The organism is Boseongicola sp. (assembly GCA_014075275.1).
Lineage (GTDB): Bacteria > Pseudomonadota > Alphaproteobacteria > Rhodobacterales > Rhodobacteraceae.
Genome location: CP046179.1, coordinates 242,501 through 300,171, shown reverse-complemented (window position 1 = coordinate 300,171; position 57,671 = coordinate 242,501). Strand labels below are relative to the sequence as shown.

Annotated in this window: 46 protein-coding genes, 1 tRNA gene, 2 rRNA genes and 3 pseudogenes (2 of these 52 running past the window's edge); 23 read left to right on the top strand and 29 right to left on the bottom strand. The window is 53.6% G+C overall.

What is annotated here, in order from left to right; all coding sequences use genetic code 11:
- From GKR98_01605 to GKR98_01590, 4 genes are all read right to left on the bottom strand, one after another.
- A protein-coding gene (locus GKR98_01605) for an enoyl-CoA hydratase (GenBank protein QMU57008.1) crosses the window boundary here: on the bottom strand, positions 1-452 show its 5' portion. Its footprint begins 361 nt before the window's first position; 452 of the gene's 813 nt are visible here — the first part of the coding sequence; its start codon is at positions 450-452; its stop codon lies off the left edge, out of view.
- 150 nt (positions 453-602) lie between these two features.
- Positions 603-1,067, bottom strand: coding sequence for a CoA-binding protein (locus tag GKR98_01600; protein QMU57007.1), 465 nt, complete (start codon positions 1,065-1,067; stop codon positions 603-605).
- Positions 1,068-1,427 (bottom strand): 2Fe-2S iron-sulfur cluster binding domain-containing protein, encoded by a 360-nt coding sequence (locus GKR98_01595; GenBank protein QMU59933.1) that lies wholly within the window; start codon positions 1,425-1,427, stop codon positions 1,068-1,070. It abuts the gene before it with no gap.
- Between the two features lie 5 nt (positions 1,428-1,432).
- A complete protein-coding gene (locus GKR98_01590; GenBank protein ID QMU57006.1) occupies positions 1,433-2,788 on the bottom strand; it encodes a selenium-binding protein in 1,356 nt (451 codons plus the stop codon).
- A 73-nt stretch (positions 2,789-2,861) separates the two neighbouring features.
- On the opposite strand from GKR98_01590, the gene GKR98_01585 reads away from it, so the two are divergent.
- Both GKR98_01585 and GKR98_01580 read left to right on the top strand, forming a co-directional pair.
- Positions 2,862-3,635 carry a helix-turn-helix domain-containing protein gene (locus tag GKR98_01585; GenBank protein ID QMU57005.1) on the top strand — a complete coding sequence of 258 codons (774 nt, stop codon included), beginning with the start codon at positions 2,862-2,864 and terminating at the stop codon, positions 3,633-3,635.
- A 350-nt stretch (positions 3,636-3,985) separates the two neighbouring features.
- Complete coding sequence (locus GKR98_01580; protein ID QMU57004.1) at positions 3,986-4,879, top strand: helix-turn-helix domain-containing protein; 894 nt, start codon at positions 3,986-3,988, stop codon at positions 4,877-4,879.
- Positions 4,880-4,951: 72 nt separating this feature from the next.
- On the opposite strand, the gene GKR98_01575 is transcribed toward GKR98_01580, so the two are convergent.
- From GKR98_01575 to GKR98_01540, 8 genes are all read right to left on the bottom strand, one after another.
- Positions 4,952-5,893 (bottom strand): SMP-30/gluconolactonase/LRE family protein, encoded by a 942-nt coding sequence (locus GKR98_01575; protein QMU57003.1) that lies wholly within the window; start codon positions 5,891-5,893, stop codon positions 4,952-4,954.
- A complete protein-coding gene (locus GKR98_01570; GenBank protein ID QMU57002.1) occupies positions 5,877-6,611 on the bottom strand; it encodes a cytochrome B in 735 nt (244 codons plus the stop codon). The genes GKR98_01575 and GKR98_01570 overlap by 17 nt, the downstream gene beginning before the upstream one ends.
- 312 nt (positions 6,612-6,923) lie before the next feature.
- Entirely contained in the window at positions 6,924-7,865 is a 942-nt protein-coding gene (locus tag GKR98_01565; GenBank protein QMU57001.1) for a 3-keto-5-aminohexanoate cleavage protein, read from the bottom strand.
- Positions 7,866-7,889: 24 nt separating this feature from the next.
- On the bottom strand, positions 7,890-8,804 hold the full coding sequence (locus GKR98_01560) for an SMP-30/gluconolactonase/LRE family protein (protein ID QMU59932.1): 915 nt from the start codon (positions 8,802-8,804) through the stop codon (positions 7,890-7,892).
- A gap of 77 nt (positions 8,805-8,881) precedes the next feature.
- On the bottom strand, positions 8,882-9,535 hold the full coding sequence (locus GKR98_01555; protein ID QMU57000.1) for a zinc-binding dehydrogenase: 654 nt from the start codon (positions 9,533-9,535) through the stop codon (positions 8,882-8,884).
- Positions 9,498-9,953 carry an alcohol dehydrogenase catalytic domain-containing protein gene (locus tag GKR98_01550; GenBank protein QMU56999.1) on the bottom strand — a complete coding sequence of 152 codons (456 nt, stop codon included), beginning with the start codon at positions 9,951-9,953 and terminating at the stop codon, positions 9,498-9,500. The genes GKR98_01555 and GKR98_01550 overlap by 38 nt, the downstream gene beginning before the upstream one ends.
- A complete protein-coding gene (locus tag GKR98_01545) occupies positions 9,946-12,486 on the bottom strand; it encodes a molybdopterin-dependent oxidoreductase (protein QMU56998.1) in 2,541 nt (846 codons plus the stop codon). Before GKR98_01545 ends, GKR98_01550 begins: the two co-directional genes overlap by 8 nt.
- Entirely contained in the window at positions 12,479-12,838 is a 360-nt protein-coding gene (locus tag GKR98_01540; GenBank protein QMU56997.1) for a hypothetical protein, read from the bottom strand. The genes GKR98_01545 and GKR98_01540 overlap by 8 nt, the downstream gene beginning before the upstream one ends.
- Before the next feature lie 89 nt (positions 12,839-12,927).
- Between GKR98_01540 and GKR98_01535 the strand changes: the two genes are divergently transcribed.
- Positions 12,928-14,270 (top strand): IS3 family transposase gene (locus GKR98_01535; GenBank protein QMU56996.1). Its coding sequence is split into 2 segments (ribosomal slippage): positions 12,928-13,254 and positions 13,257-14,270, totalling 1,341 coding nucleotides; the frame shifts between segments, so codons are not numbered across the junction.
- Between the two features lie 35 nt (positions 14,271-14,305).
- Here GKR98_01535 and GKR98_01530 read toward each other — a convergent pair.
- The 7 genes and pseudogenes from GKR98_01530 to GKR98_01500 all read right to left on the bottom strand — a co-directional run bounded on the left by GKR98_01530 (position 14,306) and on the right by GKR98_01500 (position 20,524).
- Positions 14,306-14,983 (bottom strand): ATP-binding cassette domain-containing protein, encoded by a 678-nt coding sequence (locus GKR98_01530; GenBank protein QMU56995.1) that lies wholly within the window; start codon positions 14,981-14,983, stop codon positions 14,306-14,308.
- Between the two features lie 3 nt (positions 14,984-14,986).
- On the bottom strand, positions 14,987-15,919 hold the full coding sequence (locus GKR98_01525) for a hypothetical protein (protein ID QMU56994.1): 933 nt from the start codon (positions 15,917-15,919) through the stop codon (positions 14,987-14,989).
- Positions 15,919-16,770 (bottom strand): hypothetical protein, encoded by an 852-nt coding sequence (locus GKR98_01520; protein ID QMU56993.1) that lies wholly within the window; start codon positions 16,768-16,770, stop codon positions 15,919-15,921. Before GKR98_01520 ends, GKR98_01525 begins: the two co-directional genes overlap by 1 nt.
- A 48-nt stretch (positions 16,771-16,818) precedes the next feature.
- The gene (locus GKR98_01515; GenBank protein ID QMU56992.1) at positions 16,819-17,292 is read right to left on the bottom strand and encodes a hypothetical protein; all 474 of its coding nucleotides are present in this window, start codon (positions 17,290-17,292) and stop codon (positions 16,819-16,821) included.
- A 64-nt stretch (positions 17,293-17,356) separates the two neighbouring features.
- A pseudogene (locus GKR98_01510) lies at positions 17,357-18,172 on the bottom strand (pyruvate, water dikinase).
- Complete coding sequence (locus GKR98_01505; protein ID QMU56991.1) at positions 18,165-18,887, bottom strand: cyclase family protein; 723 nt, start codon at positions 18,885-18,887, stop codon at positions 18,165-18,167. Before GKR98_01505 ends, GKR98_01510 begins: the two are co-directional and overlap by 8 nt.
- An 80-nt stretch (positions 18,888-18,967) precedes the next feature.
- Entirely contained in the window at positions 18,968-20,524 is a 1,557-nt protein-coding gene (locus GKR98_01500) for a PEP-utilizing protein (protein ID QMU56990.1), read from the bottom strand.
- Here GKR98_01500 and acnA point away from each other — a divergent pair.
- From acnA to GKR98_01475, 5 genes are all read left to right on the top strand, one after another.
- A complete protein-coding gene (gene acnA / locus GKR98_01495; GenBank protein ID QMU56989.1) occupies positions 20,506-22,884 on the top strand; it encodes an aconitate hydratase AcnA in 2,379 nt (792 codons plus the stop codon). The two genes, GKR98_01500 and acnA, sit on opposite strands and share 19 nt — an antisense overlap.
- On the top strand, positions 22,881-24,038 hold the full coding sequence (locus GKR98_01490; protein ID QMU56988.1) for a PrpF family protein: 1,158 nt from the start codon (positions 22,881-22,883) through the stop codon (positions 24,036-24,038). The genes acnA and GKR98_01490 overlap by 4 nt, the downstream gene beginning before the upstream one ends.
- 165 nt (positions 24,039-24,203) lie before the next feature.
- Positions 24,204-25,163, top strand: coding sequence for a tripartite tricarboxylate transporter substrate binding protein (locus GKR98_01485; GenBank protein QMU59931.1), 960 nt, complete (start codon positions 24,204-24,206; stop codon positions 25,161-25,163).
- 66 nt (positions 25,164-25,229) lie between these two features.
- Entirely contained in the window at positions 25,230-25,721 is a 492-nt protein-coding gene (locus GKR98_01480) for a tripartite tricarboxylate transporter TctB family protein (GenBank protein ID QMU56987.1), read from the top strand.
- A gap of 1 nt (position 25,722) precedes the next feature.
- Entirely contained in the window at positions 25,723-27,246 is a 1,524-nt protein-coding gene (locus tag GKR98_01475) for a tripartite tricarboxylate transporter permease (protein QMU56986.1), read from the top strand.
- A gap of 458 nt (positions 27,247-27,704) precedes the next feature.
- Here the strand turns inward: GKR98_01475 and GKR98_01470 are convergent, their stop codons facing one another.
- Positions 27,705-28,307, bottom strand: a complete 603-nt coding sequence (locus tag GKR98_01470; GenBank protein ID QMU56985.1) for a hypothetical protein — start codon at positions 28,305-28,307, stop codon at positions 27,705-27,707.
- A 95-nt stretch (positions 28,308-28,402) separates the two neighbouring features.
- Here GKR98_01470 and GKR98_01465 point away from each other — a divergent pair.
- Positions 28,403-29,754, top strand: a protein-coding gene (locus tag GKR98_01465; GenBank protein ID QMU56984.1) for an IS3 family transposase whose coding sequence is annotated in 2 segments (ribosomal slippage) — positions 28,403-28,738 and positions 28,741-29,754 — 1,350 coding nt in all. Because the reading frame shifts where the segments join, the coding sequence is not laid out codon by codon here.
- A gap of 598 nt (positions 29,755-30,352) precedes the next feature.
- Here the strand turns inward: GKR98_01465 and GKR98_01460 are convergent.
- Together GKR98_01460 and GKR98_01455 are read right to left on the bottom strand one after the other, a co-directional pair.
- A complete protein-coding gene (locus GKR98_01460; protein ID QMU56983.1) occupies positions 30,353-31,513 on the bottom strand; it encodes an IS30 family transposase in 1,161 nt (386 codons plus the stop codon).
- Between the two features lie 245 nt (positions 31,514-31,758).
- Positions 31,759-32,769: a LacI family DNA-binding transcriptional regulator gene (locus tag GKR98_01455; protein QMU56982.1), complete on the bottom strand. Its 1,011-nt coding sequence runs from the start codon at positions 32,767-32,769 to the stop codon at positions 31,759-31,761.
- A gap of 82 nt (positions 32,770-32,851) precedes the next feature.
- Here GKR98_01455 and GKR98_01450 point away from each other — a divergent pair, with 82 nt between their 5' ends.
- Positions 32,852-35,164 (top strand): DUF1989 domain-containing protein, encoded by a 2,313-nt coding sequence (locus GKR98_01450; protein ID QMU59930.1) that lies wholly within the window; start codon positions 32,852-32,854, stop codon positions 35,162-35,164.
- 47 nt (positions 35,165-35,211) lie between these two features.
- Here the strand turns inward: GKR98_01450 and GKR98_01445 are convergent, their stop codons facing one another.
- Entirely contained in the window at positions 35,212-36,129 is a 918-nt protein-coding gene (locus tag GKR98_01445) for a LysR family transcriptional regulator (GenBank protein ID QMU56981.1), read from the bottom strand.
- A gap of 107 nt (positions 36,130-36,236) precedes the next feature.
- Between GKR98_01445 and GKR98_01440 the strand changes: the two genes are divergently transcribed.
- The 6 genes and pseudogenes from GKR98_01440 (at position 36,237) to GKR98_01415 (ending at position 43,004) form a co-directional block, all read left to right on the top strand.
- Positions 36,237-37,280 carry a D-cysteine desulfhydrase gene (locus GKR98_01440; GenBank protein ID QMU56980.1) on the top strand — a complete coding sequence of 348 codons (1,044 nt, stop codon included), beginning with the start codon at positions 36,237-36,239 and terminating at the stop codon, positions 37,278-37,280.
- 40 nt (positions 37,281-37,320) lie between these two features.
- Positions 37,321-38,286, top strand: a complete 966-nt coding sequence (locus tag GKR98_01435) for a glycine/betaine ABC transporter substrate-binding protein (GenBank protein ID QMU56979.1) — start codon at positions 37,321-37,323, stop codon at positions 38,284-38,286.
- A gap of 82 nt (positions 38,287-38,368) precedes the next feature.
- Positions 38,369-39,424 carry a betaine/proline/choline family ABC transporter ATP-binding protein gene (locus tag GKR98_01430; protein ID QMU56978.1) on the top strand — a complete coding sequence of 352 codons (1,056 nt, stop codon included), beginning with the start codon at positions 38,369-38,371 and terminating at the stop codon, positions 39,422-39,424.
- Positions 39,421-40,962, top strand: a complete 1,542-nt coding sequence (locus GKR98_01425) for an ABC transporter permease subunit (GenBank protein ID QMU56977.1) — start codon at positions 39,421-39,423, stop codon at positions 40,960-40,962. The genes GKR98_01430 and GKR98_01425 overlap by 4 nt, the downstream gene beginning before the upstream one ends.
- Positions 40,959-41,678, top strand: coding sequence for an alpha/beta fold hydrolase (locus GKR98_01420; protein QMU56976.1), 720 nt, complete (start codon positions 40,959-40,961; stop codon positions 41,676-41,678). The genes GKR98_01425 and GKR98_01420 overlap by 4 nt, the downstream gene beginning before the upstream one ends.
- A 267-nt stretch (positions 41,679-41,945) precedes the next feature.
- Positions 41,946-43,004, top strand: a pseudogene (locus GKR98_01415) (IS110 family transposase).
- A 471-nt stretch (positions 43,005-43,475) separates the two neighbouring features.
- Here the strand turns inward: GKR98_01415 and GKR98_01410 are convergent.
- Positions 43,476-44,132 carry a TetR family transcriptional regulator gene (locus GKR98_01410; GenBank protein QMU56975.1) on the bottom strand — a complete coding sequence of 219 codons (657 nt, stop codon included), beginning with the start codon at positions 44,130-44,132 and terminating at the stop codon, positions 43,476-43,478.
- A 241-nt stretch (positions 44,133-44,373) separates the two neighbouring features.
- Between GKR98_01410 and GKR98_01405 the strand changes: the two genes are divergently transcribed.
- The 5 genes and pseudogenes from GKR98_01405 (at position 44,374) to oppD (ending at position 51,684) form a co-directional block, all read left to right on the top strand.
- On the top strand, positions 44,374-47,220 hold the full coding sequence (locus tag GKR98_01405; protein QMU56974.1) for a molybdopterin-dependent oxidoreductase: 2,847 nt from the start codon (positions 44,374-44,376) through the stop codon (positions 47,218-47,220).
- Positions 47,093-48,025, top strand: coding sequence for a twin-arginine translocation signal domain-containing protein (locus GKR98_01400; protein ID QMU56973.1), 933 nt, complete (start codon positions 47,093-47,095; stop codon positions 48,023-48,025). Before GKR98_01405 ends, GKR98_01400 begins: the two co-directional genes overlap by 128 nt.
- Before the next feature lie 44 nt (positions 48,026-48,069).
- A protein-coding gene (locus GKR98_01395) for an IS3 family transposase (protein QMU56972.1) occupies positions 48,070-49,412 on the top strand; the annotation gives its coding sequence in 2 pieces (ribosomal slippage) (positions 48,070-48,396 and positions 48,399-49,412; 1,341 coding nt in all).
- 75 nt (positions 49,413-49,487) lie between these two features.
- A pseudogene (locus GKR98_01390) lies at positions 49,488-49,877 on the top strand (ABC transporter permease subunit).
- Between the two features lies 1 nt (position 49,878).
- A complete protein-coding gene (gene oppD, locus GKR98_01385; GenBank protein ID QMU56971.1) occupies positions 49,879-51,684 on the top strand; it encodes an oligopeptide ABC transporter ATP-binding protein OppD in 1,806 nt (601 codons plus the stop codon).
- Positions 51,685-51,716: 32 nt separating this feature from the next.
- Here the strand turns inward: oppD and GKR98_01380 are convergent.
- Both GKR98_01380 and GKR98_01375 read right to left on the bottom strand, forming a co-directional pair.
- Positions 51,717-51,793: transfer RNA gene (locus GKR98_01380), tRNA-Met, on the bottom strand.
- A 65-nt stretch (positions 51,794-51,858) separates the two neighbouring features.
- Positions 51,859-52,905, bottom strand: a complete 1,047-nt coding sequence (locus GKR98_01375; protein ID QMU56970.1) for a gfo/Idh/MocA family oxidoreductase — start codon at positions 52,903-52,905, stop codon at positions 51,859-51,861.
- A gap of 242 nt (positions 52,906-53,147) precedes the next feature.
- On the opposite strand from GKR98_01375, the gene GKR98_01370 reads away from it, so the two are divergent.
- Together GKR98_01370 and GKR98_01365 are read left to right on the top strand one after the other, a co-directional pair.
- Complete coding sequence (locus GKR98_01370; GenBank protein ID QMU56969.1) at positions 53,148-53,642, top strand: hypothetical protein; 495 nt, start codon at positions 53,148-53,150, stop codon at positions 53,640-53,642.
- A 288-nt stretch (positions 53,643-53,930) separates the two neighbouring features.
- Positions 53,931-55,282 (top strand): IS3 family transposase gene (locus tag GKR98_01365; protein QMU56968.1). Its coding sequence is split into 2 segments (ribosomal slippage): positions 53,931-54,266 and positions 54,269-55,282, totalling 1,350 coding nucleotides; the frame shifts between segments, so codons are not numbered across the junction.
- Here GKR98_01365 and GKR98_01360 read toward each other — a convergent pair.
- The 3 genes from GKR98_01360 to GKR98_01350 all read right to left on the bottom strand — a co-directional run.
- A complete protein-coding gene (locus GKR98_01360) occupies positions 55,227-55,619 on the bottom strand; it encodes a hypothetical protein (protein QMU56967.1) in 393 nt (130 codons plus the stop codon). The two genes, GKR98_01365 and GKR98_01360, sit on opposite strands and share 56 nt — an antisense overlap.
- Positions 55,620-56,058: 439 nt before the next feature.
- Positions 56,059-56,173, bottom strand: a 5S ribosomal RNA gene (gene rrf / locus GKR98_01355).
- A 126-nt stretch (positions 56,174-56,299) separates the two neighbouring features.
- A 23S ribosomal RNA gene (locus GKR98_01350) occupies positions 56,300-57,671 on the bottom strand; it runs 1,467 nt beyond the window's last position.

The following is a 57,671-nucleotide window of genomic DNA, read 5'->3' as shown; positions in this document are numbered from 1 at the left end:
CAGAACAACCCAATATTTACACCAGATGTAGCGAAACGCGCATCTTCAGAAGCGACCGCCAAATCACAGGATGCCACAAGCTGACACCCTGCCGCCGTCGCAATACCTTTCACTTCTGCAATCACCGGCTGCGGGAGACGCACCACACGCAGCATCATGGCCGAGCAAGTCGCGAAAAGATCCTGGAAATATTGAAAGCCGCCATCCTTGTCCGTGCGCCGTTCAGACATCTCTTTCAGATTGTGTCCGGCACAAAAATGATCACCTGCACTTCTTAGGATCACGGCTTTAACAGATTTGTCGCTCGCAATTTCGTCGAGAGTATCCGTCAGTGCCGCCAACATACTTTCTGAAAGAGCGTTAATCGATTTGGGAGCGTTAAGCGTAAGAACGGTTACCCCATCCGCGTCGTGGCGCAGTAAGATGTCGTCAGATTGACCTGTCTTGTTCATCTGGGCGGGCCTCCGGCCATATTAATAAATATAACGCCAATGGTGGATGGGAAAGCAATACCCAGTAGTCCGTTGAGCGGTCGCCATTAAGCCAGTCTCGGCAATCAGCGTCTCATATTCGTAGTGTGTGCAGATTGTAATTGCCGACGCTCAAATCGCCAGATCAAGGCGGGGTTTCCAGAATGGTCGGAAAAGTTCGATTTTGGGGCAACGGTTCATCACGACTTTCAGACCTGCATCTTCCGCCAACGCCGCAGCGCGTTCGTCATATACACCTATCTGGCCCCATAGCACTTTGGCGCCAATCTCAATCGTTTTTTCAGCAAATTCATAGAGCTCCTCTTTCGGGCGAAAGACCTCGACCATGTCTACTGGACGATTGATGTCTTCCAACGCATGATAAACAGGGATGCCGCGAATTTCTTGCAGATTTGGATTTGGGTTCACCGGGATCATATCATAGCCCGTTTCATGCAAGACCCGTAACACACCGTAGCTGAACTTGGTTTTGTCCGCGCTGGCCCCGACCATCGCGATGGTTTTCACCGACTTTAAAATATCGGCCAGAAAAGCAGGATCATAGTTGAACTTATGATCAACGTCAGCATCGGGCATTTACGACTCCTTCGAAGTGGCAATATCCGCCTTCAATTCATGCGGTTCCAACGGATCAACAAATGGATTGCGGTATAGCTTGTCGTGGCTTTCTACTCCGATTTCGAACGTGCAATCGTTCATGGGCCGTGCCACGCACAAAACCACATATCCGTTGTTTAACTGGCGATTGTTGAGCGCGACCTGGCGACGTTGATCTACTCCTCCGTGAGTAAGTTTTGCGGCACAGGTAATGCATCCGCCATACTTGCAGCCATATGGCAGGTCCACGCCTTGTTCGCGCAAAGTCTCAAGCAACGGGCGCCTGGCATCGACCCGGTACTTTGCGCCGTTGCGATTTGCGATGGTTATGGTCTGCAATTCGGTCACAACCAAATATCGCTTGTACAATCGCCACCGGGGTAACGCGTTTCGTGGCAGCGGCTTGGTCCGTTTGGCTCATTGCCGAAGTCCACCATAAAGTCTTTATTGATGGTCATTCCGCCACTTATCACATCACAGTCGATCATCATCATCACCCCGCCCCGCGAGCGGATTTCCGGGTAGAATTGATTGTCCCAGGTCGAAAAAAGCGACGTCGTTACGTAAAGCCGTTTGCCATCCAGGCTGAGTTGAAACATCTGCGGGCCGCCGGCCACTTTGACGCCGTTTACTTCGGGAGCTTTGCCCAAAAGACCGCCCATGAAGACCTGACCGGTCAGAACCGGGTTGTGAGGGTCTGTGATATCATATTGACGCATATCGCCGTGTAGCCAGTTGTTCAGGTAGAGGTACTTATCATCCATCGAGACCAGAATGGCTGACATCACTCCTGGAACCGGGATCGGCCATTCCGGGTGCGGTTCGTTTTCAACGTCGATAACCTTTTCCCACTCCCATTTGCCCTGATCCGACTTCCAGAAGTGGATAACATTCGTACTGAGCGCGGCACCGCAAAATCCATGGGTACTGTCGGGGTTATGGTGGAATTTAACCTCCAAGGGGATCAGGCCGTCTTCGCCAAGATACATGGTTTCGATCGGTTCGCGTTTTTCAAAGTCCCAAATGTGAAGTCTGCGCCCGTATTTGAGGTGGCCGACTTCTTCTAAGTCAAAACCGGGCATGAACGTGTTCGGCGCGGCCCACTCGGATGATACCATCCCGTTGTGCCGTGGCTGATACAAAAAGTCATAGCCAAACGGGATATCACCCATCGAATTTTCCCAACGGCCTAAGATCTCGAAGTCCTTATTCATATGCAGGTAGCCGCCGGGCGCGTCGCCCTTTGCGTCGCCTAGAAACGAAATAATGATCTCGGAACCTAGACAGTGCACCGTGTGTGGGCCTGAGAGGTTGGTCTTTGATTTAATCTCGGCACCGTCGATTACTTTATGCAGACGTGGTGCATAAGGATCGGTGGCTGTGTCAATTACATGAATATTATTGGAGCGCACGCCAGGTACCAGCAGATATTTGCGGGTCATCGAACTGTCGTCGTGACAGGAGGAACAAGCATTCCAACCCATATGGTGCAACTCGTCACCAATTCCTGGCATTTCGAGACGGTGAATTACCTGAGAGTAGGTGGAGCTATCAGGATCTGAGTCTACAGTCGCAAGATAGTCTGGCTTTTGAATCCCGGTACCGGTGTAGATGGCTATAGTATAGAGCAGTTTTTCGCGCGGAGCCTGAATGGCTTCGGCGGGGCTTGCATAGCCTGGTCCGCAGCAAACTCCGTCCATTCTGTCATTCCTTGATTGCACCGCATCATATTTGCTCATACAATGATAATTGAATTCTCACAAGGTAAGAAAATTGCATCTAGAACGCCTAACCATGATATTGGAAATCGTCGGCCAAAAAGGTGAGGCAACAGTTGCGGACATTTGTGCGCACTCGGATTTGCCAAAGCCATCAGCCTATCGCCTCGTTCAAGACCTGGTTGGTGTAGGTTTGATTGACCCCGTTTCAAAAGGCCGATTTGCTATCGGCACCCGACTGATGAGAATTTCGCAATCAGATCAATCAGATGCAGCACTTGTCGATCTGATCGCGCCACGGCTCAAGAAAACCGCAACCGAGTACGGCGTTGCATTTTTTCTGTCCCGACTTCGCGGTCCGGCTGTCGAAATCATTCATGTGGAAACACCTGACACAGGCGTTTCATTTCTGCACCCCGGGTTGGGCAAACGACCGCTTCACGCCTGCTCGTGCTCAAAGGCAATTGCCGCGTTTCACAATAACATCAAAGCCACACAGGATCTTGAGGGACGCCTAAAATCATACACCGAATTCACACATACCAACGTAGGTGACCTTGAGGCAGATCTGACGGCAATTCGCGCGCGCGGCTATGCGGAATGCGTCGAGGAAATCGAGCGCGGACTTTGCTCTGTCGCATGTGTAGTTGGAACGTCAGGGCTGGGTGCGACACTTTCCATCGGAGCGACAGGGTCTGTGCGCGTGTTTACTGAGGCATTTCGTGCAAAAATGGGTCATGAATGTATCCGCCTGGCAAAAAACTTTTCCCTGACGGTGGCGGGGCGAAGCAGCGCTGACGAATATCCAACTCCGTCTCAAGTCACCTGAGGCGTATCTAACTGCCTCCAAAGTGCGCAAACCCAGCAAGGCACCACATGCAACTGCTGTCGAGCGAAGCTATCTTAATGTTCCGGGTTTACGCGCATATTCCAAAATCGTGGCTCCATGCAGCTTGCGAACTTCGGCGCAAGGGCTGCATCAATGCCACATCGCCGCGCATTTAAACTTATATATTTGCGGCATTTTTCTCCGAATATGACTTCATCTGGTTTCACTTCTGAAATGTCGGAAAGCGGAAGAACAGTTCCGGGAAATCATACAATCTCTGGAATTAGCTCGTCGATTGATCTTGATTCATGTATTGAAAAATAGGCGTGGGGATCTTCGGAAAGACCGAAATGGCAGATGCACAAAGCAGGCGAAACAAACTAACGTACTCCGATCATCTTTATATTGAGACACATACCGACGGAGTGCTGATCGAGCACCATGCGCCGCAAATCATGGAAACGGCGTATCACGTGCATCCGACGTTAGAGATCAATTTTCTCATCAACTGCCAGATGACCTATTCCTTCGGAAGAAAGCTTGTCGAAGTTCCGTCGGAAAAATTTTGCGTATTTTGGGGTGCGCGCCCGCACCGGGTCGCGGCAATTGATGGTGTAGGGGAGATAATAAATATCTACGTTCCGCTACACGAATTTTGGAGTTGGCCATTGCCGCAGAGCTTTGTTGACGCGCTTCTTTCCGGCGCGATTCTAACTTCAACAAATGAAAATGCCGCCGACTATGAAATCGCCAGAAACTGGGCTCGGCGAAGACACCAGAATGACGACAGGTGGGACAGATTGCATATGGTCGAAGTTCAGGGGCGGCTTACCCGTATGGCGCTTGATGGCTGGAAAGCGATTAACAGCGAGCCCGTAGAAGGCAACGCACAGCGAGTTGGAGGCAATGCGATAAGACACTTTGACCGTATGCTCAGATTTGTTGCCCGAAACTATGCCGAACCCATTGGGCTGGATGACATCGCCAATGCGGCGAACGTTTCGCCGAACTACGCCATTCAATTGTTCAAGAAAGTGCTTGGAACAACCGTCAAAGCGCATTTGTCTTCTTTGAGGATTAGTCACGCAAAAATGCTATTGGCAGAAACGGACCAGAAAATTTTGACCATCGGGTTGGACTGCGGATTTCGGTCTCAGTCTGCATTCTACGAAGCGTTTCAAAAATCGTCTGGCACAACGCCAGCCGAGTTCCGAAAATCCGCAAAACTGCAACAGAGTGAATGATCTATTGCGCATGAAACGAAGCGGCAACCGGACTGTTTAATCCTACACACTGTGGCAATTTACAAACTAAGGCTACATTTCGGCGATTGCTCCGATCGGCGAAATGCCGTTCACATTCAAAAAGACCGAGTAAAGTGAGGTTGTTCCGCAAATGAACAGCCTATTTAGTTTCGGACCACCGAAACATACATTTGCGACCAGCTCGGGGATGTAGATCTTTCCAATCAGTGATCCATCAGATGTCATGCAATGGACGCCGTCGGCAGCTGAACTCCAAATTCGACCGTCGCGGTCCAATCGAAGCCCATCAAAAAGGCCAGCTGAACACTCTGCGATCACACTGCCACCGCTAAGGGAGCCGTCGGAGGAAACGTCGTGGACTCGAATGTGAGCAGGACCGTCGGACATATGCGATGCACCGGTATCTGCAATATAAAGCTGACTTTCATCCGGAGAGAATGCCAATCCGTTTGGTTTAACGTAGTCATCGGCAACAATGCTAATTTCACCATTAGGATCAACACGATAGACATAGCACGCGCCAATTTCACTTTCGGCGCGACCGCCTTCATAATCCATTAGAATTCCATAGGACGGGTCTGTGAACCAGATGGAGCCATCGGACTTGACGACGACGTCGTTTGGAGAGTTCAGTCTTTTGCCGTCAAAGCTGTCAGCGATTACGGTGATGGAACCATCATGCTCTGTTCTCGTCACTCTGCGGGACAAGTGCTCACCTGTTACCAGCCGACCTTCACGGTCCAAGGTGTTTCCATTGGAGTTGTTCGAAGGCTGGCGGAATGTGGAAACCGAGCCGTCGGTTTCATCGAACCGCATCATCTTATTGTTTGGGATGTCCGACCATAGCAAGTAACGGCCCGCAGCAACCCAGACCGGTCCTTCTGACCAGCGGGCGCCCGTCCAGAGACGCTCGACACGGGCATGCCCGATCAGACATTCGACAAAGCTTGGATCGATGGCTTCAAATCCGGTTCCTTCAATTACGCCGAACAATTTTGTCTCCCTTCGGATCATTACTGGACCGTCGCACCCACCAACCAGGATGTGGCATGGTATTACCAGGGTGCGATGGATCGACGCCCCAGATCGCCTGATATGTATCTACTGCCATACCTCGACTTTGCATCTTGAGAAATACAAGGATTAAGACAAACCACCAAACACCCAAGGCAAGCCACATCCAAACGGGTGCATTTGCGCTCCACAGTCCCAATAAGATGGCAACAACTGCCAATACTATGACACCGTATCCGGTGGATTTGTGAAGCGCCTCGAATGCGCGGCGCCTTGGCGTCATGTCATAATGATAGCCCCTTAAACTGCCGTCTTTAGATGACTCAGTTGGCCCGCCTTTTGACCCGCGAAACAGACCAAAAGTGACTTGAACAATCAGTCCAAAAATCACGGCATAACCTATCAAACTGTGATCATTCACCGGTGCCGCACCGTTTGCCAGAACCAAGAAGAGTCCAATTATTGCCAGCAGAAATACGACCAATTGGCCCATCCAATGAAACCGCCACCAAAACTTTGAATCTCGTTTCTTTGGCCAGTTTTGCCCGGGCAGTATCTTGAAAAACCTAGCGACAATAACAGCAAGGGGCGCGAGCACACCCCAGGCGATCACCATTGCGCGGCCGTGCCATGACACTGCAAGTCCGACATCGTGCGTACGACTGTGATCAATTGGAAGGGTCAGCCACTCCCACATTTGCCCCCCCTTGCCTCGACAGCCGGCGCAGAAACTAGGTTTCCAAGTCTTGAATTGCCGATCAAATTATCAGCTCGACCAAAAAGATGACATAGGCAATGGCCACCAATCCAGTATCCGTCTTTCCCTGACCTCTAGGTCGCTGGTCCGGTTGCCCGGACTCTCCAAAATTTTCGCGGAATGGGACCCCGGGCCGATTTCGGGCTGGATATTAGAGCGCCCAAGATACGAATTTTCGTGAGTTCAAATACCACACAGCTGTGCATGAAAGTCGCTCTTTCTGATGCTGGCAGGAATTGATTTCCGCGTTAATTAGAATGAGACTTGGTCGCTGCCTTTCAGGGCCAGGATTTCGCGAGCTTCATCCGGAGTGGCAACAGCGAGGCCAAGGCCTTCTATGATTTGCCTAACTTTTTTAACTTGCACCGCGTTGGAAGTTGCGAGTTCGCCTTTTCCGGCCCAAATGCTGTCTTCCAGCCCGACGCGAACGTTTCCCCCGAGCGCCGCTGCCTGAGCCGCGATGCGCAGTTGATTGGCGCCTGCGCCAAGGACTGACCAACGAAAATCCGACCCGAACAACCGATCCGCGGTGCGCTTCATATGCATGACGTCTTCAGGGTGTGGGCCGATACCCCCAAGCAAACCGAAGACGGACTGTACAAAAAACGGCGCTTTTACCAAACCACGATCAGCAAAATGGGCGAGATTGTAGAGGTGGGAAATGTCGTAACACTCAAACTCAAACCGGGTTCCATTCCCGTAGCAGGTTTGCAAAACATACTCTATATCTTTGAAAGAATTACGAAACACCAGATCTCGAGAACCTTCCAAGTGTTCGCGCTCCCAATCGAATTTGAATTGCTTGAACCGTTTCAACATTGGGTAAAGACCGAAATTCATCGACCCCATATTCAGTGATGCAACTTCGGATTGGTATTTTGCTGCTGGAGCGACACGCTCTTCGACGCTCATATAAGGGCTGCCGCCAGTTGTGATGTTCACAACCGCATTGGTGCCCTGTTTTATCCGGGGCAGAAACGCCGCAAATCCTTCCGGGCTTTGATCGGGTTGACCGGTTTCAGGGTTGCGAGCATGGAGATGCAGGATTGCTGCACCGGCCTCGGCTGCGGCAATGGCTTCTGCTGCTATCTCATTTGGTGTGATCGGCAAGTGTGGGGTCATCGAGGGAGTGTGGATCGCACCCGTAACCGCGCAAGTGATAATGACTTTTCCTGCCTGGGTGCCTTGGGTCATAGTCGTATCCTTTTAGTCATCAAATCAGCCTGCGAAACGGGGTTCAGGCAAGCCACGGATACCAAGCCCGGTGACGGCAAAAAGACTTCCTGCCAGAAACTGCGGCTTTTCCTGCACTGCGAACATATCATGGACTGCCGGATGCTTCACACGCGCCATCGAGGTCACATAGAGCACATCAAGATTGTCGCCGCCAAACATAACCGAGGTGATGTTTTTCACTGGCATCCCGATGCGACGTTCGACACTTCCATCGGGCGCATAGCGTACGAGATCGCCGGAAATCAGTTGGGCATTCCACATGTAACCTTCATCATCCACAGTGGAGCCATCCGCCACGCCCTCGTCTTCCTTGGTGGACGCGTGCACTCGTTTGTTGGACAAGTCGCCAGTCTCGATATCGTAGTCGTAGGCCCAGAATTCTTCGATGAAAGTGTCAGCGACGTAGAATGTTTTGTCGTCTGGGCTCCAGCAAGGACCGTTGGTGCACATCAATCCATCTTCGACCTTGGTCACGGATAGGTCTGGGTCAAGTCGCCAAAGGCCGCAATTTCTGAGTTCCTCGAGATCATCCATTCCGCCTGCGAAAAACCGCCCGCGGCGATCAACTTTACCGTCGTTCAAGCGCGTCCGTTCGATGTCGGCGTCAACTTCCTTGATCAACTCAAGTTCGAGTTGATCGCCCTTGAAATGCATGAAGTAAAAACCATCGCTCATGGCCGCAACCGCCCCGCCCTTTTCACGGAGTGCCATTGCGCCGATGTCTTTTGGAAGATCCCAGCTTTCAACTTTGCCGGTTTTGGGGTCCATTCGCCAGACCGCCTTTTTTCCGAAGCGCGGCCCAGTGCAATCTAGCCAGTACAGTCGCCCCTCATCCACATCCCACACTGGCCCCTCACCCAAATGGTTGTTGCAGTCCAAAATGCACTCGATCTTCAACGACATTCATTATTTCCTTCAAGTCTTATTATTGGCGGAAGCAGCCCGATCCGACCCGGTGAGGCTTTGCGACCAATTCAATTGGGCTTTATCGCGACTTTCATCGCGCCATCTTTGCGCCCTTCGTAGATGTCCAACGCTGTAGCGAAATCCGACAGAGGAAACCTGTGCGATAACAGGGGCTTAAGATCGACACGGCCTTCCGCGAGCATGGCGATTGCGGGCTGGGCGGTGTTCGGGTTGGCCCGATTTCCGACTAGCTCGACTTCATCGAGAACCATGCGCTTAATCGGCAAGCTGGGATCGGCATGTGGAATTCCGATCATCGACACGACGCCGCCTTTAGCTGCTGCCAGACAAGCCTGTTGGATGGCCTGCACAGTGCCCGCACATTCAAGCACCCGAGGCACGCCCAGACCGCCGGTCAGATCGTGGACCGCATCGACGACGTTCGTATCGCGGTAGTTTATGCCAATCGCGCCCAGTTTAACCGCCAAATCCAAACGCTCACCGCTGCCTGCGATTATGACGCGCCCTGCTCCCATTGCTTGCGCGCATAGTTGCGCCATCAAACCTTGCGGACCTGTTCCCATGATCAGAACGTCGTCACCCGGCTCGAACCTGGAACGGTTAACCGTGTAAAGCGCGATCGACAGCGGGTCGATATTTGCCGCGTATTCGAGGTCCATATCGTCAGGGACTTTGTAGAGGCTTTTGACTGAGGCAGCCATGTACTGGGCATAGGCCCCCCGGCGTGATGTGACCGTGCTGGCGGTGACCGGCGTCAAGCACACCGTAATTCAGACAGATCGTGTAGCGACCGGACATGCAATTCTTGCAGTAACCACAGCCAACATGAGAAATTGCACACACCCGGTCGCCGCCTTTCCAACCTAGAGCCGCCGCCTTGGGGCCCGTCTCGACGATTGTCCCAGACCATTCATGGCCGGGAATGAACGGAAAAGCAGGAGGCCAGAAACCGGGGAAATCGCCTTGGATAATGTGGGGATCCGTCCCACAGATATAGGTCGTATCGACCTTGCACAGAACTTCGTCACCTTCGACGGACGGGATCGGGACTTCACGCACTTCAAACTCGCGTGGCGCGGTCAAAACCAAAGCGTCCATCGTGCCGTTCGTATCAAGCATCTTGGTCTCCTGTCGTCGTGGTTTGATTTTGAAGGGCCCGCCAGACTCGCTCGGGCGTCAGCGGCAGATCACGAATGGCGACGCCAGTAGCATCTGCAACGGCGGCACCGAGTGCCGGAGCCGTGCAAAGTATTGCGCCTTCGCTGACACCTTTAGAGCCTTTCGGACCTGGTCCATCTTCGTTTTCGATCATGGCGGTCTTCATCTGAATTGGCATGTCCTTGGTGGTGACGATCCGATAATCGATCGCACCAAGGTTTCGGATACGGCCCTGATCGTCCATGAGAATCTGTTCATAGATCGAATGGCCAAGCCCCATAATGGCGGCGCCTTCGTCCTGCATTTCGACTTGCAGAGGGTTCAGCGCCTTGCCAACGTCACCCACGGTCACATGCTTGTGGATCAGGATTTCACCGGTCGCATGATCGACTTCGACTTCGAAGGCGGTGCAGTTGAATTCGAAGAAAGCAGGCGAACCGCCAAGCGGGTGATTTTGGTCCGTGGGCTTGCGCATTCGGCCATTGCCGATCAACTCGCCGTTCCAGCTGCCGAGTTTGGTTTGGACAAAATCGAATATTGGTTGGGACCTATCCGGCAGAACGACGTTCCCGCCTTCGATGCGAATGTCGGCTTCGGGCATTTCCAGCGTGTCTGCTGCAAGCTCAACGACTTGGGCATGGATATCCTCGCAGGCGCGCGTGATTGCAGTGCCCATAAAAACAGTGGACCGGCTGGCTGAAGTTTGCAGGTCAAATGGAACAACATCGGTGTCGCCCATGATGACAGACACCCGGTCGTATGGTGCACCCAGCGCATCAGCGGCGATCTGGGCAAATATGGTGCGTGCACCCTGCCCCATGTCAGATGTTCCGGCGAAAACCAGAATGCTGCCATCGGCCAAGAGACGAACAGTTGAGTTCGAAAGCCCCGTTGTTGCGCCAGCCTTGATGCCCACTGCGATGCCGCGACCTCGTCCCGGCGCTTTAGGCTTGTCCCACCCAAGAAGATCGGCGGCCTTTTGAACAGATTGCAACCAATGGCCGTCTGCGGGCACATCGCCAGGAACGACCTGATCGCCCTTATCGGACACATTGCGCAATCGGATCTCAACCCCGTCCAATCCAAGACGACGGGCTGCTTCGTTGATTTGGCTTTCAACTGCCCAATTTACCTGAGGCGTCCCAAAGCCTCGGAAAGCGCAGCTCGGCGTTGTATGCGACAGTATTGGTTGCGCTTTAATTCTGGCATTCGGCACACGATAGGGTCCGCAACCCAGATAGTTGCCCTTTTGGGTCACACGGGTCGCTACGTCAGCATAAGCGCCAACGAGATAGTCTGAGGCGATGTCGTGAAAGACCAGGTCGCCATCACTAGTGAAGCCCGAACGAATTTTTACGGAAGCCGACGCACGTCTTACGGCCTGAAACGTCTCTTCAAGAGTCAGGATCAATCGCACAGGCCGCTCGATGCGGCGCGAGGCGAAAGCCAGCAAAGGTTCAAACTTCGGCATCTGCTTTCCGCCGAAACCACCGCCTGGATCCGGGGCAAGAACCTGAACATCGCTGAGTGGCATGTCAAAAAGCCCAGCCATGATTTTCTGGAGTAAAAACGGATGCTGCACCGGGCTCCAGATCTTAAGTCGATCGCCAGATGCATCAACGATAAATCCGTGCGGCTCAATCGAGAAATGCGTAACCATTGGAAAAGTATAAGTATTTTCTATGACCAGATCGGCATTGGCAGCATCAACATCGCCCCAGCTATATTGAAGATCTTTGAAGACATTTGTTTGCGCGAGAGGATCATTTGGCCGAATTGCAGGTTCCTGAACCAGAGGCGCATCGCGCTCCAATGCGGCCTCGACGGATGTGATCGCATCCAATGCTTCAAAGTCGACCTTAACAAGCCCGGCAGCGTAGGCCGCGATGTCTTTAGATTCGGCAACGACAGCTGCAACCGGCTCACCATGGAACTTAGTTTCGCCGTCTGCAATGATAGGTCGGTCCTGACGTTCAGGGCCAAAGCGTGGCATAGGATTTGGCAACTCATTCGCAGTCACAACATCCAAAACACCCGGAACTGCCAGTGCCTTTGACGCATCAACCTTATTGATCTTGGCGCGACCAACATCCAGCGTTACCAGCTTCAAATGGGCCATGTCTGGAATGCAGAACCCACATTGGACGCCACCGCATTTCAGAAACGAGTTCTGCACGTCGCTTAGTGCATCAGCAGCCGAGACTCCTTCTACGGTTTCAATCGACGAGCCGTGAGCCTCCACGGCGAGCATCAGGCAGGAGTTCACTGGCTCCCCATCTACTATAACTGTGCAAGCCCCGCATTCGCCTACCGCGCAACACTCCTTTGCTCCTTTAAGATCCAGATCATCGCGCAGGAAATCCAACAGCGAGGTGTGGGCTGCCACGTTCTTTCGAACCTCTTTTCCGTTCACCGCAAGATCGATAATCTTGGTTGCGCCGAAAACGGCAGCCTTTTCCGCCTCTTGGGGCGCTGTGTTCATAGTTTCAGGCATCGAGCATGCGCTCCGACAATCGCTTTTGCGCAACTTCCAGCGAGCGCGCTACCATGACTTTCAACATGGCGGTGCGGTAGTCTGCGTTGGCGCGAACGTCTGTTATCGGGGCGGCATTTGCTGCCATCCTCTCGATAACGTTGGATCGATCAGCGGGCGATGCCGAAGTATCGCCAAGCGTCCGGCTTTCGTCGCGCAGCACGAGGGGCTTTGGCGTAACTGCACCAAATGCCAATACAACTTCGCCATCCGCAGATATTGTGCAGCACATATTGGTGGTAGCGAGATCGACACCGCGACGCCGAGTAATCCTGTCAAAAGCGCACCCACGCGGTTCCTCCGGCAATGGAATGACTGTCTGAAGTCAGCGCCTATGGGTCCAATTAGGTTAATTTGATAAGAGAGAGTTGTTGGCTCATCGTAACCACTGAGGAGTGGGACATGAGACAGACAACCAAAAGCCCTGGCGAGCAGATCGTCAAAGAGATCAAACGGGCGACGCGCAAACAGTATTCGTCAGAAGAGAAGATCCGGATCGTGCTGGATGGCTTGCGTGGCGAAGACAGCATTGCTGAGTTGTGCCGTCGTGAGGGAATATCTCAAGGTATCTACTACAAATGGTCCAAGGACTTCATGGAAGCTGGCAAACGGCGGCTTGCTGGAGATACGGCGCGTGCGGCTACGACCGACGAAGTCAAGGACCTGCGCCGCGAAGCCCGAGACCTGAAGGAGGTCGTTGCCGAGCAAACACTGGAACTGCGTCTTCTCAAAAAAAGCATGACCGGCGGTGGGGGCGACCAAGAATGAGGTATGCTGCATCTGAGAAGTTGGAGATCATCCGGCTTGTTGAGGGGTCGCATTTGTCTGCTCGTCGAACATTGGCAAAGCTGGGCATCCCCCGCACCACATTTTACCGTTGGTATGATCGGTATCGGCAGCGCGGCGACGCTGGCCTTGTGGATCAAGCGCCTAAGCCCAGACATGTCTGGAACCGCATCCCCGACGAAGTCCGGCGCAAGGTCGTCAAGCTGGCGCTGCAGGAGACGGAGCTGTCGCCGCGCGAACTGGCAGTGACGTTCACGGATCGGGAGCGCTACTTCGTCTCGGAATCTTCAGTCTATCGGGCCCTGAAGGCCCACGATCTGATCACCAGCCCGGCCTTTATCGTGCTCAAGGCGGCAAACGAGTTCAAAGACAAGACCACTGCGATCAACCAGCTTTGGCAAACCGACTTCACCTATCTCAAAGTGCTTGGCTGGGGCTGGTTCTATCTCAGCACAATCCTGGACGACTACAGCCGCTACATCATCTCGTGGAAACTCTGCACGAACATGCGGGCAGAGGACGTGACGGACACCCTGGATTTGGCGCTACAAGCATCAGGGTGCGATCAGGTTCACGTCATCCACAAACCCCGCCTCCTCAGCGGCAACGGGTCCAGTTACGTCTCTGGCGATCTGGCTGAATGGCTGCAGGACAAAGGCATGAAGCATTCTCGGGGCGCACCATATCATCCCCAGACACAGGGCAAGATCGAGAGGTGGCATCAAACCCTGAAGAACCGCATCCTATTGGAGAACTACTTCCTTCCGGGAGACCTCGAAACCCAGATCGAAGCCTTCGTCGATCACTACAATCACAAGCGCTACCACGAGAGCCTGAACAACGTCACACCCGCCGACGTCTACTTCGGGCGTGACAAAGCCATTCTAAGACAACGGGAAAGGATCAAACGAAAGACGCTCGAAGCGCGGCGCTTGCATCACAGACAGCGCGCCGCATAATAACATCAATCAGACGAGCCAAACTCTTTACTTGTTTAAGCAACTCTTGGTTCCAAAAACCCTGACGACGGACATTCCCAGATCAGCGGCAGATCGTGCTCGACCACCACAACACGCATCGTGCCGGCCGCCACTCTTTTGCGGACCATGCCCATCACGGTATGTGTGATGTCGTCAGGAAGCCCTGCCGTAGGTTCGTCCATCAATAGAAGTTTTGGCTCGGCGATGATGCAGCGCAAAATGTCGACGAGCTTTTTCTCGCCGCCTGAACGTGCGTAGCCATCCCGGTCGGTGAACGGGAATGCCTCAATCAGGTGTGAAACACGCTCTTCGATCTCGTTTGGATCGCGTTCGCCCGCAAAAATGCTCATCAGACCTTCGCTCTTGGGCGCTGAAGCGGCAAGGCGAAGTGAGTCTCGGATTGTGAGGCTGTCAAACCCTTGGATACGTTGGTTGGTCTTGATGAGCCCAATCCGCGCGACTTCGTGTGATTTCAGTGGGTTGAGAGCTTTGACGCCATCGCCGGTGTCCAGTTTTATGCTGCCGCTGGTGGGCGCGATGCGCCGTGTTAAAAGCCCCATTAGGGTGCTCTTGCCAGCGCCGTTTGGCCCAATGAGGCCCTCGAGCCCCTGACCGCCGAAGGACACACTCGGAATATTGACCACCTCGCTCTGGTGGTAGGATTTGGTGAGGTTTTCGGCTTCCAATCGCATCGCTCAACCCTCTTTCACTGCGTCGTTGGGCAGGTCAGGAGCGACGGGCCGTCCGCGGGTGCGCGGTGGGTCTTCGCCAAGGATCCCGGAAGGTCGGAACATGATAATGCCGACCAACAGAGCGCCGTAGCAGAACAACTTAAAGTTTGGCACCATCAGTGCATATTCTGACGGCACCGGTGCATAGGTTTCGATCAGGATATCGAACAGCGCGAAGGTAGCGAAAATGCCGACAATAGCGCCGAAGTTGTGCCCTTTCCCACCAAGTACCAGCGCGATCCAAACCGCAAACGTTAGAGACGGCCCAAGGTGATATGGCACAAGGAATTGATGCAGAGGCGCTGAAAGCCCGCCAAGTATTCCCATTAGTGCACAGGTTATTACGAACATCATACGTTTTACCGAAGCGGTGTCCTTGCCAAGACTTGCCGCAAGTTCCTCGTTATCGCGGATCGCAATCAGCTGCCGACCAAGTCGGCTGTCACGGAGCCGTGCGGATACCCAGACAAGAATGGCGACGATAATGACAAGGAACGCCAGATACAGCGCATTGCGATTGTCGAAGTCGGCAAACGGGAAGCTGATGGTGCCGAGGCCTTTGACACCGCCAGTAAGTTGCTTTTCGGTAACCACAAGTGTGGCAACGATGGCAGCGAACGCCAATGTCGCGGCAAGTATTGCCTGCCCACTTCGTTGCAGGATCAGGCGCGCAAGAACGTAAGCCACGCCAGCTGTGATAATGGACGCTGCCACAATCGCAGGGATCAACGGGAAATCAAAGTTTACATAAAGAACAGCCGTGCCATAAAGGCCAAGGCCCCAAAACCCGACAACCCCGAAATTCGGAATACCGATCAGACCAAATTGCACGTGAAGGAGTTGCGCAAGTCCAATGTAGACTAGCATCAGCGAGAAGGAAAAAATCAGGTAGTCCATCAGGCTGTCCTCGCGCCACGGTAGGTGAGCACGCCAATGAAAGCCAAAAGCAGCACCACTTCGGAGTAGAGAGGCTTGGAGACAAGCGTGATGAAAGCAGTAAGGATGCCGGCCACGACGGCTGCCACAACTGCACCCCTAACTGACCCGACCCCAGCAACCACCGTGACCAACATCGTGATGAGAATGACATTCCATCCCATGTAAGGAGTGACCTGCGCGAAAACGCCCGAAAACACGCCTGACAATCCCCCGGCACACCCAGCGATGAACCAGATTGCAACGGAAGTTCGATGCGGATTGATGCCACTGGCCATGGCAAGATCATGGTTGTTTGCCAGGCCGCGCATCTGCTCACCGAGACCGGTGTGGTAGATCATCCAAAAGAGAATGCCCGCGGTGAGAAAAACCAGAACCAGCGCAACGAGTTGCAGGTTCGTTGCCCCCATACCAAGGAACCGCATATAGGTGATGTTCGGTTCGTCGAGGAATAAGTTCTCCGGACCAACAACGAGGATTAGGCCATAGCGAAGCATGAACGACACTCCGACCGAGAGAATTATCATCTCGGTCGGGCCGACACCCCGATTCAGGGCTGGGCGGAATATCGCATAGTAGACGGCAACACTAAGTGCTCCCGAAAGAAGCATCGAGGGCACAATTGCCATGTAGAAATGGAGCCCCATAACAACGTTGAAAAGGATCGCGAAGTAGGCGCCGAACGTGATGCTTTCGGCGTAGGCAATATTCATGAACCCGTTGAGATAGAAGATCAACGTGAAGCCCATCGCCGCCAGGATCAGCGGCGAGGCTTCAAGAAGGCCAATAAAGATCGCATCAAATAGAAGCATGATCGTCCTTTCGCGAACCCGTTGTTGAAGGTGTCGCGTCGGTAAGTTTTATTCCGCGAACTTCATATCCGCCGGATCGAAAGTCGTGACTTGGACGTACATCAGTCCGTCCCGAGTCACATAGGCGTCGGCCCCTTTGTATGGTTCGGCTAGCCAGTCGGCTTCTACGCGCCATGAGACATTGACCGTGTCGCCGATAGTTTTGACTTTTTCGGCGATGAAATTGGCGCCCAGAAAGCCGCCCTCGGATCGTGGCGTGCAGAAACCTGCGAAGACATCACCAATTGCGGGTCGTCCTTCGACCCAAACGCCATTTGGCAGAATAATCAGAATTTCTTCGGGATACTGAGCCATCAGCCGATCCCAATCGCAGGCATTGAGCGCATCGATGTGTTCGAAGGTTACGCGTTCAGCATTCGGCTGCATCACAAGCGGCGGTAGATCCCGTGCATGGCTTTCCGCCATCGCCTGCATTGGAGTTGCGGCAAGTGCGGCAAGTGCCAGCGCTTTCAAAGATTTCATTTTCGTATTCCTCCGTTTATCGGTCCCGCAGATGGACCCTCGTCAATTTTCAGTCACGTTGGGCTCACGCTGTCACCGGCCGCGATTGCAGCAGATAGATGTCTGACTTGTAGATTGCCCATTCGATGTCTTGTGGTTTGCCGTAGTGCTTCTCGAGGTTCACAGCCAAAGCGGCGAGACGTGCGAGTTCGTCTACTTCCATTACTCCGCCGTGGGGTGTTTCTGACTTCTTTTCTTTGCCTTTGCGATCAACGACGTAGTGATCTGGCGTCACCTCTCCTGAGACAACAGCTTCGCCTAATCCATATACAGCTTCGATTAACATCCGGTCTTTTCGACGCGTAACGGGATGGATCGAGAAGGCTACGCCGGCCTTGTCAGCATCGACCATTTTTTGCACCACAACCGCCATGCGGAGATCGTCAAGCGATCCTTTTTGGTCGCGATAGAACAAGGCACGCTCGGAGAAGAACGAGGCCCAACAATCGATGACCGCCTTGCGCACAGCCTCGTCGCCGAGGACGTTCAAATAAGTTTACTGCTGTCCGGCATAGCTTGCGGCCTCAGAATCTTCGGCGGAAGCCGAAGATCGCACTGCAACTTTGTCGCCGCCGAGTTCGTTGTAAGCAGTAATCACTTCTTGCGGGACAACGGCCGTATCTTCGACAAGCTTGACTGCCGCTGCGTGGTCTCGAGCTCGTGCAAAGTCCCTTAATTTCTCAACATCGACACTTTTCCCTAAAACATCGGCGGGAACAGTGAAACCACCGGGCACAGGAAGATCCTGTTGGGTCATGGAGGCAAGGCTTGCACCTTTACCCCCAGCATCAGCCACTTCGAGGCACCCCGGATCCTGAAACCAAAGCACAACTTCAGTCATCAATTATCCCCACTGCACGAACTGGGGCACCTGTCGTACCTACCCACTTGACGGGAAAAACGGAAAGCTTGAATCCGTGGGGCGGCAGATCGCCCAAATTGGTTAGGTTCTCAATATGCCAATAAGGTTCGCTCATCATGACCTTGTGCGCAGGCCAAAATGACTTGGTCTCGAACATGGCCCAGACCGGTGCGTCGTAGGTCGGCGCGTCAGTGCCAGTCACGAGGCAATCCTGAGAAATTAACCAACGTGTTGCCTCTGCACTCATTCCAACGTGATCGGTTAGATATCTATCTTGATCGTTGTATTCAGACGCTCCAGTTCGGATCAGCACGATATCTCGTGGCTTGAGCGTATATTCGATTTTTTCAAGCGCGGCTTTCATATCCTCGACCGTGATAGCAGCACCAAACTCAAGGTGCCGAAAGTCGAGCACCACGCCGTCGCCAAAGCAATATTCCAGCGGAATTCCTTCGGGACCTGGCGTCGAATCGTCGCCCATATGCTTGAGAGCATCCATATGGGTGCCGGCGTGATCGCTTACGGTGATTGAATAATGCGCGGTCAGATGATCTTCGCCAAACTCGTCTGCTCCTATCGCTTTTGCAAAGCCTTCCCAGCTGTCGACAACCTCCATCTTGGGCTGCGCGAGACGGGGAAAAACCTTCATGTCCTTATGGACCGGCATAGATAAATCGACAAAACGATATCCCATGGTTCGCATCCTTTGACAGTCTGGAAAGGGACCCTCCCCCAAATGGGAGAAATTTAGGAGAGGGTTAGGAGTCGCTGGCGTTACTTCAGGATTTCAACGAGTCCGGTCGTGCCATTCACACGAAGGATATCGCCGGTCACGATGTCTTTCGTCGCGATTGAGGTCCCAACCACCGCCGGAAGGCCAAATTCGCGAGATACCACTGCCGAGTGGGACGTCGTTCCACCGGCGTCAGTGACGAGACCCGAGATTTGCGTGAACAGAACCACCCAGGCCGGGTTGGTCATGCGGCAAACCAGTATTTCGCCTTCTTCGACGGTGTGGAACTGATCGAGCGAGGTGATAACGCGTGCTTTCGCTTCGATGACGCCGGGCGAAGCGGCCAGACCGGTGATCTCTCCTGCCTTTGTTGGCGGTTCGCGATAGAAGCGCTCGGGGAAACCCCAAAGACCGGCGTACGGGAAGGCCAACGCCTCTTCGGTTGCCGTGCCAATCCAATCAGGTGGGCGCTTTTCCGTTGCTTCTTCGTATTCATCGCGACGGTCCGATACGATCTCACGAGCGTCATAGGCGTCTTTGTCACCGACCAGCGCCCGGGCTTCGTTGTAGCGCAGGAACATAATGTCGTCGGCCTCGTCTATGATGTCATTCTCAGCCATTTTCTTGCCGACCGCCAACAAGACGGTGCGAAGTCGGGCGTTCGTTCCCTGGTCAATGTAGAAATGGTGGTCGGGGGTTAGCGGATTCATCCGCAAGGACATATCGAGTGCGGCTTGTAGCTTTTCTTTCGCCTCGCCCTCGAGGCCTTCCATGCATTCGGCGATCGCGGCGTTTAGGTCGTCTTCTACACCTTTGATCGTCGCCGGATAATCATAATCTGAAATCAGATAACCACGCACAGCTTCAATAGCCGGGCCCGGACTCTCGACCCAAAGTGGGAACATTACCTCGTGCGACCAGAGCGCTTTGTGGCCGAACTCCTGTAGATACGGCTCCAGTTGATCTTTGATCAACGCTTGACCATCGGCGGAAGCTGCGAGAGCAATCATGACCTCTGAAGCAGTTGGTGCTTCGAACGCTTTCTCAAGCGTTGCGTTGCCCTTAACAGTCTCCTTCATCTTCCAAAGACCTTCGACCGAGTCCCAATTGCGGTCTACTACCGAACTTTGCAGGCGTCCTTTTAAATCAGGGCTGGCATCCGGCTTGAATTCATCAATTGCGGCGTTTAGCGCTGTAGTTGATGAGAATTGCGAAAAGTTCAGCATCCAATGGATTTTCCAATGACGATCATGGATGTCGATCATGTCTTCCAGTAGAACCGCCAGCGCAGTCAAGCTTGCGCCATCTTTGTCGAAGTTATCGATATATGCGAAGTTTGTTTGCATCTCGGGAAGAATTCGGTCTTTCCACCAATCAAGGAAATTCTCGGCGTAATGCGGCAGCACGTTGCCAAGATATGCCCCAATTTTGCCGGCATACTCCTCGTCTTGGGGTACGCGTGGAACGTAGCGGTTTTGATATTCCATTGCTTCGACATGGATGCCCGGCGTGGCAGGTAGAGCCGCAGTGTAAAGGTAGCCGTTGACGTTCTTAGCCACCCAGGCGCTGACTTCAGACAATGCTTGGTATCCCCGCATTGGTCGATATGATGGCGATGCGCGACGTTCTTGTCGAAAATGGCGGCAACCCTGACCTAGTCGATATGAGCCTACCGGTTGACCTTGTGATAGATCATTCCATGACGATCAATCATTGGGCCGAACGCTTTGCTCTTGCCCAGAACATGGACCGTGAATTTGAGGTCAACCGAGAACGGTTTGCGTTTCTCAAAGCCTGCGAATCGCGGTTTGCCAATCTGCGTGTTGTCCCTCCCGGTGGCGGGATCTGCCATCAGGTAAATCTTGAGTATCTGGGCAAAACCGTTCACCCGTCTGTTGATGATCCGGCCTTACTTATCCCGGACACATGCCTTGGCACCGACAGCCATACCACAATGATCAATGCACTTGGTATTTTGGGTTGGGGCATTGGCGGTTTGGAAGCCGAGGCACTGTTGTTTGGTGAAACGTCACCAGTGAATGTGCCCGATGTGATTGGTCTGCGTGTTACCGGCACGCCATCGGATCAAATCACCGCCACTGATATCGCCCTGGTGATTGCCGAGCGGCTTCGAGCCCACGGTGTAGTTGACAAATTCGTCGAAATGTTCGGACCAAGCTATCGCCATTTGACGGTTGCTGATCGAGCGACAATCGCCAACATGTCGCCGGAGTACGGATCCACCGTGGTTTTTTGCCCGGTCGATGACAACACGCTACGTTATCTACGCGAAACAGGTCGCGGGGAAGATCATGTGCGGCGGACCGAAGCCTTTTGCCGGACGCAAAACATGTGGATCGACGCGACAAGCAAAGTGGCAGAATATGACGAGGTTATTGAGTTGGATCTCAGCAATGTCGGGCGTTCGATCTCTGGGCCGTCGCGCCCAGAACAGCGTATCGACTTGGTTTCTGCAACTGGCACTCTGGCATTGAAAGACGAGATTGCAACTGCCCGCAGATTTCCCGTTGAGGGCGCAGAGCACGATATCGGCGATGGCGATGTGATCATCGCGGCTGTCACCAGCTGCACCAACACAGCCAATCCGCGCAACATGGTGCTTGCCGGACTGATGGCAAAAAATGCCGTCGCAAGAGGTTTGAAGGTTGAGCCGCATGTCAAAACGTCGCTTGCACCAGGATCGCGAGTTGTTGCGAGTTACCTGAAAGACAGTGGATTACAGGACGCACTAGATCAACTGGGGTTCGAGATTGCTGCGTTTTCTTGCTCGACATGCAATGGCATGTCCGGCCCACTCCGCCCCGCTCATGAAGAAGTCATTCGCGCCCATGATATCAAAGGTGTGGCTGTGCTATCGGGTAATCGAAACTTTGCCGGCCGTATTCATCCGCTCGCCTCGCGCAATATGATCGCATCGCCACCGCTTGTAGTCGCATATGCGCTAATGGGGACGATCTTAAAAGATATTACGACTGAACCATTGGGGTTTGACGGCGATGGGGCACCAGTAATGCTGGACGACCTTTGGCCCTCTGCAGAAGAAGTCAGCGGAATTATTGAGGCGCATGTGACCCCTGACAGTTTCAACCACAACTATGGCGAAATCGCCAATGTAAACGATCATTGGAACGCGCTCGAGGCCGGTAGCGGGGCCTATTCATGGGCACCGTCCACCTACGTCAGTTTTCCGCCCTTCGTGAAGTCAATCACACCCACAAACGACAACTTGCCACATCTCAACAACCTGCGCCCCTTGGCCATTCTGGGTGACTCCGTCACGACCGACCATATATCACCTTCAGGCACGATCACGCCGGCTTCAGAGGCCGGGAAATTCCTTACGGCTCATGGTGTCAGCCCCCGCGATTTCAACTCGTTCGGCACGCGGCGCGGAAATTCGGATGTCGTCATTCGTTCAACATTTGCAAACTACCGGCTGCGCAACGAGATGACGCCAGACAAGGAAGGCTCGTGGACTCGCATTGAGCCGGAAGGAGATGTAGCAACCATTTTTGAAGCGATTTGTGCATACAAATCCCGTGATCAAAAACTGGTTGTCATCGGCGGCAAAGAATATGGCTGCGGATCTTCGCGGGACACTGCCGCCAAGGCACCATGGCTGGCCGGTGTGCGGGCGGTGATCGCTGAAAGTTTCGAACGAATTCACCGCTCAAATCTGGTGAATATGGGGATTGCTCCGCTGTGCTTTCCAACAGGCGTGTCACGTCTGACGCTTGACCTGGATGGGACCGAGGTGTTTGACATAACTTTGTCCGATGACCTGATGTCGGCCGACCTAACGATCAATCGCAAAAACGGCACGGTAGATAAGACACCGCTAGATTTGCGTCTTTACAATGATGCAGAGCGCGCGACATTTGCCGAGGGTGGATTGTTGCCCCGGTCCCTACGCAGTTTCCTAAGGCAGCCTGCATGACCCGAAAAACCCGCATAAGGGCGGCGTTTTATCGCGGAGGCACATCCAAGGCCGTAGTCTTCAACGGCGCGGATCTTCCAGCCGACCGCGAAGCTCGTGATCGAGTCTTTTTGCATGTGTTGGGTAGCCCTGACCGGTACGGACGCCAACTGGACGGTCTTGGCGGCGGTATTTCGTCACTGTCTAAAGTTGTCATCGTAGAGCCCTCAACCCACCCTGATGCAGATGTTGACTATACGTTCGTGCAAATTGCCGTCGATGCTCCAGTGGCAGATTACGGATCAACTTGCGGAAACATGTCGTCCGCCGTGGGGCCCTTTGCAGTTGAGGAAGGCCTTGTACCGGCTGTTGATGGCAAAACTACAGTGCGCATACATAACACCAACACTGGACAAATCTATCTGTCTGAATTTGAGGTCGAGGACGGTCAAGTCATAGAGGCAGGGGATTTTGAGGTGCCGGGCGTAACCCAAAGTGGCGCGCGCATCAAACTCGATTTTCTTGAGCCAGGTGGATCAATCACGGGCAAGATTCTACCCACAGGAAATGCAGTAGATATGCTAAAAGTGGCCGGATTCGGCACAATTGCGGTCTCGATGGTGGATGCGGCAAATCCCGTCGCCTTTGTCCATGCAGCGGCACTCGAGCTAACTGCGACCGAGAGCCCATCATCGCTAGATGCGAACCGTGCCGTCATGGATAAACTGGACGCCATACGTCGCCGAGCTGCGGTTGCTATGGGCATGGCTGAAACACCCGAGCAAGCAACGCTGTCGAACCCTAAGGTTGCCATCGTGGGTCCGCCTGCTGCGTTCACTGCGCTTGACGGTCGAAAATATGAATCGAACTCGCATGATGTTTGTATCCGGCTGATCTCAATGGGGAACTTTCATCGCGCAATAACACTTACTGGCGCCATGTGCGTGGCGGTTGCGGCCAAGATCACTGGAACAATCGTTGCTGAGGCAACAGAGATCGATGGCTCGCTGAAGATCGGCAACCCCTCAGGTGTTTTGCCAGTAGATGCACATGTGACCAAGAATGGTTCGGGCTACAAAGCTGTTTCTGCAACCACTTTTCGGACCCAACGGCGCATTATGGAAGGCAGCGTGTTGTGTCCTGCCGATTTTAGGGCATCAAAAGTTGCAACATGACAGATCAACGTTCAAACATAGTGGTAGCGTGCAGTATCCACTATTCGCAAGAGAGGCGACGCGAGGAGCTGTGCAAACCAGCAATACCAAACAACAAAGAACTTTCGTAAGTGTCATAAAGGGAGGAACCACATGACAATAACTAACTTCACTAGACGAACCGCAATGGCGGCTGCAACGGCAATGGCGGTTACAGGGCTCGTTAGCCCTGCATCTGCCGACAGTCATCAGGTTGTGGACAGCATTCACTTTTTGATCCCGGGCGGCGCAGGCGGTGGCTGGGATGGCACGGCTCGTGGCACAGGAGAAGCTCTGACCGGAGCCGGTCTTGTTGGCAGCGCGTCATACGAGAATATGTCTGGCGGTGGTGGTGGCAAGGCCATTGGCTACATCATCGAAAACGCAGACAGTAACCACGGCACACTGATGGTTAACTCTACGCCAATCGTAATCCGTTCGCTGACCGGTGTGTTTCCGCAAAACTTCCGTGATCTGACATTGGTTGCCGGAACTATTGGCGATTACGCTGCGTTGGTTGTGGCCGCTGAAGGTGGTGCTGCGGATCTTAGCGGTCTGATCGATGCTTTCAACGCTGACTCGAACGCGGTTGCCATCGGTGGCGGCTCTGTTCCAGGCGGCATGGATCACCTCGTTGCTGCAATGGTGTTCCAAGCTGCTGGCGCTGATCCAGTTGCGATGAAATACGTACCCTATGATGGCGGCGGCGCCACAATGGCGGGACTGTTGTCTGGCGAAGTTCAGGCGGTTTCTACCGGCTTCTCCGAAGCGATTGAGTTGGCAAAAGCTGGCGAAGTGCGCATCATCGGCGTGACTGCGCCAGAGCGTGTCGATTCCTATGCTGACGCTCCGACAATGGTCGAGCAGGGTAACGACACCACCTTCGTAAACTGGCGCGGCTTCTTTGCAGCTCCGGGTCTGCCTGCGGACAAGCTGACAGCGTATCAGGGTGCCATTGCGAAAATGTACGAGACTCCTGAATGGGAAGCGGTACGTGCGCGCAACGGTTGGGTGAACATCCATAACCCAGGCGACGACTTTGAAGCGTTCCTCGAAAACCAAGAAAAGGTGATCGGCGATCTGATGAAAGAGCTTGGCTTCTTATAAGCTGAAAAATATGGCCGCGCGACGCAATTCGCGCGGCTTCTACATATAGACGGAGAGGACAGACCAATGGCACTCGACCGGTGGATTGCGTTCATCATTTTACTCATATGCTTGGCATATGGATATGCAGCGTATTTCTCGATGGATCAGCTTTTACCGCCGATCTTGCAACGCAGCCCGATCTGGCCGTCGAGCTTTCCTAAAGTCTTGTCCGTTGGAGCGATCTTGTTTGCGTTGATAATCCTTCTTGGACTGGAAAAATCCCCGGAAAACGACAAAGTTGCCGATATCAACCTATCTCGGTTGGGCGACTACAACATCGGTCAGGCATTGGTGTTGATCGGAATGATGATTGGCTATGCAATTTTGCTTCGGCCCCTGGGGTTTCTCGGATCAACATTTCTGTTTCTATTCCTTGGCAGCTTTTCTTTAGGCGAGCGTCGCTATCTGGTCATGGCAATCGTCTCCGCGATTGCCGCTGCCGGGATCTGGTATCTCGTCGATAGCGTGTTGGGAATTTTCTTGCGGCCATTGCCGCTGTTCTTGACAGGAGTTTGATATGTTAGAAGGTCTCCTGCTTGGTCTCTCGACAGCATTTTCGTTCACAAATCTACTTCTTGTAATCGGTGGATGTCTGATAGGCACCTTTATTGGCATGCTGCCAGGTCTTGGACCTATGTCCATCATCGCGATTATGATCCCAATTGCGATTACGATCGGCGATGCAGCATCCGCGTTGATCCTACTGTCCGGAGTCTACTATGGTGCCGTCTTTGGTGGTTCGACCTCTTCCATTTTGATCAATGCCCCGGGGGTGGCCTCAACTGTTGCCACCAGTTTTGATGGCTATCCGCTGACTCGTCAGGGCAAAGCGGGCAAGGCACTGACTGTTGCCGCCATTTCTTCGTTTGCCGGCGGTACAATCGGCGCAATCTTGTTGTTAATTTTCGCGCCAGCGCTGGCCTCTGTGGCATTGCTGTTCCATTCGGCAGAATACTTTGCATTGATGGTTGTCGGTCTGTCGGCGATTGCTGCATTTGCCGGCACCGGGCAAGTTAGCAAGGCGCTACTGATGGCCTTTCTGGGCCTCATCATGGCGACGGTCGGTGAAGGCGTCTTGTTTAATGCCGCGCGCTTCACAATGGGTATCAGCGATTTGCAGTCGGGCTTTGGCTTCGTGACCATTGCCATGGCCATGTTTGCCTTACCCGAGGCGATTTACCTAATCCTTGACCCCGCTCGCTCCAAGTCCGCTGACGGCGGAGAAAACAGCGAGATCAAAGATCTGCGAATTTCACGCGAAGAAGCCAAGGCGATTACCCCAGTCATCGCCCGCCAGTCGCTGCAAGGCTTTTTTATCGGCGTCTTGCCGGGTGCTGGTGCCACAATCGCGTCATTCTTGGGCTACGCTGTAGAACGCAATATCGCACCAAAAGAGGAACAGGAACAGTTCGGCAAAGGCGCGATCAAGGGCGTCGCCGCCCCTGAAAGCGCTAATAACGCCGCCTGCACAGGCTCGTTTGTACCACTTCTGACACTGGGTATTCCCGGCTCTGGCACCACAGCCATCCTGTTGGGCGCATTGATCGCGCTTAATGTCAGCCCTGGCCCACGTCTGATGATCGATGAGCCGCAAATCTTCTGGGCGGTGATTATCTCGATGTATCTGGGCAATTTGGTCTTGCTTATGCTGAACCTGCCACTCATCCCCTACATCGCCAAAGTCCTTGCTGCTCCGCGGAACTATCTGATCCCGTTCATTCTGTTTTTCACATTGATGGGCGCGTATATCGGTCAGAACAATGCCACGGAATTGTTACTTCTAGTTGGGTTTGGCATATGCGCGACGGTCTTGCGGTTTGCAGATTATCCCTTGGCGCCATTGCTGATTGGTTTCATCCTTGGCCCACTTCTGGAAAACAACTTCGCCAGAGCTATGCAGCTATATGACGGAATGTCCTTCATCTGGGAACGCCCCATGACGCTGGGGCTGCTATTGGTCGCAGCGCTGTTGATCGTGCTCCCAAGTTACCGAGCGCGCCGCGCCAGAATTCGCCACGAAGGGGTCGCCGACGGCGACTAAATCATTGTGAACTATTCGGAAGTGTTTGCGATTGGTTGCTACAGCGGTCGGCTTAGAAGGTGGGTGGAAAGTCCACTTTCTTGCAGCGTGGCGTAGCAATTGAACTTCCCAGTGTTGGAACTGATGCTCCGATTTCAAAGCATCTCGCCCAGCCTAAAAATCAAACGAATAAATATCGAGGATATCAATAAAGCGCATGTTCATCTGCAACACAGCACCTGTTACTCTAGGCTCAAAGTGGACCTCGGATGAGGCGCGGCATCAGTTGATTCGGGCGACTTACGTAGCCACAAACAGCCCAAATCCGACCTAGGTCGCTGAACGGTGATGCTCAGGCCAACCTTCCGAAAACAGCCGGTTTAGTGTGCAATAATTGCACTGGTCTAATGTCTGGACTGAGAGATAGAGCGCCATTTCGTTGCAAAATGACAGGTCTGTTTGGCCAATGCGGATCGCCCTTACTTTGTTTGCGCCTTCCACGCTGCAAGAAACTCATTTGCCATTGCAATGTCCTGCGCGGCGATCCCCGTCAGGTCAGCGATTGAGATTTGATCGGCATCCAAACGTCCTTGCCCAGTTCCGCACAAAATCGCCCCGATTTCATGGACGTCTTCCGCCTGAATCAAACCGCTCTTTGCCGCGCGAGAAACCTCGCCGTGGTCCAGACACTGCGATTTTATGTCAACCGCCAGAACATCAGCGCGCGCGATCAAATTGACGTCAAGTTCCTGTTTGCCCGGAGCGTCTGCGCCAACGGCTGAAATATGTGTTCCGGGTTGGACCCATTCAGATTTCATGAATGCCGTCGTCGAACCTGTGGCTGTGATGACGATGTCAGCCTGCCGGATAGCGGCTTCAAGGTCGACCGCAGGTTCAACATCTATATTCGGGCTGAGGTCCGCTACAAGCGCCGCCTGCTTTCCTTTATCGCGCCCCCAAACGCGAAATGATAGACGTGGCATCAGCGCAGCATGTGCCTCAATTTGACGACGCGCTTGAGGCACCGTTCCGACGACCAGGGCCTGTTTGCTATCGGGCCGCGCCAGTGCGCGACTGGCAATCGCGCCCCCTGTCTGAAGTCAGCGCCTATGGGTCCAATTAGGTTAATTTGATAAGAGAGTTTTGTTGGCTCATCGTAACCACTGAGGAGTGGGACATGAGACAGACAACTGGAACTCGCAGGAGCCCCGGCGAGAAGATCGTCAAAGAGATCAAGCGCGCGACGCGCAAACAGTATTCGTCAGAAGAGAAGATCCGGATCGTGCTGGATGGCTTGCGTGGCGAAGACAGCATTGCTGAGTTGTGCCGTCGTGAGGGAATATCTCAAGGTATCTACTACAAATGGTCCAAGGACTTCATGGAAGCTGGCAAACGGCGGCTTGCTGGAGATACGGCGCGTGCGGCTACGACCGACGAAGTCAAGGACCTGCGCCGCGAAGCCCGAGACCTGAAGGAGGTCGTTGCCGAGCAAACACTGGAACTGCGTCTTCTCAAAAAAAGCATGACCGGCGGTGGGGGCGACCAAGAATGAGGTATGCTGCATCTGAGAAGTTGGAGATCATCCGGCTTGTTGAGGGGTCGCATTTGTCTGCTCGTCGAACATTGGCAAAGCTGGGCATCCCCCGCACCACATTTTACCGTTGGTATGATCGGTATCGGCAGCGCGGCGACGCTGGCCTTGTGGATCAAGCGCCTAAGCCCAGACATGTCTGGAACCGCATCCCCGACGAAGTCCGGCGCAAGGTCGTCAAGCTGGCGCTGCAGGAGACGGAGCTGTCGCCGCGCGAACTGGCAGTGACGTTCACGGATCGGGAGCGCTACTTCGTCTCGGAATCTTCAGTCTATCGGGCCCTGAAGGCCCACGATCTGATCACCAGCCCGGCCTTTATCGTGCTCAAGGCGGCAAACGAGTTCAAAGACAAGACCACTGCGATCAACCAGCTTTGGCAAACCGACTTCACCTATCTCAAAGTGCTTGGCTGGGGCTGGTTCTATCTCAGCACAATCCTGGACGACTACAGCCGCTACATCATCTCGTGGAAACTCTGCACGAACATGCGGGCAGAGGACGTGACGGACACCCTGGATTTGGCGCTACAAGCATCAGGGTGCGATCAGGTTCACGTCATCCACAAACCCCGCCTCCTCAGCGACAACGGGTCCAGTTACGTCTCTGGCGATCTGGCTGAATGGCTGCAGGACAAAGGCATGAAGCATTCTCGGGGCGCACCATATCATCCCCAGACACAGGGCAAGATCGAGAGGTGGCATCAAACCCTGAAGAACCGCATCCTATTGGAGAACTACTTCCTTCCGGGAGACCTCGAAACCCAGATCGAAGCCTTCGTCGATCACTACAATCACAAGCGCTACCACGAGAGCCTGAACAACGTCACACCCGCCGACGTCTACTTCGGGCGTGACAAAGCCATTCTAAGACAACGGGAAAGGATCAAACGAAAGACGCTCGAAGCGCGGCGCTTGCATCACAGACAGCGCGCCGCATAATAACATCAACCAGACGAGCCAAACTCTTTACTTGTTTAAGCAACTCTTGGTTCCCAAAACCCTGACGACGGACAGGCTTGGCCATCTAAGATTTCCCGGCTCAACCGGTGCGAACCGCATCAAGAAATTCACTGGTTGATAGTACACCTGCAATTCCGGCCTAGTAGATGTCATCTCTGAGCACCGGCTCCAAAGCGTCTCTCCTAACTTCGCCACCGCACAACTCACGGAAACAACGGCACTATTTGCCACAGTCTCTAGTATCGTCGGTTTGAGAGATATGCCTGGCTGTGCAGACAATCTCGAGCTAACCAGTCTCAGCCGGAAATTCCCTGTTAACAGGGAAAATCCAGGGAAAACCACTGATCCTACCGATATTTGAGCTAGTCGCCTAAATTTCGGAAAAGAAAACAGATACTTGGCGCAACTTCCCTAATCCTGCATACAGGGAATTTCAGTTTGGTATCAGCGAATTTGTTTTGGCAAACAGGGAAGTGATGCCGGGCCTGATCCATGCCGAATGTTGTGTGATCTGCCCGAAATTTCTAGAACCGACGTTCGTACGTCGTGCAGTGAATGCTGGCTTTGTCCGGCGATTTCAACTGATCGCCGCAACACTCTCAGCGAACTTCTCAGGCGGTGTTTGATATTGCAAGGTCTTGCGGGGCCGCTCGTTGAGTTGACGGGCAATCGCGCTCAGCTTTGCCTGGGAATGGACCGATAAGTCTGTTCCGCGTGGCAGGTATTGGCGCAAAAGATGGTTGGTGTTTTCGTTTGACCCGCGCTGCCATGGGGAGTGTGGATCACAGAAGTAGACGTCGACATCCGTCGCCATCGTCAATCTCGGATGGTCTGCCAGCGCTTTGCCGCGATCCCAGGTCAGGGATTTGTAGAGTTCCTTTGGCAGTCGCTTCGATTGCTTGATCAGACCTGAGATCACGCTCTTGGTGTCCTTGTTGGTGACCTTTATCAGCATAACGTAGCGCGACTGGCGTTCGACCAAAGTGGCGACGTAGCTGTTTTTGGACCCGCCGATGAGATCACCCTCCCAATGTCCTGGTATCGCGCGATCCTCAACACTGGCGGGCTGTTCGCTTATCGACACTGCATCCTTAACCTGGCCCAGGCCGTTGCGTTTCAGGCTGGCATGTCTGGATCGTCGGATCGTGCGCCTGGCACGCAGATGGTTCAGGAGTTCTTTCTTCAGCACACCACGCGCCTGGATATACAGGCTTCGATAGATTGTCTCGTGCGACACCTGCTTGTTCACCTCTCCCGGAAAGCTGCGTTTTAGCCAACCCGCGATTTGTTCAGGTGACCATTTGCGGCGGAGCTTTGCAGATACTTCGCGGCTCAAGAATGGGTAGCAAGCAAGCTTGCAGGGCTTCGGTCGAAGGGCACGATCCCCTGCCGCCTGATCCGAAGCCGCTGCCCGATAGGCGGTGCGTCCGCCATTGCGCCGGACCTCACGGCTGATGGTCGAGGCCGCGCGACCCAATTGCGTCGCGATGGATCGGAGTGAACGGTTTGTGCTGAGCCCGCGCGATATCTCTTCACGTTCATCGAGAGACAAGGCCTGTCTGTGCCGCTTGCGTTCCGGCGGGCGAATACCACCCGTCGGAGAGATCACCGAAAACACCGACGAGGACTGCCGGTCAAACACACGGCCGATGGAACTCATCGACTCCCTTCGCTGCCAACGATCCCAAATCTCCGCGCGTTGTGCGGCTGAATAATAAATACGGCGGCGGTACTTCATGGCAAACACTCCATCTTTCCAAAAAGATTAAAGTGTTGCGTCCACCCGTTGAGGGCACCGGACAAAGTGAACAATGCCGCGCTGCATCTGACTGTCTGCTTTGGGTAATGGTTCACGGCGGATTCTGGACGAAATCGCGATGATACAAATCGTACTGACAATTCGCGTTTCCGGGTGGCGGCAACCGCTGACATCTTGTCTGAAATGTCGGCGGGAGACCCCTAACAATCTCGCACAAATGTTAGTCAGATCGCCCTTTCTGTGGAGGCACGACGTATCAACTCGATTGGCAAATTCACCGAAGTCTGCGGCGTGCCGGTTTCAAGCCAATGAGATATTAGTTCAGCGGCTTTTATCCCCATTTCTTCAACGCTCAACCGCACGGTTGTTAATGGAGGAAAGGTGAATTTTGACGCTGGCAGGTTCTCCATTCCCATGACGGACATGTGTGTTGGAACGGCAATGTCGCGGCTGTGCAGCCCGCTTAGAACACCGTGAGCTATCACGTCAGAGAAGCATAGGATACCGGTTGGCATGTAGGTTGATCTCAGTATTTCCGCTACCGCCCTAAATCCGCCTTCCATCGACATTTCGGCCTGAAAGAAATCAAAGGAAACATCCAGTTTGCTACACTTCAGCGCGGTGCAGCGCTGCCGCATTCTGTCGTTTGTGTCGGTTGGGCCATGGACCACAGCCACTTTCCGATGGCCTAGGTCTGCCAAATGAGTGGCCGCGATTTCTGCGGCCAGCCAATTTTCATATCCGACCGTTGGAAGACGCCCATTTTCCTCGAAATAGGAGATCGCGACGACCGGGAGTTGCGCATTGTCGATTAGCTCGAAGAACGCATCGCTGTGGTGAACTCCGGCCACGATCAGTGCCTCGGCACCAATTTCGATCAGTTGCTTTGCGCGTGCGCATTCAAGTTCAGGGTCGCCAAGGGTTTGCGCAACCATCAACGATAGACCTTTCCCGGATAGACGGTCTTCTACACCGTTGATCAATTTTGCATAGATTGCGCTGTCGATTGTCGGCAAAAGCGCGGCCACCATTCGGGAGCGTCCGCTATTGATCGCTCGTGCAGCGGCTGAAGGGACGAACTTTAGATCCGCGATTGCGGAGTTCACTCTGTCCCGAGTTTTGGCAGACACACGGTCGGGATAATTTAGAACCCGACTGACCGTCGCAACAGAGACATTTGCCTGTGCTGCAACGTCGCGCAGATTGGATCTCTTTTTGATCGGGCGTGTGTTCATTCAGGTGAGTCTAGATCATTTCTTGACAAATGTAACTAGTTTCAATCACTATGTAACTAGTTACATGGAGCGATTTATCGGAATGGGTGCCGGGTTTTCACTGCAGGATTTTTCGAACGTAGGGATGCGATCCCATTTCAGGGCGTTTCCTGGTTTTCCGTCCAATTCAGACCAAGAGCGCTATGCCCTTTCACCTCGCGGTGCGGTGGGAATACCGCTGAAGTCTGGAGATCTTGTTTCGATATCCGGCAATGTTGGTCGGGCGTTTGTGGTGGTATTTGGCGAGAGCGGCGAAGAAGCGGCGACCGCGCTGAACCTTGCGATTGATTGTCGATTGGATGGTCTGGCTTTTGATCGGGCAGAGGTTGAAGGGTGGGCGTCTGCGCGCGGAGTGTGTGCTCTCGACAGAGGTGCCTCGAGCATAGGCGAGAATTCTGTGACCAACCTTAAGGCGCGGGAAAACTGCACGGCGTGGTTCATTCTCACCGCCAATAGCGGCGATGTCGTCTCAGGGCATGAAGATGCCAAGGTTGAAATCTCCGTCGCCCGGGTTGGTGGTACGGTGCGAATTCCAGATCCTTTGGGCGCTGTATCGGAAGAATTCACTGTCACCCGCGGCACTGCTTTTGCCTATGAACTGGCCAAGGGCGAGGCAGTTCAGATCATCGATGTTGAGGGACAGCAATGCTCGGATTTCATGGCGTTTCGACTCCGTGGTCTGGATCGTGGTGCAGAGATAATGATCGACAGCACATCTACCCGATCACTGGTCCGCGGCTCCTACCCACGTCCGGGCCTTTTGGATAAGTTCTATGATCGCGACATGGCGCCGATGCTGCAAGTATTGCAAGACACCTGCGGACGTCATGACACTTTTGGACTTGCCTGTACTTCCCGGGGGTATGAAGAGCGCGGCTTCCCCGGTCACGTGAATTGTTCCGACAATATATCGGTAGCCACGGCGCGCTTTGGCGTGGCAGAACGGCGCGCCTGGCCTGCGATCAACTTCTTTTGGAACACCTGGATTGATCCGCATTCACACCATATTCAAACCGAAGAAAGTTATTCTCGTCCAGGTGACTATGTTGCCATGCGCGCAATGGACGATCTGGTTTGTGTGACGACGGCTTGTCCGGACGACATCGACCCGATCAATGGTTGGAATCCCACGGACATCCATGTGCGTGTTTACAACCCCGACATACCCATCCGCCGCGCCGTAGCGTATCGATCAAAAGAGGATTCCAGGATGTCCGTCAGTCGGGAAAGTGCGTTTCATGCGCGCATTGCGAATCTAACCAATGACCTTGTTCCGGCGCGTGATCTCTGGATGCCAAACTCTTTCCCTGCGGTAGGGACAATCGGGGAATATTGGGCGTGTCGGGAGGCCGTGACGGTCCAAGACATGAGCAGTCTCCGGAAATATGACATTGCTGGACCTGATGCCGAAGCATTACTGCAAAAGCTGCTGACCCGCGATATTTCACGGCTCGCCGTTTGGCGCGGCACCTATGCGCTTATGTGCGACGAGACTGGCGCGGTTGTGGATGACGGTACCCTGTTCCGTCTGGGTCCCCAACTGTTTCGTTGGTGTTGCGGGTCGGAAGAGAGCGCCCGCAGGATCGAGGCGATTGTTGCTTCAGAAGGTATGCAAGCGCGACTGATCGATATGTCCCACGCATTGGCGAACATTGCGGTGCAAGGTCCGAAAGCCAGAGACGTGTTGACCAATTTTGTTTTCACGCAGCCGCATGTGCCGTCAATCGATCAGATGAAATGGTTTGGTGTCACAGTGGCCCGCCTGCAAGACCGCGAAGGTGCACCGTTCATGTTATCGCGCACAGGCTATACCGGAGAACTAGGGTATGAAATTTTCTGCACCCAATCTGATGCGTTGCAAATCTGGGATGCTGTCATGGAAGCGGGCAAAGCACATGGCATATCTCCGATGGGAAATGCTGCGCTTGATATAGTCCGGATCGAAGCTGGACTGGCGGCGTCTGGGGCGGAATTTGATGCTGGTAACGATGCCTGGGAAGCTGGGTTGGGTTTTGCCGTGGATATGCGAAAACCTGACTTTGTTGGTCGCGACGCACTTGAACGCAACGCACGCGATCCGCGGCGAATTTTGAGCGGTTTGATCTTTGAGGGTAACGACGTGCCACTTCATGGGGCAGGCGTGTATCTGGATGAGCGCCAAGTCGGCGTTGTGACTTCAGCAACGCGATCACCTGCTTTGGGGTCGGGCATCGCCATGGCGCGGTTGGCTGTCGAATTCGCCGAGATTGGGACCACTCTTTCAGTCGGCATGATGGATGGCCACATGAAGCGTTTGCCAGCGACTGTAGCGGACATTCCCTTTGTTGACCCCAAGCGCGAGAGGGCGCGCGCGTGAGGACAAGCGGACCGTATATGCGGCGCGATCTGGCCCTTTGCAGTTGCTTAGGAGATGGGAACTGCCAAAGGGGTGTCGCGCTTTTCAAGGTAACTCCAAATTGCACGTGTGACGCGATTGGTCCTACTGCCATTGCGGAGCAACCGGATTTCAAGGGGCACATCCCAAGGGGCCTCACCCGTTCGCACCAATGCACCGGTCTCAAGATCAGGCGCGACAAGGCTCTTAGGCAGCCACGTGACCCCATCGCCTGCACGAGCGCGAATGCGCAGCGCCCCGGCCATCGCGTTTTCATAGACCGTGCGCAAACGTGGAGTAATTCCGTGCTGAGCAAATACTGGTTCGAGCAGATCGCCGATTGGTGCCGTTTGGCCAAATCGCAGAAACGGCAAGGTGCCCTCTTGGTCGTCGAAACTGAATTGCGGTGTGCCATCGGCCGAGGGCTTGCAAACCGGGATCAGTGTATCTGCACCGATTGTAATTGCATCCACGTTCCGGGTCGTGGGCGCGCTTTCGGCCCAGTATGCAACGACAAAATCGACTGCGCCTTGTTCCAGGTCCCGCATGCAGTTGGGCAGGTCATCCGCCCGCAGGCGCGACAAAATCGGACCGTAGGCATCTTCCAATGCTTGCAGCCAGGCAGGGTAGAACCGCCAACCGATCGAATGTTGGGTGCCAAAAGTAATCACATATTTGTCTGGCAAAGCCTGTGCTTCGCGAATGTGGCTGCGCTCTTGTTCGATGCGCACCAGAGCTTGCAGACCTGCTTCAAGCATTTGGCTTCCGGCTTCGGTCAAGCGCACAGGTTGGCGAGATCTGTCAACCAACAATGTGCCAACCCAATTTTCGAGCGACTTGATGCGCCTCGAAAAAGCGGGCTGGCTCAAGTTGCCAATTGCCGCGGCCTGCGAGAAGTTTCCAGTTTGCTGAAGGCGTTCAAGATCGCGAAAGAGAGACGTGTCCATAACAGTAGCATAATGCAAAATTTGCATAATGTCATTCTCACATGACATTGGAGCCCTTCAAGAAAGTATCGCAAGCTGACGCAACAGCTTTCAGCAAGGATATTGCAATGTCAGAGACCACAGTATTGACCCGCACAAGGTCCGGACTTGAATTAAATCGGTTTCCACGAACAGCATTGTGCCATCGCCCGACGCCAATTGAGTCAATGCCGCGATTGTCAGCGCACCTTGGTGGTCCGGAGCTTTTCATTAAGCGCGACGATTGCACCGGGCTGGCGACAGGAGGCAATAAAACCCGGAAGCTCGAGTTTCTCGTCGGTGAAGCCGTCGCTGCCGGCGCAGATATGCTTGTGACCCAAGGTGCTGTGCAATCTAACCATGTCCGCCAAACTGCGGCAGCCGCGTGCAAGGTCGGAATGAAATGCCATGTTCTGCTTGAACGTCGGGTTCCCGATCGCGAGGCGTCATATGAGGAAACCGGCAACGTTTTGCTGGATAATATATTCGGCGCTACGCATGATTTTCGCCCGCCGGGATTGGATATGAATGCTGAAGCAATCGCAGTTTGTGAAGATCTCAAGGCGCAGGGCAACACTCCCTACTTCATCCCGGGCGGTGGATCCAATCCTACCGGGGCGTTGGGTTATGCAAATTGCGCAGAAGAGATTGCCGAGTATTCCGCCGCAAACGATCAAAACTTTGATTGGCTGGTGATGGGTACGGGAAGCACGGGCACTCAGGCTGGGCTGGTAGCAGGGTTTCACGCTCTGGGTCATGATTTGCCGGTCATAGGGATCAGTGTGCGTCAGCCTCGCCCGCGCCAAATTGGGGCGGTTCATGCGCTAGCAAAGGCGACATGCGAAAAACTGGGCGTCAGCAGCGTTTCAGAAGACAAAATCCTGGTTGATGACGGCTATGTCGGCGAGGGCTACGGCATTCCGGCTGACAGCACACTTGAGGCCATCCACTTACTCGCGCGGCAAGAGGGCATTTTGCTGGACCCAGTGTATTCCGCAAAAGGTATGGCGGGATTGATTGGGCTTATCCGGCAAGATTTCTTTGCCGCGACCGACAAGGTGTTGTTCCTGCACACAGGAGGAGCAACGGCCCTGTTTGCCTATGAAAAACAAATACTTAAATCGATCAACTAAATCGCGCCCGTCAGAGGCGCAACCAACAGAGGAGATGAAAATGAAACATTCAATTAGGTCGCTGGGACTGGCGACTGCCATGGGCGTTTTGGCCGTTCCGGCCCTTGCTGCCGAAGAAGTGAAAATCGGCGTTCCGTCCTGGACCGGTGCCCAAGCGATTGCCTATCTACTGGGTGAGGTCGTGGAGTCCCGGATTGGTGGTCAAGTGGACTATATCCCTGGCAACAACGCGACGATCTTTCAGGCTATGGATCAGGGTAAGGGTGACATCGACGTCCATCCAGACGTCTGGCTTCCAAACCAAGAAAGCTTCACCAAAAAATATGTGGATGAAGCTGGAACAGTCACTTTGTCCTCTAACCCTTACCAAGGCAACCAGGGTTTCTGCGTCACTCAGGACTTCGGTACTGCCAACAATGTGACTGACATTGCCGATTTGGGACGCCCAGATGTGGCGTCATTGATGGATAGTGATGGCAATGGTCTAGGTGAGATGTGGATCGGTGCGCCAGGCTGGGCGTCGGCCAATGTCAATGAGGTCAAAACTCGAGACTACGGCCTCCTTGATTTTGTCGAACCAGTTCGGGCGGAAGAGAGCGTGAAGACTGCGCGTATCAAGGACAGCATCGCCAAAGGCGAGGGCTATGCGTTCTACTGCTATAAGCCACATGCCGTCTGGTTCATGTTTGACGTTCAAATGCTGACCGAGCCAACATTTGACCCAGCAAACTACCAGATGATTCAGCCTTCCGACGATGCCGATTGGTATGAAAAGTCGAAAGTTGCGACAAAAGATGCGCTGAAGGACGTGCAGATTGCGTGGTCAAATTCTTTGGTTGATCGTTCGCCAGCGATCGCAGAGTTCTTTGCTAACTTTAATTTGACTGCGGACGATGTCAGTCAATTGGCATTTGAGATCAGCTCGAATGGCCGTGAACCTGCAGCAGTGGCGAAAGATTGGATCGACGCAAACTCCGACCGCGTAGATAGTTGGCTCGGCCTGTAGAAATCGACGCTCAAACAAGAAGCGATGGCGCGCCTGAAATAGGTGCGCCATCGATACTCAAGCGGCGCAGGAAACGTGCAATATGACCGATCAGACAGTCATCGAAATCTCCAATGTTTGGAAGATATTCGGAGCAAATGCTCAGGCGGCGCTCACCGCCATCCGCGATAAAGACCTGGGAAAAGCTGAGGTTCTTGCTGAATATAACGCGGTTGTAGGAGTTGCTGACGTCAGCCTGTCCGTGAATCGCGGAGAAATTTTTTGCATCATGGGATTGTCGGGCAGCGGCAAATCCACATTGGTTCGACACTTCAACCGCCTTTTGGAACCTACTGCCGGAAAGATTGAAATTGAAGGCACCGATGTAATGGCGCTCGGCCCACGCGAGCTTCAGCGTTTTCGAAATCAGAAGATTGGCATGGTGTTTCAGAACTTTGCCCTAATGCCGCACCGGTCGGTGCTGGATAACGTTGCAATGCCGTTGGAGATCAGAAAGGTCCCGAAGAACGAACGCATGCGTCAGGCTGCAGCGATTCTGGACATTGTCGAGCTCGGAGCCTGGGGCTCTAAATTTGCTCATGAACTTTCTGGCGGTATGCAGCAACGAGTTGGCCTTGCACGCGCGCTTGCGGCGAACCCGGACGTTTTGTTGATGGACGAACCATTCTCGGCGCTGGATCCGCTGATCCGACGCCAGCTGCAGGACGAGTTCATCCGCCTCAGCAAAATTCTCAAGAAAACAACGATCTTCATTACACATGACCTCGACGAAGCTGTTCGGATCGGTGATCGCATCGCCATCATGCGTGACGGCAAAATGGTGCAAATGGGCACCGCCGAGGACATCGTGATGGAGCCCGCTGACGATTATGTTGCCGACTTTGTGGCAGGTATTTCGAGATTGAAAGTCGTACACGCCCACGCCGTCATGCAACCTATTGATGAATTTGTCGCCGCAAACGGCGGGCTTTCTCCGGATGCTCCGAAGGTCGACGAGGCAGAAAATCTCAGCACACTTATCAATCTCGCAATCGACGATGATCATCCGATTGTCGTGCAAACTGATGGCAAAGATTCTGGTGTCATTACACGCGCGGACCTCTTGCGCACCGTGATCGAAGGGACGGAAGTATCATGACCGACTTAGGCGTAAATCCCCTTGAAGATACGGAATCCGCTGCAGCTCAAGCCTATGCGGAAGAGAGGCGCCAGAATATTCGCGACTTCGTGCGCACCAGTCCTGAATACTACATTCGGATGTTTGACAAGATCGGTGCCTCTTCGAAATTCACACCGACGCTGAACGTTTTCGCCGGAATCTTTGGCCCGATATGGTTCGGCGCGCGAGGCCTCTGGAACTGGGCACTGCCGTTCTTGATTATCGAGGCATTAGCGATGGTTCAAATGGCGCGGGGGTTGTTTGGCGATCTTGGTGCGGAGGCTATGGAGCGTATTGCGTCAATTGAAGGTACGCTCGAGTTGCGTCGCCAGCAACTGGCTGCTGCGATCGAGAACAATACGGATCGCGTTGACGCATTCCGACGAACCGTCGACTCGCTGGAAGCAAATATTGGAGGGATTCGAGCCGAGGCCGAAGCCGCCGCTGCCGAAGGCCCCACAATTGCGCTGACGGGCCTGATTATTCTTTTGCTAGTTAAGGTCGCGCAGGCCCTGGTCGCAAATACGGCACTTGAAGGCCGGTTTTCTGACTGGCTGAGCGACCGCACGGTTCGGTCGGGATTGCCTGTTGCCGAGATCGTTTTCAGTGCAATTTTCATGGTGCTGGTCGTCTTTGCGGCAATGATGCACTACAGTTTTCCAGGGCGTTTCTCCCTTTTGTCAGACTTCCCGACTGATCCCGATATCCGGTTGGTCAGTATCGATAAAGTCGAAGCCTTTTTTAATTGGGCAGTCCTGAACGGCGACGCGCTATTTGATGCGATAACCTATTGTATTCGCCTAGTATTGGACGCCTTGGAGATCGTCTTTGTCAGCACACCCTGGATCGTGATTGCTTCGTTGATCATCCTGTTGACGTGGCTCACGGCGGGTGTGCGCATGGCAATTTATTCAGCCGGGTTCCTGTCCTACATGGGGCTTCTAGGCTTCTGGGAGAAGGCGATGACAACGTTGGCATTGCTGGGAACAGCTGCCTGTTTGTCTATCTTGATCGGTATTCCTTTGGGCATGTTTGCCGCCCGTCGCCCGCGCTTTTATGCGGCGATACAGCCAATCATGGATTTCATGCAGACGATGCCTGCATTTGTGTTCATGATCCCGGTGATTGCGTTCTTCGGCACCGGCAAGCCTGCCGCCGTTGTTACAACGATGATCTTTGGCGGCACGCCCGTGGTGCGTTTGACTGTATTGGGGCTTCGCGGTGTTCCGGAGAGTGTGCGAGAAGCGGCGATAAGTTTTGGTGCCAACAAGTGGTATCTGCTTACCAAAGTTGATTTGCCGCTCGCGGGGCCATCAATTCGCGCCGGTATCAACCAAACCATCATGCTTTCACTTGCGATGGTTGTCGTTGCATCGCTGATCGGGGCCAAAGGTCTTGGCGAAGATGTCCTTGAGGCTCTGCAATACGCTAACGTGGGGCAGGGTATTTTGGCTGGTTTCTCGATCCTCTTTTGCGCCATGATCCTTGACCGAATTGTGCAGGGCGGGCGCAAGTGACACCCTTGGTGCTTGTCCATGGCTTCATGGGTGGCAGCGATCAATGGGGACCGCAAAAGAACCTTGCCGCCGATCTAAAGTTGATCCGGCTTGACCTGCCAGGGTATGGGCGCGCGGCCGACCAGAATGCCATTGCGTCCATAGATGGTATGGCAAGATGGGCATTGGATCACTTGGCCGACATGGGAATTAGGACGTTCGACCTGTTGGGGCACTCCATGGGCGGGATGGTCGTCCAAGAGATGGTTCGCCAGGAGCCTGAGAGGATCAGAAAGTTGATTCTATACGCAACCGGGCCCACAGGCGTGTTGCCGGATCGGTTCGAACCGATTGAGACATCTATTGCGCGGGCCACAGCGGACGGTGCTGAGACCACGGCGCGCCGCATTGCCGCTACTTGGTTTCTCGACGAACAAAGTGTCGATGACAATGCGGGCTGCCTTGATCTTGCAGCGCGAAGTGGTTTGCCTGCGATACTGGCGGGACTGGAAGCAATGCGAGGATGGTCTGGAGAAGACTATTTGAGTGAAATAGCTGCCGATACGCTGGTCATTTGGGGCGATCAGGATCGGACTTATGGTTGGCCGCAAGTCGAGCAGCTCTGGATGACTATCCCAAACAGTCATTTGGCGGTGCTTCCACTCTGCGCGCATGCAATTCACCTGGAAAAACCGAAATTTTTCAATGCTATACTGATGGATTTTCTTTCTAAGTAGGCGGCGCGGACTTCATTTGCGCGGAAGGAAATCCGTTTCCCCCGCAATTCAAGGAGGAGAAAAAGAAGATGTTGTCTTCCGCTTCATAGCTCTTGGCCAACTTCTAACTTGTCTCGACAGTTAGTGCATGACTGGCGTTTGGCGCGCCAGCGTTGCATGTGCATATAGGTATACGCTCAAAGCGGATGAGGTAGGTGGCTCCTGCTCCACCGGCATCGAATGTGCCAAAGTGCAGTTATCATCGACTGCTAGGAAAAGAGCCACCCAATGACAGTTAAAACCGCAGGTCTGGATCTGGCCTAGGATGTTTTTCAAGTGCACGGCATTTCAGAGAATGGCCGTGTGATCTTCAACAAGGCCATCAAGCGAGCGAAGCTGCTCAACTTTTTTGAGACACTTCCGCCCTGTGTCGTCGGCATGGAAGCATGCGGTTCGTCTCATCACTGGGGACGCCAGTTGCGCAAGCTTGGTCATGACGTGAAGCTGATGCCTGCCGGATACGTCAAACCCTACGTAAAGCGCGGTAAGAACGATGCCGTTGATGCGGAAGCGATCTGTGAGGCCGTTCGGCGCCCAACGATTCGGTTTGTGGAGATCAAGACCGAGGAACAGCAGGCCATTCTGTCGATCCATCGCACCCGCGATTTGGCAGTCCGGCAGCGCACTCAGATGGCCAACATGATCCGCAGTTTGCTGCGCGAGTTCGGGCACATCTTGCCCATTGGAGTCGAAGCGGTCTCAGCCTTCGCCAAGCGCCACCTTGATGGCGATCACCCGGACATGCCTGACATCGCGAACGGCATGCTCAGTATCCAGTGCTATCAGTTCATTGGCTTGAACGCGCGCATCGAAGGCTATTCCAAGATGATCGAACAACATGCCATGCTGAGTACAGATGCGCGCCGGTTGATGCGCATGCCTGGCATCGGCCCGATCACGGCATCGGCTATTGTTGCAACGATTGGCGATGCAAAACAGTTCCGGACCGGGCGCGATCTGGCGGCCTGGTTGGGCCTGACCCCGCTCAATAAGTCCAGCGGCGGCAAGGAACGTCTGGGCCAGATCACTAAGCAGGGTGATCGCTACATTCGCAAGCTGTTGGTCGTGGGCATGACATCACGCGCGGTGATGGCGAAACGTTCACCGGAGAAGGTCGATCTGTAGACAGCGAAGATCATCGCAGACAAACCATTCCGATTGGCAACAACGGCCATGGCAAACAAGGCCGCTCGGGCCATCTGGGCGATGCTCACAAGGAAACAGGAATACCGGCAGCCTGCGTTCCAAACGCTCCGACTGCCAAAAAGATGCAAGACGTTGAAGTGATGATCGGAATTAAGTCAACCAAGAGCAAGGACACTCCGGGAATGGCAGCGGCTCTCTTCCAAGGCCGATAAGCCGATTGGAACCTTACTCGCGGAATTCATCAAGGCCAGCGGAACACCACCGCACAAACAGGCCGGACAGACGACGGTACTGACGAAAATGACCGCAAATATCACCAAAAACCTCTTGTAAAGCAGGAGCCACCCACAGAGGTTATTCATCGATAGATCGAACCCATTCTTCTGCCATCGATCTAACGTCGGAGTGTACTCAAAGTTGAACGTGAAACTATCGGCGCAAACTTCCAATTAGGGAGTTCTTCCAGCGACGGCCAATCTACAGAAATAATTCGGCTACTCCAATTGGCAGTCCCACAGCAGTTTCCGCCGCGTTTTCTGATCTTAATTGGTGTAAACGCACAACTTGATTTGTGTCCCGGACTCCGATTCACAGCAGGCTAGGTATACGGCGCTACTTCATCGAATGTACCAATTTTCGGTTCACTCCTATCCCAGCAAGGACCATCTGAACGACGTGGTCTCTTCGTGAATCGATCCAATTATCGTCGCGTAGATCACGGTCATACATTATTGACAGAGTATGCGCGTTGGAAAGGTGGAAGAAACTTAACGACAGGATCGACACATAGAGCTGAAATGCGTCGGTTCCTTTGAAAAAATCGCCACGAATTTCGCCCTGCTTCAACACAGAATCGATCTTGTCGATCAGTTCGCTACTTTCTTTCGAAATACTGTCGATACCTTTCAAGTACCGACCGCGCTGTACATTTTCGACCACTACCAAATCGACAAGTTCTCGGTTCTGCCGGTGGTGGTCGAATGTAAATTCGACTAAGGACTTTATGGCTGACACCGGGTCCAGATTATCTAGGCCAAGTTTAGCCTCGCTGCTCCTAATTGCACCATAGACCCGTTCAAGCGCAGCTCTATAGAGCCCTTCTTTGTTGCCGAAGTAGTGGTAAATCATGCGAATATTGCAGTCGGATCTGTGGGCGATATTTTGAATTCTGCTTCCAGAGTATCCGTTTTCGCAAAAATCTTTGATACCCACGGTCAGAATGCGCTCTTTGGTCGCTTCGGCGTCTCGACGAATTACTTTTTGCACCAAACGGTATCCTCCGAATTTGGCTAACGCCCAAAATTGTGGCGAATTACAAACAGTTGCAACCCTAGCGTGCCGAACAGTTGATCAAGAATTTGATACCAATGGTCGGTAAAAACCGAAATCGGCATAGTCTTAGTTTACTTGCCCAAATGTTCCCAAGAGCGCTCTTACTATCCATAGGGCAATTTTTCTTGACATGCAAAGTTAACTAAGTAAAAATTTACTTACAACAATGGATTCTTGAATGCTTGATGGAAAAACAAGTCAGATCGATCTGACCGTCAATGGTAGGCCCGTGGCGGTCGAAGCAGCCGAAGATACCACGCTTTTGGAATTGCTTCGCGAAGACTTGGACCTGACGGGCGCTAAAAAGGCCTGCGACAATGGTGAATGTGGCAGCTGCATTGTCCTGATGAATGGAAAGCCCGCCAAATCATGTTTGCTACCCGCTGCCCGCGCGGCAACTAAAGACGTTGTGACAATTGAAGGATTTTCGGATGGTTCGTTAGATGGAATTGACGAAGAAATTCTGCACCCGCTTCAGCAAGCGTTTTTGGAATTGGGGGCCACACAATGTGGATTTTGCATTCCAGGAATGATCCTTAGGTCCGCGGTCTTGCTAAAATCCAAACCTGATCCGGCGCGCGAAGATGTGACCAAGGCGCTGTCAAAGAACCTTTGCCGTTGTACGGGCTACACGAAAATAATCGAAGCGGTTCAGTACGCGGGCGAGATAATGCGCCGAAACTCACAGTCCGAACCAGCGGTCGCTGCGCCAGTCGGTAGCTCGGTTGGTTACAATGTTCCCAATCGTTATTCTCCGGATACTGTCAATGGTAAGGCGAAGTATACGGCCGACTTGAGGATGGATGGGATGCTGCACGCGAAATTCTATCGCAGCGAGGTGCATCACGCGCGCATTCTGAGATACGATCTATCCAAGGCGCAGTCGCTGCCCGGTGTCGTCGCAGTCATAGGGCCCGATGACATTCCAGGGACGCCATTTTTGCCAAACTGCCAGCCGCAGGTTTACATATTTCCCAAAGACAAAATCAGATTCAAAGGCGAAGCGCTTTTTGCCGTAGCGGCCGAAAGCGAAAAAATTGCACTTGCGGCAGTTGATCTGATTAATGTCGTGGTTGAAGAGCTGCCCCACGCAATCGAATTGTCGGACGCCGCCCGACCCAATTCGGCGCGGCTTTTTGATTTCGCGGACAATGTATCGCCAGCGACAGAAGTGAGTTCTGGAGACATAAAAAAGGGTTTTGCACTAGCAGACCTTATTGTCGAAAAGGAATATTCGGTTCCGGTGCGTGAGCACGCAGCAATGGAGCCCGAAGCAGCCCTCGCTTATGAAGAAGATGACGGAACGTTGGTCATAAAGTCGCCACTGTACCACGCATTCGTTCAAGGTACGGAGTCAATTGCCAATAATTTGAACATGAAACAGGATGATGTTCGAATTATTTGCCCCGCAATGGGCGGCAATTTTGGAACGCGCGGTGACACATTGGCGCCTGTGGTTGCCGGGCTATTGGCTCGGAAGACCGGAAAGCCGGTCAAGCTAGTTTTTAGTCGTGCTGAATCCATTTTGGGATCTTGTAAAGCGCCTTCTGTGAATGTGCGTTATAAGACCGGCGCTATGCGGGATGGAACGATCGTTGCAATTGAGGTCGACATTTTGCACGGTTCTGGTTCATGGGCGCCATACCTCATTCCTGAGACAACCAAAGGTCTTGAGCTATGCTATTTTGAATCGCTCCCCGCGATGTTGTCCCATGTTACCGGCCCCTACAAAGTACCGCACGTTAGGGCCCGCGCTTATGATGTTCTGACAAATGCACCGCGATTTGTTCCCTTGCGCGGAACTAATGCGAACTATCTTCCGATTGCCTATGAATCTCAGGTCGATCTGGTCGCGGGGCATCTTGGGATTGACCCGCTGGAAGTTCGAAGGATTAACGCGATCCAGTACGGGGACGTGACCCATATCGGTCAAGAGATGACCGAACATGTGAACTATGACAAAGAAATCGATGCACTGAAACCGCACTATGACGCTGCGCTTGCGCGACTGGAAGATCGGCGAGCCAATGCTATGGAGCCTTGGATTCCCGGACTCGGGGTCGGTGGCGGCTGGCGCAACGTAGGCTATGTTTCGCAGCGAATTTCTGCGGGCGCAGAGATTAAGCCTGACGGGACATTTCTGATCCTGGCTGGCACCGTCGAACAGGGGCAGGGCCCGACGACCCAATTTGCGCAAATCGGCGCTGATGCTCTTGAGGTGCCGGTTGAATTGGTTTCGGTATTGCTGGGCGACACGACGGCTGCAGATTACCCAGTACCTACCTTTAGTTCGATCACAACTGTGGCTACCGGTCGGGCGGTTCAAATGGCGGCCGAGAACCTGCGTAGCCTCATATTCGAAATTGCAGGCAAAATTCTGGGCGTCGATACAGGCGATCTGGAACTGCTCGAAGACAGCTGTGCGAGCTCCGCTGGGAAAGTTACAACTTTCGCGGAGATCGCCGCGTTTTTGGATAAGAATGGCCTATCACGTCGCTGCAGCGGTGATCTTGACTGGAACGGCGAAGCGCCGAACATCTTATACGGATACAATCTTGGTCTGATTGAGTTGGATGTGAATACTGAAACCGGACAGGTGAAGTTGCGCAATCACGTCAATGTTTGCGACCCAGGCACGATCGTCAATCCACTTGCAGTAGAGGGCCAGGTAGATGGCGGGATTTCCTTCGGAGTCGGATTTGCTTTGAAGGAGGCGTTTCATCCGGACAACCCGCCGACCTTGGTGGGCTACGGGCTGCCAACAACCATGGACGTGCCGGATACGGTTACACGCTTGTACGTCGAGGATCCGTTTGAACGCGGACCTTTCGGGGCCAAAAGTGTAGCCGAACATCCCGGGATCTCTCCTATCCCCGCGATCATTAACGCCATTTCAAATGCTACTGGAGGCGCACGGGTTCGCGATATCCCGGCGACCCCAGAACGAGTACTCGCCGCGATTGAAGTTAACCGTGGTGTTGTTCGGCTGCCCAGCAAGGAGGAGTTGGCGACCTGGCCGCGCTAGTAATCGGAGCACTGCGGCAAAGCTTAAGTCACCTAGCGCAAATAACCGCGAAAAAGAAAACAATCTAGATCAACAGGAGGAAATCATGTCCAAAGAAACAAAATCTGGTGTTACCCGTCGAGGACTTTTGAAAGGCGCGGCCGTTGTCGGCGCGGCTTCCGCTCTTGGCACGCCTTTGCTGGCGCAAGGCAAACGCAAACTGTGCTATATTGCTTTTATTAACCGGAACACTGTTTGGGGTAAGCCATACGATTTCTTGGCTGCGGAAGTCGACCGGATTTCTGGCGGTGATCTTGAGATTGAGTATGTCGGCGGTTCGGACGTGATTGGCGGATTTGACGCTCCGGAGGCGATCGCCAACGGGGTTTTTGACATTAGCCACTCAGCTAACTCCTACTTCGCGGGCGCGATGCCAGCTTCAATTTCATTGGCCAGCGGAAGCGCAAGTTTGGATGAGCTCAAGGCGTCGGGAGCTATCGACGCATATTCGGATTTGCTGATGCAACAACGCGGCGTGATGTTGCTTGGTATGCCGCTAAGTGGTGTTGGGTACGTGTTCCAAACGCGCGACGATTCCAGCGATCTGTCGTATTATGAAGGCAAGAAAATCCGATCAATTCCGTTGTACGATCCAATCCTGGAATCGCTCGGTGCGATACCTGTTACAACGTCACCGGCGGAAGCATACACCTCAATGGAACGCGGAGTTGTGGACGGGCTAGGTTGGCCAGACATCGGGTTGCTTGACTTCAAATTCTACGAATGTCTGAAGTCAGCGCCTATGGGTCCAATTAGGTTAATTTGATAAGAGAGTTTTGTTGGCTCATCGTAACCACTGAGGAGTGGATGATGAGAAAGACAACCAAAAGCCCTGGCGAGCAGATCGTCAAAGACATCAAACGGGCGACGCGCAAACAGTATTCGTCAGAAGAGAAGATCCGGATCGTGCTGGATGGCTTGCGTGGCGAAGACAGCATTGCTGAGTTGTGCCGTCGTGAGGGAATATCTCAAGGTATCTACTACAAATGGTCCAAGGACTTCATGGAAGCTGGCAAACGGCGGCTTGCTGGAGATACGGCGCGTGCGGCTACGACCGACGAAGTCAAGGACCTGCGCCGCGAAGCCCGAGACCTGAAGGAGGTCGTTGCCGAGCAAACACTGGAACTGCGTCTTCTCAAAAAAAGCATGACCGGCGGTGGGGGCGACCAAGAATGAGGTATGCTGCATCTGAGAAGTTGGAGATCATCCGGCTTGTTGAGGGGTCGCATTTGTCTGCTCGTCGAACATTGGCAAAGCTGGGCATCCCCCGCACCACATTTTACCGTTGGTATGATCGGTATCGGCAGCGCGGCGACGCTGGCCTTGTGGATCAAGCGCCTAAGCCCAGACATGTCTGGAACCGCATCCCCGACGAAGTCCGGCGCAAGGTCGTCAAGCTGGCGCTGCAGGAGACGGAGCTGTCGCCGCGCGAACTGGCAGTGACGTTCACGGATCGGGAGCGCTACTTCGTCTCGGAATCTTCAGTCTATCGGGCCCTGAAGGCCCACGATCTGATCACCAGCCCGGCCTTTATCGTGCTCAAGGCGGCAAACGAGTTCAAAGACAAGACCACTGCGATCAACCAGCTTTGGCAAACCGACTTCACCTATCTCAAAGTGCTTGGCTGGGGCTGGTTCTATCTCAGCACAATCCTGGACGACTACAGCCGCTACATCATCTCGTGGAAACTCTGCACGAACATGCGGGCAGAGGACGTGACGGACACCCTGGATTTGGCGCTACAAGCATCAGGGTGCGATCAGGTTCACGTCATCCACAAACCCCGCCTCCTCAGCGACAACGGGTCCAGTTACGTCTCTGGCGATCTGGCTGAATGGCTGCAGGACAAAGGCATGAAGCATTCTCGGGGCGCACCATATCATCCCCAGACACAGGGCAAGATCGAGAGGTGGCATCAAACCCTGAAGAACCGCATCCTATTGGAGAACTACTTCCTTCCGGGAGACCTCGAAACCCAGATCGAAGCCTTCGTCGATCACTACAATCACAAGCGCTACCACGAGAGCCTGAACAACGTCACACCCGCCGACGTCTACTTCGGGCGTGACAAAGCCATTCTAAGACAACGGGAAAGGATCAAACGAAAGACGCTCGAAGCGCGGCGCTTGCATCACAGACAGCGCGCCGCATAATAACATCAACCAGACGAGCCAAACTCTTTACTTGTTTAAGCAACTCTTGGTTCCCAAAACCCTGACGACGGACAATCCTGGCTAACGATGTCGCGTATCGTTCGCGCACAGACACTGGCCTTGAAGAACCGAGAGTTTATCGAGGCCGCGCGTGCCAGCGGCGTGTCCGAAGCAGCAATTATATTTCGCCACATCCTGCCGAACTTGCTGGGGGTTGTGATCGTCTACGCCTCACTTCTGGTGCCCGATATGATACTTGCAGAGAGTTTCATTTCGTTCTTAGGGTTAGGCATTTCCGAACCCAATACGTCGCTTGGAAGTCTGATCTCTGAAGGCGCTGGAACCATGGCTTACGGCACACTTTGGCAGCTTGCCTTCCCGCTGACATTTTACGTGACGATCATCATTACGATGTTCTTTATCGGCGACGGTCTGCGCGACGCTCTTGATCCGAAGGACCGCTGAGATGACCGTGTTTTCGATGAGGGACCTGCGCGTAGACTTCGACACCCCTGACGGCACTGTCAACGCGGTTCGGGGCGTCTCTTTGGACATCAAAGCTGGCGAGTGCCTTGGGATCGTTGGCGAATCCGGGTCAGGGAAAAGCCAAAGTTTCATGGCAGCCATGGGTCTATTGGCAGGAAATGGCACAGCCACTGGCTCAGTAACACTAAAGGGTAAAGAAATTCTGAACCTCAATACGAATGCCCTTAACCGCATTCGTGGTGACGAAGTCGGAATGATCTTCCAAGACCCTCTGACGGCGCTGACACCTCACCTAAAAGTCTGGCATCAGATGTCAGAGGTCTTGCAGGCCCATCGCGGTATGTCCGGTCAACAGGCGCATCAACGTTGCCTGGAGTGGCTGGACCGCGTCCGCATCCCCGATGCCAAACGCAGATTGCAACAGTATCCACACGAATTGTCCGGCGGCATGAGACAGCGCGTGATGATCGCCATGGCCATGCTGTGTGATCCAAAGCTGCTGATCGCTGACGAGCCGACAACAGCGCTTGACGTAACGGTTCAGGCCGATGTGCTCGACTTGATGTCCAGTTTGCAGAAAGAGCACGACACGGCAGTTGCGTTAATCACTCATGATATGGGCGTCGTCGCGCGCATGTGTGATCGCGTTCAGGTCATGCGGCTTGGCGCATTTGTCGAAGAAGGCCCGGTGGAGAATATCTTCGCAAACCCGCATCATAAATACACACGCAAACTGTTAGAAGCAATGCCGCGCATCGACGCTGGCGGCCCTGATAAACCGGAAAAGACCACCGCCCCGATCATGGAGGCGGACGATATTCAGGTTCACTTCCAGATCAAATCGGGCAGTGGGTTTTTTGGTGGCTCCCAACCACTTCGCGCGGTCAATGGCGTCAGTTTCTCACTTCACGAAGGCGAAACACTTGGCATCGTTGGTGAGTCGGGATGCGGAAAATCGACGCTTGCCCGTGCGGTCCTACGGTTAGTCGAACCCACACATGGCTCGGTTAGTTGGCTGGGAACAAATCTGACGTCGCTGGACAAAAAAGAAATGTCACGCGCCCGTAAGAACCTTCAAATCGTCTTTCAGGATCCTTTGGCAAGTTTGGACCCTCGCATGACGATCTCTACGTCTATTGCTGAGCCATTGCGCACATTTCGAGCTGACCTGACAGCTCGCGAACGACGGGAAGAAGTTCACGCCATGATGGAGCGCGTGGGCTTGGATGCCTCGATGTATAACCGCTATCCGCATGAACTTTCCGGCGGCCAAAACCAGCGTGTCGGCATCGCCCGCGCGATGATCAATCGTCCTAAACTTATCATCTGTGACGAGGCTGTTTCCGCGCTGGATGTTTCCATTCAGGCTCAGATCATCTCGCTGCTAAAAGAGCTGCAGACAGAGTTCGGCATGTCTATGCTCTTCATTTCTCACGACCTTTCGGTCGTTAGGGACATTTCTGATCGCATCATGGTTCTGTATCTTGGTCGCATCGTTGAACTTTCCGACAGCGCAACGATCTGCACTTCCCCGAAGCATCCCTATACTCAAGCGCTTATTTCAGCTGTCCCTATTCCCGATCCAAAAATTGAGCGCAGCCGCAAGAGATTACGCTTGCCGGGCGAGTTGCCTTCACCACTAGATCCAAAAGCAGCGCTGCGGTTTTTGCCCAGTAAGCTGGCCGGCGGAGAATTCGACTATGTGCCCCAATTGCACGAGACATCACCTGGCCACTTCGTTGCCGAACACGACAGCCTGCAGGACATACTTGCCAACGCCCTGTAGTGGCGTTGCATAATTGAAAATGTCGGAAGGGTTGGTTGCGGGGGTAGGATTTGAACCTACGACCTTCAGGTTATGAGCCTGACGAGCTACCGGGCTGCTCCACCCCGCGCCAACGAAGTGTGAACTATCTATGATTGTCGCGGTCCGCAAGACCGAAGGGAAGAATTTTTTATCTTATTTGAGCAGGATTTGCTTGCCAGAAGCATCGCTGTCAATCGCGCTGTCGATAACGGCCTGCAATCGCGTGGCGGTTGCGAAATCTGGCTGCATGCCAGAACCCGATTCCACGGCTCTGGCGAACTTTTCATAGTTAGTTTCAACCGGCTCTAGCGACACATCGCGCCAAGTGCCGGTTTCAAGGTCTTCCCCTTCAGAAATTGAGATGCTTCCCAGATCTCCGGAATTGGAAACCGAAATGCCGCCCTTGGTGCCAAAGATTTTGAGCGACAAATCGTTGATATGGCCGGACGCAAACCGCGAAGCATGGACGACTCCTGTCGCACCGTTTTCAGTTCGGGCAGTCATGACAAAGCTGTCGTTCGCATCCAGATCATACTCGCCAATTCGGTTGCCCGGAGCCTTGTCAAATACTGTCAGATCGGCACGTAACTGAGTGATGGCGTCATCAATGGCAAATGTTGCAAAATCAAAAATATGAATGCCAACATCGCCCAAAACACCACTGGATCCATGCTTTTGTGAAAGCCGCCAAAGCCAAGTGCTGTCGGTTTTCCAGTCGCCCCAGGCTGGCTGGGTCAGCCAGCTTTGCAGGTAAGACGCTTCGAAGTGGCGCACCTCGCCAATGCGGCCGCTGGCGACCAATTCGCGGGCAGTTTGTATAGCAGAAACATTGCGATAGGTGAGGTTTACCCCAGTTATCAGATTAGCATCTAAGGCTGCCTTGGTCATCTCTGCGGCGTGGCTGTAGTTGGTTGCCAAAGGCTTTTCGCAGAAGACATGTAGCCCCGCCGAAATGGCTTGCATCGTTGTGCGGTAGTGCACCGCGTCAGGTGTGACATTGGCGATGGCGTCGGCATTAACGGAACCCAAAGCCTGCTCCAGATCAGTGAACCATTGGTCGATTCCGTGAGTTGCGGCGAACTCTTTTGCGCGTGTCTCATCAATATCGATACACCCGACAACTTCGACGCCATCGATGGCCAGAAACGCTTTTGCGTGCTGTGCGGCCATCAAGCCGGTTCCCAGAATTATGATGTTCACGTCAAGTTCCTTTCGGGGTGACCGGGGCAATCCGAATGTCGCATGGGAGATGCGGCAAACCTTGAAATTATTGCGACGCTATCTGCGGCGGCACAACCCCCAAAAGTCACCCTAGCGATGCGACCCAAGCCCAAGTTCGAGTGGGCACCTGACGCATTCGTGAACAGTTGCGAGCATTTGTATTTAGGCCAATCTCCAGGGGAGCGGCTAATGTCAAGTTGCCCACAATTGACTGGAATAAAATGAAGAAATCCAACAAGAAGCCGAAGCAAGCCAAGAAACAAATCAAAGCAAATCAACAAGCTACGGGGGCGGAAACCTCGCGTCGTGATTTTTTGCGGCTTTCAAGAAACGGGCTGATCGGAGTGGGCGCGGTTGGCGGCATCGGTTGGTGGGCGGTTTCCGGAGTGAGGGCCACAGCTGCCGAACATGACCTGTCCCGAATTGGTCGCGGCCGCCCTGCGGTGGTGCAAGTGCACGACCCTCAGTGCGCGCAATGCACAGCGTTGCAACGGAACACGCGCCGGGCGCTAAGGTGTTACGATGACGATGATTTTGTCTATCTCGTGGCCAGCATAAAAACCGAAGCAGGGCAAATGTTTGCGTCGCGCTTTGGGGTGCCTCATGTGACGTTGATGCTGTTTGACGGTTTGGGCGAACTTGAGCAGGTGTTAAACGGCGTTCGTGACCGAGACCAATTGAAACCGCACTTTACCACCTTGATAGAAACTGTTTAGCGCGGCACTCGGCCCCGAAAGGTTTTGCATCGTTAACGATGCGTGCGCCCTCGGGGTCTTGCGCGCAATGGGTATGGGTAGTTAATCCAGTAAAACAAGGCGAAATGGCCAATTTGGCAGTGTCGGTATTACGTCGGTATCGCGTCGGTGTTTGGGTCGGTATGGGCAAATGCGCACTTGATTTTAGGTGCGTGCGTTAACCTGTCTGAAGTCAGCGCCTATGGGTCCAATTAGGTTAATTTGATAAGAGAGAGTTGTTGGCTCATCGTAACCACTGAGGAGTGGGACATGAGACAGACAACTGGAACTCGCAGGAGCCCCGGCGAGAAGATCGTCAAAGAGATCAAGCGCGCGACGCGCAAACAGTATTCGTCAGAAGAGAAGATCCGGATCGTGCTGGATGGCTTGCGTGGCGAAGACAGCATTGCTGAGTTGTGCCGTCGTGAGGGAATATCTCAAGGTATCTACTACAAATGGTCCAAGGACTTCATGGAAGCTGGCAAACGGCGGCTTGCTGGAGATACGGCGCGTGCGGCTACGACCGACGAAGTCAAGGACCTGCGCCGCGAAGCCCGAGACCTGAAGGAGGTCGTTGCCGAGCAAACACTGGAACTGCGTCTTCTCAAAAAAAGCATGACCGGCGGTGGGGGCGACCAAGAATGAGGTATGCTGCATCTGAGAAGTTGGAGATCATCCGGCTTGTTGAGGGGTCGCATTTGTCTGCTCGTCGAACATTGGCAAAGCTGGGCATCCCCCGCACCACATTTTACCGTTGGTATGATCGGTATCGGCAGCGCGGCGACGCTGGCCTTGTGGATCAAGCGCCTAAGCCCAGACATGTCTGGAACCGCATCCCCGACGAAGTCCGGCGCAAGGTCGTCAAGCTGGCGCTGCAGGAGACGGAGCTGTCGCCGCGCGAACTGGCAGTGACGTTCACGGATCGGGAGCGCTACTTCGTCTCGGAATCTTCAGTCTATCGGGCCCTGAAGGCCCACGATCTGATCACCAGCCCGGCCTTTATCGTGCTCAAGGCGGCAAACGAGTTCAAAGACAAGACCACTGCGATCAACCAGCTTTGGCAAACCGACTTCACCTATCTCAAAGTGCTTGGCTGGGGCTGGTTCTATCTCAGCACAATCCTGGACGACTACAGCCGCTACATCATCTCGTGGAAACTCTGCACGAACATGCGGGCAGAGGACGTGACGGACACCCTGGATTTGGCGCTACAAGCATCAGGGTGCGATCAGGTTCACGTCATCCACAAACCCCGCCTCCTCAGCGACAACGGGTCCAGTTACGTCTCTGGCGATCTGGCTGAATGGCTGCAGGACAAAGGCATGAAGCATTCTCGGGGCGCACCATATCATCCCCAGACACAGGGCAAGATCGAGAGGTGGCATCAAACCCTGAAGAACCGCATCCTATTGGAGAACTACTTCCTTCCGGGAGACCTCGAAACCCAGATCGAAGCCTTCGTCGATCACTACAATCACAAGCGCTACCACGAGAGCCTGAACAACGTCACACCCGCCGACGTCTACTTCGGGCGTGACAAAGCCATTCTAAGACAACGGGAAAGGATCAAACGAAAGACGCTCGAAGCGCGGCGCTTGCATCACAGACAGCGCGCCGCATAATAACATCAACCAGACGAGCCAAACTCTTTACTTGTTTAAGCAACTCTTGGTTCCCAAAACCCTGACGACGGACAGACGAAAATTTTTCCGCCCGGTTCTGCATCCAACCGATCGTAAGTTGAACCACGTTTACGACCACCAACGAGGTTTCCCAAAATACGCCGACGGGGTCTTTTGTCCAAACAATATCATACGTAATGCCGACAAGTGCCGAGAGGATCACCAAGACACGCAACACCCACATCACGCGCATAACCATCGATACGAATAGGAGGAAATACGACATATGCCCGACCATCCCTCCAAACGACAAAGCAGATTGAAGGGTAAGTTCCATATAGTTCAGGCCTCGTTGGCGATGGTCGTGAAAGGCAATCAATTGCACTAGCTGTTGGATTGTAAGCATAGGCTTGGTGCCACAGCAAGCTATCGACGGGAGCTGTTGGTCACAAGCAAGCGACCATATGTGTCCCGAATTTCGAGTGTTTGGCTTGAAATACTTGCTTAGTTTCCTGGCCGGTTAAAGAAGACGGAGAAACGCAGATTATTGCTCGAAGGCGGAATGGAAGGCTGAGCTAGAGTTTTAAGGGTCACGAGAACTATGAATGGGCGATGTCGCGCCCTTGTCACACACTAAGCGATCGGCAACTTTGTCCGCATAGCCGACACACCCCCAAACACAAAAAAGCCGCCCCGGAGGGCGGCGTTTTTGTTCGTGCATCGTCGAGAGATACCCGTCGGAGCAATTGCTTCGACGATGATATGTTCCTTACTAGGTTTGGCGGTGACCTACTCTCCCACGTCTTAAGACGCAGTACCATCGGCGCGGCGGCACTTAACTGCCGAGTTCGGGATGGGATCGGGTGTTTTGCTCGCGCTATGACCACCAAACCAAGAAAAGAACACATCAACTTCACCCTTCAACCTGTTGGGGTCGAAGAGAAATCCAAGTCGCGTAGCTTACGTTGGTGTATGCTCTCGATTTTCTGTGCACCGAAGTGCGCAGCCAGTCTTCTACTGGATCAAATCAAGCCTATCGGACAATTAGTATCGGTCAACTGAACGCATTGCTGCGCTTACATCTCCGACCTATCGACGAGGTGGTCTACCTCGGTCCTCAGGGATACCTTGTTTTGAGGGGGGCTTCCCGCTTAGATGCCTTCAGCGGTTATCCTTTCCGATCATAGCTACCCAGCACTGCCATTGGCATGACAACTGGTCCACCAGTGGATCGTTCACCCCGGTCCTCTCGTACTAGGGGCAACTCCTCTCAAGTATCCTACACCCACGGCAGATAGGGACCGAACTGTCTCACGACGTTCTAAACCCAGCTCACGTACCTCTTTAAACGGCGAACAGCCGTACCCTTGGGACCTGCTCCAGCCCCAGGATGAGATGAGCCGACATCGAGGTGCCAAACGGTGCCGTCGATATGGACTCTTGGGCACCATCAGCCTGTTATCCCCGGCGTACCTTTTATCCGTTGAGCGATGGCCCTTCCACTCGGGACCACCGGATCACTATGGCCGTCTTTCGACTCTGCTCGACTTGTCAGTCTCGCAGTCAGGCTGGCTTCTGCCATTGCACTCAACGAGCGATTTCCGACCGCTCTGAGCCAACCTTCGCACGCCTCCGTTACTCTTTGGGAGGCGACCGCCCCAGTCAAACTACCCGCCACACAGGGTCCCGGAACCGGATAACGGTCCGCGGTTAGACATCAAGCAAAGCAAGGGTGGTATCTCAAGGATGGCTCCACAGAAACTAGCGTTACTGCTTCAAAGCCCACCACCTATCCTGCACATGCTTGGCCTGATGCCAATGTGAAGCTGTAGTAAAGGTGCACGGGGTCTTTCCGTCTAACCGCGGGAAGCCTGCATCTTGACAGGCAATTCAATTTCGCTGAGTCGATGTTGGAGACAGCGGGGAAGTCGTTACGCCATTCGTGCAGGTCGGAACTTACCCGACAAGGAATTTCGCTACCTTAGGACCGTTATAGTTACGGCCGCCGTTTACCGGGGCTTCAATTCAAGGCTTGCACCTCTCCTTTTAACCTTCCGGCACCGGGCAGGCGTCAGACCCTATACGTCGTCTTGCGACTTCGCAGAGCCCTGTGTTTTTAGTAAACAGTCGCCACCCCCTGGTTTGTGCCCCCGGATTCCACTTGCGTAAAACCCGGGCCTCCTTCTCGCGAACTTACGGAGGTATTTTGCCGAGTTCCTTCAACATCGTTCTCTCAAGCGCCTTGGTATTCTCTACCAGTCCACCTGTGTCGGTTTAGGGTACGATCTTATAGTGGGGCTATTTCCAGGAACCTCTTAGCAGCCCATTCAATCCAATAAGGATGAACTACCTTCGAGATCCGTCACCACCACATGGCCCAGGAATATTA

Coding starts and splice junctions, on each gene's coding strand:
- GKR98_01500 (QMU56990.1), bottom strand. CDS start 20,524: ATGCGGGGATACCAAGCATTGTCTGAAGTCAGCGCCTGGGTGGCTAAG.
- oppD (QMU56971.1), top strand. CDS start 49,879: ATGACCGTGTTTTCGATGAGGGACCTGCGCGTAGACTTCGACACCCCT.
- GKR98_01460 (QMU56983.1), bottom strand. CDS start 31,513: ATGAAGTACCGCCGCCGTATTTATTATTCAGCCGCACAACGCGCGGAG.
- GKR98_01600 (QMU57007.1), bottom strand. CDS start 1,067: ATGCCCGATGCTGACGTTGATCATAAGTTCAACTATGATCCTGCTTTT.
- GKR98_01370 (QMU56969.1), top strand. CDS start 53,148: ATGAAGAAATCCAACAAGAAGCCGAAGCAAGCCAAGAAACAAATCAAA.
- GKR98_01485 (QMU59931.1), top strand. CDS start 24,204: ATGGCGGCTGCAACGGCAATGGCGGTTACAGGGCTCGTTAGCCCTGCA.
- acnA (QMU56989.1), top strand. CDS start 20,506: ATGCTTGGTATCCCCGCATTGGTCGATATGATGGCGATGCGCGACGTT.
- GKR98_01450 (QMU59930.1), top strand. CDS start 32,852: ATGGGTGCCGGGTTTTCACTGCAGGATTTTTCGAACGTAGGGATGCGA.
- GKR98_01455 (QMU56982.1), bottom strand. CDS start 32,769: ATGAACACACGCCCGATCAAAAAGAGATCCAATCTGCGCGACGTTGCA.
- GKR98_01520 (QMU56993.1), bottom strand. CDS start 16,770: ATGCTTCTATTTGATGCGATCTTTATTGGCCTTCTTGAAGCCTCGCCG.
- GKR98_01525 (QMU56994.1), bottom strand. CDS start 15,919: ATGGACTACCTGATTTTTTCCTTCTCGCTGATGCTAGTCTACATTGGA.
- GKR98_01570 (QMU57002.1), bottom strand. CDS start 6,611: ATGTGGGAGTGGCTGACCCTTCCAATTGATCACAGTCGTACGCACGAT.
- GKR98_01590 (QMU57006.1), bottom strand. CDS start 2,788: ATGGACGGAGTTTGCTGCGGACCAGGCTATGCAAGCCCCGCCGAAGCC.
- GKR98_01360 (QMU56967.1), bottom strand. CDS start 55,619: ATGGAACTTACCCTTCAATCTGCTTTGTCGTTTGGAGGGATGGTCGGG.
- GKR98_01440 (QMU56980.1), top strand. CDS start 36,237: ATGTCAGAGACCACAGTATTGACCCGCACAAGGTCCGGACTTGAATTA.
- GKR98_01475 (QMU56986.1), top strand. CDS start 25,723: ATGTTAGAAGGTCTCCTGCTTGGTCTCTCGACAGCATTTTCGTTCACA.
- GKR98_01480 (QMU56987.1), top strand. CDS start 25,230: ATGGCACTCGACCGGTGGATTGCGTTCATCATTTTACTCATATGCTTG.
- GKR98_01430 (QMU56978.1), top strand. CDS start 38,369: ATGACCGATCAGACAGTCATCGAAATCTCCAATGTTTGGAAGATATTC.
- GKR98_01505 (QMU56991.1), bottom strand. CDS start 18,887: ATGGGATATCGTTTTGTCGATTTATCTATGCCGGTCCATAAGGACATG.
- GKR98_01555 (QMU57000.1), bottom strand. CDS start 9,535: ATGGCTGCCTCAGTCAAAAGCCTCTACAAAGTCCCTGACGATATGGAC.
- GKR98_01530 (QMU56995.1), bottom strand. CDS start 14,983: ATGCGATTGGAAGCCGAAAACCTCACCAAATCCTACCACCAGAGCGAG.
- GKR98_01580 (QMU57004.1), top strand. CDS start 3,986: ATGGCAGATGCACAAAGCAGGCGAAACAAACTAACGTACTCCGATCAT.
- GKR98_01400 (QMU56973.1), top strand. CDS start 47,093: ATGCTACTGGAGGCGCACGGGTTCGCGATATCCCGGCGACCCCAGAAC.
- GKR98_01435 (QMU56979.1), top strand. CDS start 37,321: ATGAAACATTCAATTAGGTCGCTGGGACTGGCGACTGCCATGGGCGTT.
- GKR98_01490 (QMU56988.1), top strand. CDS start 22,881: ATGACCCGAAAAACCCGCATAAGGGCGGCGTTTTATCGCGGAGGCACA.
- GKR98_01405 (QMU56974.1), top strand. CDS start 44,374: ATGCTTGATGGAAAAACAAGTCAGATCGATCTGACCGTCAATGGTAGG.
- GKR98_01565 (QMU57001.1), bottom strand. CDS start 7,865: ATGACCCAAGGCACCCAGGCAGGAAAAGTCATTATCACTTGCGCGGTT.
- GKR98_01545 (QMU56998.1), bottom strand. CDS start 12,486: ATGCCTGAAACTATGAACACAGCGCCCCAAGAGGCGGAAAAGGCTGCC.
- GKR98_01550 (QMU56999.1), bottom strand. CDS start 9,953: ATGCTTGATACGAACGGCACGATGGACGCTTTGGTTTTGACCGCGCCA.
- GKR98_01445 (QMU56981.1), bottom strand. CDS start 36,129: ATGGACACGTCTCTCTTTCGCGATCTTGAACGCCTTCAGCAAACTGGA.
- GKR98_01515 (QMU56992.1), bottom strand. CDS start 17,292: ATGAAATCTTTGAAAGCGCTGGCACTTGCCGCACTTGCCGCAACTCCA.
- GKR98_01425 (QMU56977.1), top strand. CDS start 39,421: ATGACCGACTTAGGCGTAAATCCCCTTGAAGATACGGAATCCGCTGCA.